This window comes from Desulfatibacillum alkenivorans DSM 16219 (assembly GCF_900142135.1).
Classification (GTDB): domain Bacteria; phylum Desulfobacterota; class Desulfobacteria; order Desulfobacterales; family Desulfatibacillaceae; genus Desulfatibacillum; species Desulfatibacillum alkenivorans.
In genome coordinates this window covers 1-43191 of the sequence record NZ_FQZU01000045.1, presented here as the reverse complement: position 1 = coordinate 43191, position 43191 = coordinate 1, and the positions used below count along the sequence as shown (strand labels likewise).

The window sequence follows — 43191 nt, the reverse complement described above, 5'->3', positions numbered from 1 at the left end:
CCTAACAGGAGGTTTTTTTGTTTCAAGGAGAAAGATTTTTTGAGTTATAGTACAATTGGACCTGTAACCTCTTGTTCCTTCGCTATATAACGTCTTTGATTATTTGACTAACTTTATCATCGGCAGTCGCCATCAGGCTCAACCGCCAGTCATCCGGCGGCGGCATAAGCATCATCAGCTTCTTTAGCCCTCGGTGTTGTCGCCTCTATTGCCAACCCTTCCCATGATGCCCCCCTGGACCTGATTCTTGACGATCATGGCGTCTATGACGCTTGCTGACAGCCTCCTTTGGATGTGGCGTCACTTCTTGTTGTCCATGAGCCGCACCAGTTTGTGGCGAAGGATGAAAAGCCTGGGCATGTGCTAACTGATTCTGTGTAAAAAATGTAAGTTGATTGGAGGAGTTATTTACAGAATGTAAAAGGGCGGGGTTCCGATTTTATCCCGCCCGCGAGTAATTATTACTCAAGATTGTGAAAATTCTTACATGAATTTTTTGGATTTTTCCTTTTTCATCGACTATGCTTCATTTTTTTCAAAATTTTTTTCCTTTAAAACAGACTGGCCGCCCTTTTTTCGGCAACGGCGGCCAGGTCCCGGGACGAAAATCCGGATTTGCTCGGAATGGCTTGCCGGACGAGGCTTGCGGCGTTCCGGCCATATTTTTTTTGTAAAAAAAATGATTAAGATTATTTGACTAAAAACTTCTTCGAGTGGTATTCTTTTCCAAACTTAACAACCGGATCGACAAGGGGGCGTTTTCCAAGAACTTCCCCGCCCTTCTGATGGCATACTTAGTGCATTTTAAGTTCCTTTAATATTTCAGAATCACTCTTTTTCAGCAGTATTGTATCCAGTCATCCCAATCTTGTGCAAAATCAGTGTCGGAATCCAACCCCTAAACCATCCTACGAAAGGAGTGCAAGATGCTAAAACCCAAAACATCATTCCGAAAGAACGGGCGAATCCCGTCATGGGGAATAATGGGCGTAACCATCGCCTTATGCGTCCTCATGTGCCTGGCAGGCTCCCCTGCTTTGGCAAAAGACGTATTCACCATTTCCTCATCCTCCCAGGTGTATGAAGCCTTTAAGGACCACGGCGCCAAGAGGTTCGAAGCCCAAACCGGCGCAACCGTGCAGACAGACGTCATGACTTCCGAAGAAGCTCTGGCTCGCTTGGTGAACGGCTTTTCCGACATGGCTGCTGTAGCCGAAAGGCTGGACGCAGGTTTAAAGCGGCAAGGCTACGTGGAGATTCCGGTTTGCACGGACGATATCGCCCTGCTCACCCACGTACAGACCACCGTAAAGAATGTTACCAAAGACCAGCTTCGCGGCATTTTTTCCGGGGACATCACCAACTGGAACCAGTTGGGCGGCCCGGACAAGCCTCTTGTCGTCATAGTTCCCTCGGAAAGCTCCGCGGCTTTTCGCAACTTTGAAAGAATGGTGATGGATGGACACCCCATGTCCTGGGATATCATGGTAGCCAAATCCACCATGGCGGAAGACATCATCCGGCGCATCCCCTGGTCCCTGACCTTTGTGGCCCAAGGCGCCACCCGCGGCAAACCGCAGGGCGCCAAGGTTTTGCAGGTCAACGGCATAGGGCCTGGCGACGAAGGCTATCCCTATGTACAGACCTACTCCCTGGTCACCAAAGGCAAGCCCGATGGCTACGCCAAGGTGTTTGTGGACCTGGTTTTCTCGGATAGCGTGGCCAATCACATGAAATCCCTGGGTATGAAACCGCTTGCCCCTTAATCTCATGCCCCTTTAACAAATAAACATTCACCCAAATTGCCGACAGGAGTCTTCCATGCAAAATGAAAAGGAAAAAAACAGGCAAGAATTCTATGAGAGGCTGGAGCAGAAGGGGATTTCCCGCAGGGATTTTGTGAAATTCTGTACATTCCTGACCGCCACCATGGGCTTGTCAGCCAGCTACGTTGGACAGGTCATGGACGTGTTCGCCGCCCCGGCCCAGCGCCCCCCCGTCATCTGGCTGCATTTTGCCGAATGCACCGGCTGTTCGGAAGCCGCTCTTCGCACCATGTACCCCTGGATTGACGAAGTGCTTCTGGACATCATCTCCATGGAATACCATGAAACCATTATGGCCGCAGCCGGCCATCAGGCCGAGGACAACCTCCACGCCGCCATGTCCAAACACAAGGATAAATACCTGTGCGTGGTGGAAGGCAGCATCCCCACCAAATTTGACGGCGCTTACGGCAAAGTCGGAGGCCGCACCTTTCTGGAAATCGGCCGGGAAGTCACCAAGCACGCCATGGCGACCATCTGCATGGGGTCTTGCGCCACCTACGGCGGCCCCCAGGCAGCCAAGCCCAACCCGGGCGGGTATAAGGGCGTTTCCGACGCTCTGGGGATCAAAACCATCAACATCCCCGGCTGCCCCCCCAACCCCATCAACCTGATAGGCACCATCGTCAATTATCTGCTCATGGGCAAACTGCCTGCCTTGGATTCCAACGGCCGGCCCCTGTTCGCCTATGCCAACACCATACACGACAAATGCCCCCGCCGGTCCCACTTTGAAAACGGCGAGTTTGTCACGGAGTTCGGCTCCGAAGAAGCCAAGATGGGTTTCTGCCTCTACGAAATGGGCTGCAAAGGTCCCGAGACCTACAACAACTGCCCCATCGTGAAGTTTAATGACGGCACAAGCTGGCCCATTGAGGCGGGCCATCCCTGCATCGGCTGCAGCGAGCCCGATTTCTGGGACGAAATGAGCCCCTTCTTTGAAACTCTGTAGACGGGCGTTTGTCTGTTGAGTCATCTTTTAGCATACGAAAGGAGCTACCATGGGCCAGATAATCACCATTGACCCGGTAACACGAATAGAAGGCCACCTGAGGATCGAGGTGGAAGTGGAAAACGGCATTGTCAAGGACGCCTGGAGTTCGGGCCAGATGTTCCGGGGGATTGAAATCATCCTCCAGGGCAGGGATCCCAGAGACGCGCCCTTGTTTGTGCAACGCTCGTGCGGCGTTTGCACCTATGTCCATTACCTTTCCTCCGTGGAAGCCATCGAGGATGCCGTTGGGATCAAGATTCCGGACAACGCCCGGATCATCCGCAACCTGCTCCACGGCGCCCAGTTCCAGCACGATCACATCGTCCATTTTTATCATCTCCACGCCCTGGATTGGGTGGACGTGGTCAACGCCCTCAAGGCGGACCCCAAAGCCACCGCAACCCTGGCGGACAACGTGAGCAACGCCCCCTGGGGCGGCGCATCCTATTTCAAACGGGTGCAGGAGAGGGTCAAGTCCTTTGTGGACTCAGGCCAGTTAGGCCCCTTCGCCAACGCCTACTGGGGCCACCCGGCTTACAAGCTATCTCCCGAAGCAGACCTCATGGCCGTATCCCACTATATCGAGGCCTTACGGGTGCAGGCCAGGGCCGCCAAGCTGCACGCCATTTTCGGCGCCAAAAACCCGCATCTCCAATCCCTGGTGGCGGGCGGCGTCACTTGCGCGGCGGACCTCAAGCCGGACCGGGTTGCGGAATTCAAGTACCTGTGGAAGGAAACCCAGGAATTCATCAAGAACGTTTACATCCCGGACGTCCTGGCCGTGGCGGGCTTTTACAAGGACTGGGGCGCCATTGGCGGAACCGCCAACTACCTGGCTTACGGCGACTTCCCCCAAACAGGAGAAGGATCTTCCAGCGACCTCATGCCCGGCGGCGTTATTTATCAACGCAAGTTCACCGACGTCCAAAAAATGGACGACAAAAAGATCACGGAGCACGTGGCCAGATCCTGGTACGAAGGCAAGAAGGACCTCCATCCTTACAAAGGCGTTACGGAGCCTGACTACAGCGATTACGACAGAGGCGGCCGTTACTCCTGGATCAAAGCCCCCAGGTACGACGGCAAGGCCACGGAAGTGGGCCCTCTGGCCAGGGTCCTGGTCGCCTACGGCAAGGGAGATCCCGGCGTCAAGAAGCTGGTGGACGACACCCTCGCCCATCTTTCCGTGCCTGCAACCGCCCTGTTCTCCACCCTGGGCAGAACGGCGGCCCGGGCCTTGGAAACCGTATTCATCGGCAACGCCATGGAAAACTGGCTGAACGAACTGGTGGGCAATCTCACCAAGGGCGACGACTCCACCTACACCCCCTGGGAAATGCCGGACAAAGGCATGGGCCGGGGCCTCAACGACGTGCCTCGCGGCGCTCTGGGCCACTGGATCGAAATCGACAAGGGCAAGATCAAAAACTACCAGTATGTGGTTCCCTCCACCTGGAACCTTGGCCCGCGGGACGCCAAAGGCCAGCTTGGTCCGGTGGAAGAGGCCCTTATCGGCACGCCCATCGCCGATCCCAAGAGGCCGGTGGAAGTGCTGCGCACGGTGCACTCCTTTGACCCGTGCATCGCTTGCGCCATCCACGTGATCGACCCCAACTCCAACGAAGTGTACAAGGTGAAAGCCCTGTAGTATACCCATGGAAGCCGGCCCCCGCGCCCCGCAGGGGGCCGGCTCCCAACCTCAGCGAAAGGCGATTGAATGGCAAAGCCCCGTATTCTGGTTTTAGGGGTCGGCAACATCCTGTTTCGGGATGAAGGCGTCGGCGTGCGCGTGGCCGAAGCCCTGGAGCAACACTATGAGTTTCCCGAGAATGTCACGGTCATGGACGGCGGCACGCTTGGGTTGAATCTTTTGGGCACCATTTCAGAAACCGATCACCTGATCGTGGTGGACTGCGTTCGCAACGGGGGGGAGTCCGGCGACCTGTACCGGATTTCCGGCGATGCTATTCCCGAAAGGGTGCGCGCCAAAAACTCCCTGCACCAGGTGGATCTTTTGGAATCCCTTACTTTGTGCCAGGCTTTAGGGCCTCCGCCGGAAACCGTGATCCTGGGGGTAGAGCCCCTGGACATGGAAACCATGGCGCTTGACCTGACGGACCTGGTTAACAGCAAGATTCCCGACCTGATGGAAATGGTTTTTAAAGAACTAAAACGGCTTAACGCCGGAGAAATTACAAAAAGGAGCAAACCGCATGTGCCTGGCTGTACCAGCCAAACTCATTGAAATGGATAATGGCATGGGGACCGTCGACGCAGGGGGCGTCAGAAAGAAAATCAGTCTTTTATTGTTGGAAGACGCGGCCCTGGGAGACTACATATTGGTCCATGCCGGTTTCGGCATACAAAAATTGGACGAAAAACAAGCGGAAGAATCCCTCGCCCTGCTCCGGGAAGCGGTTACGGAGGTGGAGGCGCGTTACAAAAATGAGCAGGATCCAATGTAACCTTGCATTTTTATAGATAATCGGGTTATTGTCCGTAACTAAGCAATCTGAGTCTCTATACGGAAATTCCTATTAGGCCCGGTCCATCTCTCACTTGGACCGGGCCTATTCCTCATCTTACTTGGGACAACCCGAAACATGCCGAGTCAAATTCCTCAAGGACGTCTTCTAAAGATACTTCTCACCAGCGCATTAAAATGGCCCTGGGCGACCATAACCTTGTTCGCCTGCCTGACCATTTTTTTCGCCGCCCACATTCCTCATCTTGGATTCCGGACTTCCATTTATGATCTGGCGGTGGAGGATCTGCCTTCCACCCAATATTACGAGAAATTCAAAAGGGAATTCGGAAGCGAGGAGGTCCTGCTTGTTGTGGTGCGCGGGGAGAATCTGTTTTCTCCTGAATCCTTTCAATCCCTTGAGGCCATATCCAATGAACTCTCCGGGCTGCCGGGAGTGCGGAGGCTGATCAGCCTGCCCCAGGTCCGCCAGGACATGGACCTGACCGACAAATGGAGCCTTAAGGATTTTGAAAGGATTATCGAGCCCATAGAGCTTTTCGACCGGAATTTTCTTTCCCAGGACAAGAGAGCCACGGTCATCTCGATGCTGCTGCACGCCGACGTGGACAGAAAGAGCATCATCGACGAGGTGGACGGTGTTATTTCCAGGGATTACAAGGGCATCAATACGATTTACCAGATCGGCATGCCGTCCGTAGCCCAGGCTCTGGCCACCTATACGGAAAAGGATTTCGCCCTTTTGCCGCCCATCACTTTTGGCGTCATCCTGTTGGTTTTATACGGCCTGTTCGGAAATTTTCGGGGCGTCCTGCTGCCTTCCGGGGCTGTGGCTATGTCCCTGGTCTGGACCATGGGCATGATGGCGAAAACCAATACGGCCCTTTCCCTCATGACCATGATCACGCCGGTCTTTATAATCGCTGTGGGCACAGCCTACTGCATGCACATTATTTCGGAGTACAACCACAGTTGCCAAAAAGGGGAAATCCCCCGCGAAATCGTCTACCTGTGCTTCTCCCGGGTGGGATTTCCCACTTCCCTGGCCGTAACCACCACGGTAGTCGGGCTGGCGTCCCTGCTGGTCAACCGGATTGAAGGAATCCGGGAGTTCGCGGTTTTTTCCTGCTTTGGAATGATAAGCCTGCTGCTTATCATGCTGTTGTTCCTTCCTGCTGTCATGAGCCTGCTGCCTTTGTCCAAAACAGTCTGCAAAGGGCCGGCCGCCCCGTGGGTGGAAAAAATACTGCACGGAATCTTCATCTTGAACCTACGGCACCGCAAAAAAGTGCTGCCTGTCCTGGGGGTGGTTTCCCTGGTATCAATAACAGGGATTTTTTTTGTTAGGGTGGAAACCAACCCGGTCGATTATTTTAAAAAGAACACAGAAATCAGTAAGAATTTTTACGATATATACCAGGACATGGCGGGAAGCTTCCCGGTCAATGTGGTTCTGGACGCTAAAAGGAACGATTTTTTTGAAGATCCCAAAAATCTGGCTAAAATGGAGGATATACAGAATCATTTGGTCATGTTCGAGGGAGTGGACAAATCCATAGCCTACACGGATTTTTTAAAGCTGGTAAACTACGCAAGCAACGATTTCGACCCCATATATTACGCCTTGCCCATGGAGTCCTGGCAAATCCGAACCCTGACAAACACCTACAAAAGCCTGCTTGGGCATGACATGTACTCCCGGTTTATGGACCCGAATATGTCCAAGGTCAACATCATGCTTCGCACGCACGTTTCCAGTTCCCGGGAGTTCTTTCAGCTTCGCGACAGCATCGAAAAATATCTTGAAGCGCATTATGCAGGAGACCTGACTTACAAGGTCACCGGATTGGGCATGGTCATATCGGAAAGCAGCTACATCCTCACCAGCAGCCAGGTGAAAAGCCTGTCCATTACCATGCTGGTTATCTTCGGCATAATGCTGCTTTTATTTTTGTCCGGCAAAGTAGGATTCGCCGCCATAGCGACCAATCTGTTCCCCATTCTTTTATGCTTCGGCTTTATGGGATGGGTCGGAATAAAGCTGTCCGTGGTGACCAGCCTCATAGCCAGCATAGCCATCGGCCTGGCAGTGGACGACACCATCCACTACCTTGTCCGGTATAACCGCGAGTTCAAACGGGACCTGGACAAGGACCGGGCCATGCGCGACACCTTGAAAAGCGTGGGGCCGCCGATCATATTCACCACCATCACCATCAGCCTGGGCTTTTCCATCCTGTTATTCTCCCATTTTCAGCCCACCTCGGTTTTTGGACTATTGATGGTGATCACCATGATAGCTGCGCTTGTGGGGGATTTGATATTCTTGCCGGCGATCATGCTTCACATCGAGCTGGTGACAGCCTGGGACCTGATGAGCCTCATACCCAGCCTGGGCGGAATATCGCCCGCAGTGGCCCATGAGTTGCGTCAACCTTTGAACGCCGTCAAACTTGGCAGTGAATATTTACAGACGATGCTGGAAAGAGGCCAAGACATTCCCCGGGAAGAGCTTGTGGAAGTCATTGATCAAATCGACTCCCAGATCAACCGGGCCTCCAGCTACATAGACAGATTGGCGGCTTTAGGCAGAAAACCGTCAGGCGCTTTTGAGAAACTCAGCCTGAACACGCCGGTCAAGGATACCCTATCCCTGATCGGCAGGCAGTTTTCTTTGGAAAATATTGACATCAGGCTGGATTTGGCGCCGGACTTGCCTGCTATAATGGGGCATAGGAACCGTTTGGGCCAGGTGGTATACAACCTGCTCATCAACGGCATGGAGGCGATTGTCCGGAAAACCTGGACCGGCAGGGACGAGTATCGTTGGATCGCGGTGAAAACCTTCCGGAAAGGGAACGACGTCATTTTGACGATAGCGGACAACGGCACCGGAATTTTGTACCAAATCCAGGACCGTATTATGGAGCCTTTTTTCACAACCAAGGAAAAAGGGCGGAGCCTGGGACTGGGGCTGCCCATATCACGGGAAATCATCCGGGACTATCATGGCCGCCTGGACTTTTTCAGCCATCCCGGAGACGGGGCTGTGTTTAAGGTTTCCTTTCCCAGGGCGGATCATTGAGTAAAAGGAGCAGATCATGAGCCTGAACCTGTTTTGGCTTCAATGCGGAGGATGCGGCGGGGACACATGGTCCTTGTTTAATGCGTCCTCTCCCAATGTGGTGGATTTTCTTGAAGCCCAGGACATCAACATACTATGGCACCCTTCCCTCTCGGTACGGTCGCACGAGGAGCACAGGGAAACCATACGGCGGGTGACCGAAGGCAGAGAGCGTTTGGACGTTTTGTGCGTGGAGGGCTCAGTGATTCGCGGCCCCGGCGGAACCGGGATGTACGACGATTTTGACGGCTCGCCCAAAAAGGACCTGGTTTACGCCCTGGCGGCCCAGGCGAAGCATATTGTGGCCGTGGGAACCTGCGCCAGCTTTGGCGGAATAGGAGCGGACGGCGAAATTGAAGCCACCGGGCTTCAATATCATAAGTACGAGCCGGGCGGTTTTTTGGGGGAGGATTTTGTCTCCGGAGGCGGCAGGCCGGTCATCAATATTCCCGGGTGTCCTTGCCATTGCGACGTCATTGTCGGGACGCTAAGCGCTATCGCCAAGGGAACGCCTCCGGAACTGGGAGAATACAACATGCCCCTGGAATGGTACGGGGTGATGGTCCATCAGGGATGCACCAGAAACGAGTACCACGAATACCGGGTTGAAGAAAAACGCATGGGGGAAAAAGGCTGTTTGTTTTTCTACCTGGGCTGCCATGGGCCTCTTGTCCACGGGGTGTGCAACAAGCTCCTGTGGAACGGCAGGTCTTCCAAAACCCGGGTGGGCGTGCCCTGCTTTGGATGCACCCGGCCGGACTTCCCCCAGCTTTACCCGTTTTTTGAAACCAGAAACATCGAGGGCATTCCGCTGGAACTCCCTGAGGGCATGGACCGGGCGCATTACATGGCCTACAAAGGCATGGCCGCCGCAGCAGCCCCCGCCCGCCTGAAGAAAAGAAAAACGCGCATCTAAGTTTTCGGAGGTTGATTATGAGCGCCCGAAGAAAAGTCGTCGTTCCATTGAACCGGGTCGAGGGAGACCTGAAAGTTCATCTTGAGTACGATGGCAATAAAATCTATGACGCTTTCAGCGCCGGAACAATGTACCGGGGCTTTGAAAATATTATGAAGGAGCGCGGCCCTCTGGACGGGCTGGTCATCACGCCCCGTATTTGCGGCATATGCACCACGTCCCACCTATCGGCCGCCGCCAAGGCTCTGGACATGATTTCCCAGGCCGTGGTCCCTGACAACGCCACGCGGGTGCGCAACATCACTTTGATCGCGGAGCAGCTTCAGAACGACGTGCGCCACCATACCATGCAATTCATGGTGGACGCGACCAATCCCGTCTATGAAAACGCCCCCTTTTATGAAGAAGCTGTTGAACGATACACCCCAATTCGGGGAAGCAGCATTGTATCGGCAATCCAAAGCACGAAACGGATTTTGGAGATTGTGTCCATTTTAGGCGGACAATGGCCCCACTCCTCCTTCATGGTTCCGGGCGGCGTGGTTTCGGTTCCCGGCGCCAACGACATAACCCAGTGCAAGTATGTGCTCAGACGTTTTAAATTATGGTACGAAAAGCAAATTCTGGGCTGCACATGCGAAGAATGGAATCAGGTGCAAAGCGCCCGGGATCTTGAGGATTGGCTGGAATCCGCGCCCAGCCGCTATAACAGCGACCTGGGCTTTTACCTCCGCTTTGGGCGGGAAGCAGGGCTTGACCGCCTGGGCAAAGGCACGGAGAACTTCATCTCATACGGGTTTTTGGATATGCCCCGTAAAACCGGGGTAAAATCGTTGGGAAGCACGGGATATTATTTTCCGGCCGGATTTGTAAGCAGCGGCATGGTCCGGCAGGTTAACCAGCACGAAATTAAAGAAGACATCTCCCACTCCTGGTTTACTAACGGCGAGGCGGAATTGCATCCTTACGAGGGAGTGACCATTCCTTACGCCACCGGCTCTGAGGGGTATCGCTACTCCTGGGCCAAAGCGCCCCGATACGACGGGCATCCGGCGGAAACCGGCCCCCTGGCCCAAATGATGGCCCTTCAGCATCCGCTGTTTACGGACCTGGTCAAACAAAACGCGCCCTCCGTGTTTTCCCGGCAGTTGGCAAGAATAATAAGACCGGCGCTGACAATTTCCGTCATGGACCAGTGGCTTGATGAAATCGCCGAAACGGATGAACCTTTTTTCACCCCATACAATGACATCCGAAACGGCCAGGGGCATGGAATGGTGGAAGCCCCTCGCGGCAGCCTGGGCCATTGGGTGATTATTGAAGACGGCCGAATCAAGCGGTATCAAGTGATTTCCCCCACCACCTGGAACGCCTCTCCCCGGGACGCCAACGGGCAACTGGGACCCTGGGAAAGGGCTCTGGCGGGGACCCCCATAAAAAATCCGAACGCGCCCATAGAAGTGGACCACATTGTCCGCTCCTTTGATCCATGCCTGGTTTGCACAGTTCATTGCGCCGACTTGCGATGGGAGGTCTAAGGCATGATTCCCGACAGGATAAGCGACGTTATCAAGGAAAACCAGATATTGCGCAATGAAATCCGGGTCGCCAGGGAGGCGGCGGAAATCACGGCGCACCTGGTCGTCAAGCAATTTCAGGAAACCGAGCGCATCCTAAGGCGCTTCCAACGGTCCAACGCCCAGAGAAAAGCGGTATTGAACGCGGCTGCGCAAATCGCGATCATTGCAACGGATTCAGAGGGCTTGATCACGGTTTTTAATACCGGCGCGGAAAACCTTTTGGGGTACAAGGCCGAGGAGATCATCGGCAAAGAGACGCCTCTGCTATTTCATAACGACGACGAGTTGCAAGAGACGGCCGAAAAGCTGCGGGAAATTTGCAATAAACCGGTTGCAGGGGTGGACATATTTCTGGAGACGGCTCGCCAGTGGCCTTCCCTGCAGCGGGAGTGGACCTATGTGCGCAACAACGGCGCCCAATTTCCCGTGGAAATGTCCATCAACCTTTTGCGCGAGCAGGATTACGCCATTTCCGGCATGATGTTCATCGCCATGGATATATCGGCGAAAAAAATGTCGGAGCAGGCCTGCCAGGAATCCGAGCAAAAATACCGCGCTCTGTTCGACTCCAATCCCAACCCCATTTTTGTCCTGGATCCGGAAACCTTGAGGATTTTGGACGCCAATCCCACCGCTCTGGAAGCCTACGAATACAGGAGAGAGGAGCTTGTGGGGCTTTCCTTCGCCTCGTTAGGCGACATGGAGGAGAACGACGAGCATTTCAGCATGATCAGGAAAAGGCAGTACCACGAGGGCGTTAAAAGCCTCAAGGTGCGCCAGTTCAAAAAAGGCGGCAAGCCGTTTTATGTAAACTTTCGCACCTGCCCCATGGAGTACCATGGGCGGGAGGCGGCCATCCTGACTGTGGACGACATCACTGAAATGCTTGAAAAAGATGCATTGCTCATTCAAGCGGGAAAAATGACCATATTGGGGGAGATGTCCGCGGGGGTCGCCCACGAGCTTAATCAGCCTTTGAACGCCATCCGGGTGGGCAATGAGTTCCTGAAGGTCATGGCGGAAAAAGACAGGCAGATTCCTCTGGACGAGATCAAACTGGTGGCTGACGAGGTTACGGCTCAGGTGGATCGGGCGGCGGCTATCATCAACCGGTTAAAAGCCTTTGGCAGAAAGGCCGAGTTTGAAAAAGAGCCTGTTGATATCAATGTACCGGTTAACGGAGTATTAGGCATGATCGGCAGGCAGCTGGCTTTGGAGAACATCACGGTTACTCTGGAACTGGGAAAAAACCTGCCCCCGGTCATCGCCCATGAAAACCGCATGGAGCAAGTGCTGTTCAACCTGATTACCAACGCCAGAGACGCCATCGGCGGCAAGAGGGATTGCTCCATGTTCCCCTGCGAGGGAAACATAAATATTCGCTCCTATCAGGAAGGGGACATGGTTGCGGTGGAGATTACGGACACCGGCGTCGGCATGAGTCAGGAGGTTCAGGAGCGCATTTTCGAGCCTTTTTTCACCACCAAGGAAGTGGGGAAAGGCATGGGCCTGGGGTTGTCCATCATATACGGCATTATCCGGGACTACGGCGGACGCATCGAGGTCCAAAGCAAGGAAGGAGCGGGATCGGCGTTTACCTTCTTCTTTCCCAGAGAAGGCGCCCAGGTCGAAACATAGGAAAGACTGCTATGGAGGCTTTTATGAAAACCATTTTGGTGATTGACGACGAAAAACCGACCCTTTCCATGTTTCGCCTGTTGTTAAAAGCCATGGACTATGAGGTTCTGCTGGCCGGGTCGGGCGAGGAAGGGATCGCACTCTTTGAACAAAACAAGCCGGATGTTGTCATCACGGACATAAAAATGCCGGGCATGGATGGTTTTGAAGTCATTAAAGCCATCCGGGAGATGGACGCCGGCGTTCCCTTTATCATCATTACGGGGCATGGGGACGTCAGTCAGACGGAAGAGGCCGCGCTCTCCGACACGGTAGGGTTTATAAACAAGCCCTTGCAGCGCGATGCTTTGGAAGAGGCCCTGGAAAAAGCCTTTGCTTCTTAAGCCATGGCTCATCCGTAAAAAACCCGAAAGCCTAAGGCTTTCGGGTTTTTTAATTCAAGGTTAAGAAATCGGCGGTTATTGTTCGGATACGGTCTGGAGAATGTAAATGGCTTCCTCCAGGCTGATTTTACCGGCGCCGTCCACGTCGGAGTCCAGATTGGCGTCGTTGGCGATGCCGATCATGATTTTCAACACCTGGATGGCGTCCGCCATATCCACCACAAAGCTGCCGTCCACGTCGCCCTTTAGAATTTCAATATCCATGGTTATGGGAGACCACAAGTCCACGGTCGCCGGATTGTCGGAGGCGTCCATAATGGCCTGGGCCTGAAAGGTGACCGAGGTGGTCCCGACCTTTTTAGGAATAAAACTGACGGAAATGATGTCGGTTTCCGATACGGCCGATACAGCGCCTATGTCGCCGGATCTGGTAAGGCCAAGGACCAGGGTTCCGGGTACGTCCTCCTGCAGGGCTGCGCGCAAAATCGTGGGATCTGCCCCCGCGTTATTGAACAGGGTTCCCTCCGTGGTGGAAGGCTGAACCGGGAGCCCGTTTTCCAGGTCCACAACCTCCAGGTATTCCGGGTCGTAAACCAGGTCAAAGGCGATTCCGTATGCGGCGCCGATGGCGTCCACGGACACGTTAAGGTCGAAAGGGCGGCCTTTTAACTGGGTGGCGTCCGCATTCAAGGTGACCGTCGCCGCCAGAGCCGGGGAGGAAAGCAGGGCTAAGGCCGCTAAAACGGCAAAGGCCCGCATCATGGACATATTTATGTGTTTCATGGCGCAGCTCCAACTTATTCATTATATACTTCGATAGTGAAAGAATACGACTCCGTCTGGCCCCCCAGCCCCACAAGGTTGAAGGTAACCTCATGGACGCCGTTTTCCAGGCTGGTAGTGTCCAGGACATAGGTGTACGGGGTTTGTGCGGATTCTTCTTCGTCAAAACGCTCATTATCCACAAACACCACGATTTCGTAGCGGCCTTCGTAAAAGTCCTCCACGTCTTCCGCGGTGACTTCCATGGTCAGGGGATAATGGGAGGAAACCTTAATCGGGCCGGTTTTTCGCAGGCTTGCCAAGGGCGCGCCGGTGGCGTCATTAACCGTAAACTTAGGGGCGTCATGCCTAGCCCTGGCCACCAGATAAGCCGTGGAAATGCCGGTTGATGCTCGCTTCAGGGAGCTTTTTCGCACCGTACTGACAGTGATCACCGCCTCGCCCGTTGTGCTGACTTGCTGGGCGCTTTGGGATTTGGCATATGCGACATAGTCGTCGCTGCTTCCTTGCACCAGAATGGAGTTGACCGGCAGCTTGAAGCACAGGGGCAGAAGCATGGCCCCTTCCTGCTCCATGACCCTGATGGAGCCTCCACTGTCCAGACCGTTCCAGGCAACCGTATAGGTTCCCTTGCCGTAAGGCGCCCAGTTTACGATGCTCGCCAAAAACGGGCCGTTGTGGATGCCCGCCCGAATATTGACCCTGACCGGCTCCTGCACGGTGAACTGCACATTGTAACCCTCGGCCATGGGAATCAATTCAAGCTGGATATCGGCTTTCTCGCCGCCGGAAAACGCCGTGGGATCGTAGGTATAGGTGTTCCCCTGAGAGTCCCTGGCCTGCAGAGAAATTAAGTAGGCTTCATTGGGGACCATGGCGCCGGAGTCGTCCTTGCCGTCCCATGCCACGGAATTGATGCCGGCGGAACGGTGCACACCGTCCATCAGCACCCGAACGACCTGATAGTCCGGGGTGTAGATCATAGCGGTAACCTGAGCCGGCTGAGCGAGCCGGTAGGATATGGCCGCCGCCTCCCCTGGAACCAGAACGCTTTGGCTAAGACTGACCTGATCGATGACCGGCGGCGCACTCGCCCCAGCAGGCCCCTGAAGCGCGGTGATAATCCCCAACATAAGCGCAAAGGCCAATAGCGATTTTACGACTCGGGTTGCCGTCCTCATAATGTTTCTCCCTCTACCTATCATTTTACCCAACAGGGGTGTGAGCATGTACTTTTTAATTCCGTCACCTGGCGGCTGTCAGCGCCGCCGGCGGCAATGGTCCAGATTTCTCTATGGCCGGAACGGCTGGATATAAAAGCGATCCTCGAGCCGTCCGGGCTCCATGAAGGCTCCCCGTCATAAGAGGGGCTCCGGGTTATGCGGTTTTTTTCTCCCCCGGGATAGGAAACCGTCCAAATGTCGAAATTGCCTTCCAGGTTGGAAGTATAGGCCAGCTTGCTCCCATCAGGCGACCATACGGGAAAAAAGCTGTCCGCCCCATCATGGGTCAACTGACTTTGGCTTCCGGTTTTAAGATCAATAACAATAATCTCCTCGATGACTCCCAATACAAGATCTCGTTTAAAGCTGGCGCAAGCCATTAACTTGCCGTCCGGGGAGTAGGAGGGAAAGGTCATCATAGGCGGAAACTTGGTTATCTTTTCCGGCAGCCGGAAGATATCTCCCTCTTTTTTTATTGAAAATATTTCCGCAGCGTCCGCCGGAACGGCCGTGTATTCCACAAAGGCCAGTTCAAACCCGGCAGGAGCCCACGCGGGCTGGGCGTAAATGCCCAAGGGCAGATTGACGGTGTCCGCCTTTCCCGTCAGGGAGTCCATGATCCGGATCTGCTTGCGGCCGCTTACGTAGGCTATATGCTTGCCGCCCGGACTGACCGCTGGAAATCGTTCGGTCTGCGTGGTGCGGGTCAATTGGCTCAGGTATTTCGTCTCGGGCTCAATAACCCACAAGTTCCATTGATCCTGGGCGTTTGCGGCGAAAACAATATCCCCGGTCTTCACTCCTCCGGCGCAGGCGGGGCTGGAAAAAGCGCAAGAGGCCAAAAAGGCGCTCGCCAGAATGGCTATGATCCATGCAGCCTGCAACCTGTTATGAGTATGGACGATTTTCATTTTTCGCCTATTGCCGTTTGTTGGATTCATTTTGCTATCATATACTCGATGCGCGCCTTTATGGCGCCCAGATAATCAGCATGGGGCGTTTGGTAGTCCCGGTATCCTCTGGAAATATTCAAGGAGCGCCCGGACTGGCTTTGGATGAACATGATCCAATTTTTTAGGGGATTCTCCTTCCGCCACAACTCCCTATAAAGCCGTATCTCCAAGATTTCGCTAAAGGCCATGGTTTTTTCCCCTTTTGAAAAGCCGACGCGGCTCTCCTCCCTGATCTCCTTTTTGTGGGCGTCCACGTACAGGGTGTAGGAAACGCCCAGGGATATGAGCAGGGCAAGAAGGGCGGCGCCAATCCATATGGCGCAGCATATGGCGCCATACTGCTGCAGGCCCCAGCCGGGATTGACATTGTCAGTCAACAAGAGCAAAGGCGTTATGCCGATAAAACACCCGCCGAAAAACGGAACGCCCGCCTTCCACATGAGGGACATGCCTGTGTTGAGCTTTAGCACGGCCCCGGAATCTTCCACGCCCGGCGCATTGGGCAAAGGCGAAGCGCCGTCATACGTGGCGCCCACGGAGTCCGCGGTCCTGCTGTCATTGCTTTCTTTAAGCATGACAGCCACGGCGAACACCAACAGGCCGACCAATACAGCGACTCCTGCGAACCAATCGCGCAGGAACTCCCTGCTGAGAACCGCCCGGCCGGGATCTTCCGGGTCATAGTACACCGTGATAGGGTCTCCCTGCTTGTAGCGGTATTGAATGCCGCCGTAGGTCTTGAGGGATTTTTCCCTGAGGTGATACCTGTACCCCGTATATGGCATTCCCTGCACCGTGTAGGCATACTCCAGGTAATATCTCCGTTTTTCCTGGTCGTTCCACCAGCCGTCCTGGGAGACCTTTACAACCACGCCCTGCACGGGCTGCCACTGCCGGCTCATGGCGGATTGCTGAATAATCTGGTGCACGGTCCCGGCGAGAGCGAGGCCGAATACAACAGCCACGACCGCAAAGAGGGGCGTAAGCCGGGTTTGTTTTTTTTCTTCAGGAGCCAAAATATACTCCTATTCCCAACTTGTTCGCGGTTAACCTCCGAAAATCGTCAATGGCCCGAATGGTCGGTTTATCTCGTAGAAAGTCTGCTCGTAAGTAAACTTCCAGATGCCGACGGTGCCTTTGATGGCGCCTCCTATACTGCCGCCGAAGGTGAGTTTGAGCCCGCTGCTGGAGCCCTCCAGGCATAGGTTGACCGCGCCTGTGACGCTGCCCGAAACATGGGCTTTAACCCAGCCCGAGTCCTTTTCCTCCATGGCCGCCCCGAACAGCGCTGCAAGCGTCAGGCTGCCGTTAATGCATCCCTTGGCGGAGTAGGAGTCGTTGCAGTTATCCGTGGCTCCGGCCACACTGCCGGAAACGCCCCAGCTAACCTGGGCGACCAGGCCGATAAAACCCTTGGAGGTAAACAGCCAGTTGTCAATATCCCAACTGACGCCCCAGGGGGTTTGGATGTAGCCGGTGTCTCCGCTCCAGGAAACTTCCAGGCTGAGTTCTTTGTCAGTCCGGTATTCGCCCTTATGCTTGGTGTCTTCCCCACAGCATTTTTTACAGGCTTTGTAATTAAAGGCGACAGTGGGCTCGCCCATGCGCTTGGCGATGAAGTCCGGCAGGTATTTTTTCAGAAGCGTGCCGTCAAAGGAGAAGGACGCCCCGGAGCATTCCTCCGTAGCCGTGCCCCTGGGATCCACGTACCTTGCAGGGTTGGACATGGCATATTCGTACAGATTCATGCCATCGACAAAACCCTTGGGGTCGGGGTTCAGGAAGCGTCCAAGCTCGGGATGCAAATACCTGGCGCGGTAGTAGTAGAGGCCTGTTTCCTCGTCATACCGCTGACCGGTGAACAGGAAGGGGTTGCTTTCGTTGGATTGGCTGATGGAGGAGCCGTTTCCGTCGAAAAAGGAAACCTGGCCGTAAGGCGTGTAACGGTAGGTTTCCACCACGGCCCCGGTGGAGTCGGTCAGCGCGATGGTGGAGCCAAGCACGTCGGCGTGATAGTAAAGGTCCTGCACGCCGCGATGCATGAGGACGGGTTCGTCCAGGCGCATGCCGTATACGTAATGGGCGGTGACCACGCCGGAGACCTTTTCCTCGATCACTCGGCTGTCGTCGTAAATATATTCTGTTGTAACGCCGCCGGCGACCTTCTTAACCCGGCGGTTAAGAGCGTCCACCGTAAACTCCGCCATCACCTGGGAGTCGGAAATCCGGGTGACTTTGGTCAACTGGTTTTCGTAATCGTAGGTGTATGTGTAGACTCCGTCGCTGATGAGGTTTCCGTTGGAGTCGTAGGAGTAGCTCGTTCCGCCCACGTCGGTGTATTGGCTCATGACGTTGGGGGTGCGATTTTCCGTAACGGAGTTGGTTGTCACCGAGGTCCAGTTGCCCAGGCTGTCCAAGGTCCAATCTTTTTGAAAGTCAGGAGAAGGAATTTCGTGCGAGTCGTTTGGCGGGCCGCGCCGGAATTCCGTCAACCTTTGGGCGTTGTCGTAGGTGAACTGCTGGGACAGGTTCGCCATGTCGGTGCGCAGGGCGTAAAGCCTGTTGCCTTCATGGTCGTAGCCGTACAAGGCGCCGAGGAATTCGGAGCCCGCGTTTTTATGCGAGATCCCCGTAATCCATCCGATCTGGTTGTACGAGTACTCAATCTCCAGGCCGTTGCCCAAGGTGCGGGTGATGGGCCGGCTGACCGAGTCGTACTCCCACGAGGCGATGGTCGCTCCGCCTTCATAGCCCACGCTTTCCAGCTTGTCTCTCAGGGTGTAGGCCTCCACTACGCTAACCCCGGAAGAATGGTTGATGGTGCGGGTGCGGCTGATCACATTGTGGGAATAGGTGGTTAGGGTTCCGGCCTGGTTCGCGGACAGGATGCGTCCGGCGGCGTCGTAGGTCATGGTGACCGTGCCGTAGTTGTTCGTGGCGGTCAGCAGCCTGCCCAATGCGTCGTAAGTGTAGTCGTATTGCGACGAGTCGGGGTAGATGCGGGAAGTAATCCGTCCCACCTCGTCCCGTTCATACTGGATGAGCGTGCCGTTTTGATCGGTCTTGCTGATGATTTGGTTGGCCCCGTTGTAGGCGACGGATTTTGAGGAGCCGTCCGCATATTCCACCACCCGCAGGCGCCCGGCGTCATCGTAGATGTACTCGGTTTCGGCGCCTTTATCGTCCGTCATCTTGACCATGGCGCCAACCGCGTCAAACTCCAGGCTGGCGGTGTGGCTCAAGGGATCGGTGACGGAGACAAGGCGGTTGGCTGCGTCGTATTCCTGGGTGGTGACCAGCCCCAGCCTATTGGTGACCTTAACCAGGTTATACGCCTCGTCATAAACGTAGGACGTGGTGTTTCCTCTGGCGTCAGTCAGGGTTTCAGGCTTGTTAAAGGGGGTGTAGGTAACGGTCTGGTACGCGCCGTCGGCCACGGTGATTTTTGTTTTGTTGCCGTTGGCGTCGTATTCGTAGGTCTCGAACAGGCCGCTGGCATCCCCCACGGTCTTCAAACGGTTCAGCTTGTCGTAGGTGTATTGAATGACATTGCCCGTGACCGTGGTGAAGCTCAGCTTGTTGCCGTTTTCGTCGTAGGAGTAGGCCTTGATTTCGCCCAGGGAGTTGGTTTCGGTAATTACGTTGTTCCTGAAGTCGTAATTGAAAACCGTGGTTTCGTCCAAGGGATTGGTTTCCGAAATCCGCTGCCCAATGCAGTTGAAAACCCGGGTGGAGACGATGTCGTCTTCGTCGGCTTCGGGCTCCGTATCCCCTATTTTTATAATAACCTTGGTCTGATTGTTGACTGCGTCGTATTCGTAATAGGTGACGTTACCCTCGCCGTCCGTGGTCTTGACCCGGTTGCCCACGCCGTCGTACTCATAGGATATGGTGTTGCCAAGCGGGTCGGACTCGGTAAGCAGGTTGCCCACCAGGTCGTAGGTATAGCTCCACGTTTTATTCCGGGCGTCGACCATGGTCAACTTTCTGCCCATGGGATCATACGTATAAGACGTGGTTCCAAAGGCGTCCGTGACCGTTTCCTTTTGCTTGCGCTCGTTGTACGTCCAGGTTTTGGTGTTTCCCCTGGGGTCGGTTTCCGTAAGCAGGTTGCCGAGGACATCGTAGGTGAAGGTGGTGGAGTTCCCCAGGGAATCCGTAATGCTGGTTTTGCGGCCTTCCACATCATAGGTGAAGGTGGTGGTTGCGCCCCTGGGGTCGGTGGAAGTCACCCGGTTGCCGTTTCCGTCATAGGTAAAGGTCTGGTGGTTTCCGTCCGGGTCTTCTATGTCGGTTACCCGGCTTAGCAAGTCGTAGGTGGTCGTCCAGGTATTGCCCCTGAAATCCGTCTTGGTCACCATGCGGCCAAGATCGTCATAGGTAAAGGTGGACTGTTCTCCGTCCGGGTTGGTTATGGAGGTCTGGTTCCCGGCGTCGTCATAGGTGTAGGTCCAGGTGTTGTTTTCGCCGTCGGTCCGGGTAAGCATCTGGCCTGCGCTGTTCCAGGTAAAGGTGGTGGTGCAGGACAGGGGATCGCGGAGTTCAATCAGGTTGCCGTTGTCATCGTAGGTGTTGGTCCAGGTATTGCCGCGGGCGTCGGTTTTTGTGGCGATCTTTTGGAAGACGGGATCGTAGGTGTAAGTGGTCACATGGCCCAGGGCGTCCGTCTCGGTCAGAATTTGCCCGTAGCTGTTGTAGGTGTATGTCGTTTCTCCGCCGTTGCCGTCCGTGATCTTGGAGGGCCAGACATTGGCGCTGATTTCCGTCAGGATTTCGGTTCCGTCGGGCAGAACGCTTTTGGTTACGTTTCCGTTGCTGTCGAAGTAATAGGTATACTTGTTGTTCAGCGGGTCGGTTTTCTCGGTGTAGCCGTTGAAATACTCATAGTTGAATATTGCGCCCGGCCGCCCGTAGGAAGTGCATTTGTCGTCATCATCATAGGTTATCACCCAGATGGTATTGCCGTTTTTATCCACCACGGAAACCAGGTTATGATTTTCGTCGTAGGTGTATTTGATGCTGTAATTAAGGGGATCGGATACGCTGACCAGGTTGTCGAGCAGGTCGTAGGTGTAGGTCCATTGCCTGTCCAGGTCATCCTTGACCGTTGCGATTTTTCCCGCGTCATTAACGGTGAAGGTCAGACTTCTTCCGGAGGCGCTGCTGGTCGCCGTTTGCAGGGCGCCGTTGGCGTCGTAGGTGAAAGTCAGGGAGTTGCCGAGGATGTCCTCAACCTTTTCCAGGTTTCCCTGGGCGTTAAAGAGGTAAGACGGCCTGGACAAGCCGGCTGAGCAAGCCGGGCAGTTCAGGAAATAGGTTCCGTCGGGATTCTCGGTCAAAGTATCCGTAACCGCTGAAGATGTTGGGACGTAAGTTCCGTCGGCATACTTGTCAAACTCCAGGCGCACTCCATTGCCCTGGCGAATGATGACGGTAACGCCTTCAGCGCTTTCGGTTTTAATCAGTTTGGCGGTCAGGTTGGAAACCCAGCCGTAGCCGAACGGGCCGTTAAATCTTTCCTGGGAGTGGTACACCCGCGAAAGCCTTAAGGCCGGCCCCACACCGGCGATATCCAAATCCACAAAGCCCAGGGTGAAGTCGCCGGTGTCCACGTACACGGGGGACTTGGTGCCGTCCGGCTTGCACGTGTTATTGCAGTCGGGTTTGCACTTATCCTTGGGCGGCTCCGGCGGATCTTTGGGCGGCGGATCCGGCGGTTCCGGAGGATCGGGCGGCGGCGGATCCGGAGGATCGGGAGGATCAGGCGGTCCCGGGTCCGGGCCGGGAGGTCCGTCGGGCGGCGGATCCGGATAAGTGGTCGTGTTATGGCCCGAGTCCCATGGGGCGTCGTAGGCCCTGGCCACTCTGGCCTGGTACATGAAGCACATGAAGAGTACCAGCACCAATGCCAGAGCTCGTTTTATGGTTTGGCTATGCATCGCCTGCTCCTTGAATTAATAAAACACTATCAACAATGCATTGGCGTCTTCGGACTTATTGCCCTCCGAATCCGTTGCAATGACCTTGATCCGATACACTCCCGGAGGCACAAAATTGCCTGCGCCGTTCTTTCCGTCCCACTTCATGCTGCTGACCGCTCCCGCGGGAACGTCCGAAGCCGTGATGGTCCTGACAATATAATTGTCTTCGTCGTAAATATTCACCGTGATGTCGGAAACCTTGGACAAATTGAATCCAAATGTGGCTTGATACTGGTCATCATAGGGATACACATCCGGGTTCAAATAGGTGGGCGTCACGGTCAGGTCCGCCACAACCGGCAGGTTGTTCACGATGATGGCGTTAGGCGGCAGACGCCAGCCAAAAACGGCTATGACGTAATTGCCCGGATCGACCAGGTTGCCGATGTCGTCCGTGCCGTCCCATACCAGAACGTAGCTGCCGCCCTTCTGCGGCTTGCGCATGACCAGGGTTTTCACCCGGGTTCCCGCTCCACTGGTGAAAGGCGCGATGTAAACCGTGACTTCCGACTTGCCGTCCAGGGTATAGCGGAAGAAGTTGGTCTCCGCACTGAACGGGTTGAACGTGGGGGGATAAGTCACGCTGGGGTAGTACAAGGCGGTGTTGACGTTGCCCGTCACATCATAGGTATAGGAAAGGCCGCCCGCCTCATAGTCGATGGTAAAGAGATACACGCCCGACCTGACCAAGTCGCCGGAGTCGTCTTTTCCGTCCCAGGCGTCCGAGTAGTATCCGGGATTGCGCACGGCCTGATCCACCAGCTTGCGCACCACGGCGCCCACCCGGTCCTTAATGTATATGGTCACCTTGCACTGGGCCGTCAGGACGGAGTTAATGGAAACCGTTCCAAGGGCCGGATCGAACTGATCCCTGCTTAAGGAAGCGGTGATGCCGGCGGAGGCATTGATATTGACCGTGTCCGTATCCTGCAGCCCGTCGTTGTCCGTCACGCGCAGGACGGCGTCGTAGGAGCCCGGCACAGTGTAGGTGTGCGTTGTGTTCGGGCTGGCGGCGGAGGAGTAGTCGTAAGTTCCGTCGCCTTCAAAGTCCCACTCGTACAGGACTATGGTTCCGGCGTCATCGGCGCTGCCGCTGAAGGACACGGCCAAAGCGGTTTCCCCGCTGGTGGGGGTTGCATTCGCATGAGCCGTGGGCGCGCCAATCTCCTTGACCCAGACCTTTACGGAGTCGGTATCCGTCTTGCCGGAGTCGTCCGTCACGCGCAAGGTTGCCGTGTACTCGCCGACGGCGTTGTATATGTTGGTTGTCGCTCCCGTGGTGGTGGAGGTGAAGTCATAGGTTCCGTCGGTGGTGAAATCCCACTCGAACTTCCTGATGAAGCCGTCCAGATCCTTGCCGAACCCGGTAAACTCCACTTCCAGGGGAGAATTGCCTTCCTGGGGAGACGCCGTGGCGAAGGCCTCGGGCGCTCCGTCTTCGTTGGGGGGCAGCACATTTATGGTTACTGTCGCCGTATCGCTGTATCCGCGGTTATCGGTCACCGTCAGGGAGGCGGTGTAGGTTCCGGGCAGCGAGTAGGTATAGGTGCGAGTGGAGGTCCTGCGGCTGTCCCAGTCGCCCGTGGAGGTATCCAGCACGCCGTCTCCATTGAAGTCCCACATGAAGTATTCAATGGTGCCCGTGGGGCTGTGGGCATTGGATATGAAGGTCACGGTCATGGGAGCCGTCCCCGTGGTGGGGTAAGCGCCCGGCAGGCTTTCAGGGAACACGCCGGCGCGGATCACCACGGAGTCCGTGTCCGTATTCCCGTCGTTGTCGGTCACCGTCAGGGTCGCCACATACTCGCCCAGATCCGGGTAGGCATGGGTTGTATACCCGCTATCGCCGGAGGAGAAATAATCCGTTTGAGCGACGTATCCGTCGATGCCGAAGGGGTCGTGAAATCCCGTGAATGTTTTCAGGAAATTTCCTTCTCCATCTATCACATGGACCTTATCCGACCCGTAATCGGAAACCCACACATTTTGGCTGCCCGGAGCAAGGTAGCAATAGACCGGATTCGAGAAGCCGCTGACCCGCTGCAACTCCTGGGTGCAGTCCTTGTTCACCCGGACCATCTGGTTGTTGTAATAGTCGGGAATCCAGATGGATTGATCCGCGGGGTTGATCGCCATGTTGTGAGGGCCGTTAAATCCGCCCAAGGCGGCATGGTAGGCGTCCATCCTGTAATAAGCGATCAGGCCCGCCTCGTTGCGGCCGATTTCGGCGTCCTTGGCGCCGTTTATCTCTTCCTGGGTCCTGACAATATTCCAGATGCGAACCTCGTCGATCACGCCGTCCCAGAAGTTGCCGACTGACCCGTTGAAGGTGTCAAAGTCGGCGCCTATGAGCGCGTCGCTGTTCCCAAAGTCCAGGGTGGCGGTTATGGGATGAGTATCCCCATATTGTAAACCGTCCACATAGGCTTTCAATTCGTGGGCGTCCGCATCGTAAGTAAGGGCCACGTGATGAAACTGGCCGTCGGTAAAGTTTGCTGCGCCGTCAAAGAAAATATTGCTTCCGTTATCCAGGACCGCCGTGAGCGAATCGGCGTCTTCAACGCCGAAATACAATTCATTGCCGCCCGAGTTATCTCCCCGCATATACAAGCAGCGCGCGTTGGCGTAATCAGCCACAACCCAGGCCTCTACCGTAAAGTCATACAGATCCAAAGCGCTGTTGGAGGGGATTTGCAGATAGTCGTACGACCCGTCCACATACAGGCCTTTCCCCAGTTTGCCGGCCATGCTGGAGACGTTTCCGGCATTGTTGGCAAAAAGGTTGTTGGGACCGGAGTCGGCCCGGTAAGGCCTGTAGGAATCGTAGGTTGCCGGCGTGCCGGCGGAGAACTTCACCACCCTGTCGCCGTCATGATCCGACACCCAAACCGAGCGGTCCTGTTCATCCAGCACCACGTCCAAGGGGCGATTAAAGCCGTAGAAGGTTTTGGAAACCACGCCGCCGGAATCCAGGTTGACGACCCGGTTATTATACCAATCCGTCACCCAGACGGAGTCGTCCCAGGGATCAACCATGACGTATTGAGGATCGTTAAAGCCGCCTATGCGCAAAAGCTCCGAGCCGTTGGAGTTCAACTTCACCACCTGATCGTGGTATGTGTCGGCGATCCACACGGAGCTGTCGGATGGCGTTACGTCAACGCCCCTCGGATCGTCAAAACCCGTGACTTCCATCAAAGCCCCGGAGCCGCTGGAATCGTACTTGACGACCTTGTCCGAGTAGCGCATGGACACCCAGGCGGAGCCGTCGTTGGGATCCACCGCTACATCCCAGGGCCCGTCATAGCCGCCAATCTCATTATCCACGGAATAGCCCTTAAGCTGCTTGACCAGGTCGTTGCTGAAAGAGGCGATCCAGAGGCCCGGAGCGCCGAAGCTCCATTCATATTTGACAATGGAGCCGTCAGGGTCGGAAGAGCTTTCCGCGTCAAAGGTTACTGTGAGAGGAATATCGCCGGAAGTGGGATCCGCCCAGGCGGCCGCAGTGGGGTAGCCGGCGGGCTTTACGGTGATCAAGACATCGTCCGTTGCTTGCAGGCCGTCCTGGTCCGTCGCTCTGAACCTGGCGTTGTAAGTACCGGGAACGGTATATACATGATTGGCTTCAATGTCTCCCGCCGAGCTGTGATCGTAGGTTCCGTCGCCGTCAAAATCCCATTCGTAAAGAGAAATCACGCCTTCATCCGGGTCTACAGCCGCGCCGGTGAACGTGACCGACAGGTTGACAACGCCCTCCACCGGATTGGCCTCCGCCGTTACGATGGGTGCGACCTGGCTGTCGCTGACCGTAATGGTTCTTGCCGCCGTGGCCGTAAGGCCTTCGTTATCGGTCACCCGGAACACCGTGTTGTAGGTTCCGGCCGTTGTATATGTAAAAGAGGCGTCCATGGAGGTTTCGGACACCCAGTCATAGACGCCGTCCCCGTCGTAATCCCACTCGAAGCGGACCAGGGAGCCGTCGCTGTCGCTGCCTCCTCCGTCTAGTTTAACGGTCAGGGGAGCGTTTCCGGACGTCGGGGTCGCATTATTGGTCGCCGTGGGCGGATTTTTAGCCACGGGCACTGTAACGGACCCGAAATGCTCATCGCCTTCGCTGTCCGTCACCCGGCAAGTGGCGACCCAGTCAGCCCCTGTCTGGTACTTGTGAGAGTAATATGGATTAACGGAGGGAGCGGTTTCATAAACGCCGTCCGAATTCACGTCCCATTCGTAGGTCTGGGCGTAAACATCCAAGCCCAGGCCCACCACAAAGGCATTGAGCCTTGTGGTAAGCGGCGCCGTCCCTGAAGCGGGAATTGCAGAGCACACCACGCGGGGCGGACCGACCACTATACTCACGCTGGAATTGTATCCGGTCATGCCGTCGTCATCAGTCACCCTAAGCACCGGGTTGTAATATCCGGGCTCCGAGTATGTGAAGGACGTAGATCCGGTCGAGGCCGAAGAGTAATCGTAGACTCCGTCATTATCAAAATCCCACTCGTACAAGGTAATGGAGCCGTCGTCCGTGGCCGTCCCGGTGAAGGAAACGTCCAAAGGCGCATCTCCCGACAGAGGCGAGGCCGAAGCCGCCGCCTGGGGCGGAGTCCCTGCTTCTTTGGAGCCATTATCTATGGACACGGCCCTCGGGTAGTATAAACCGGTGAGGCGCCGCAACTCCGTGCCGTCAGGGGCGAGTTCCATAACAACGTGGCCGTTGTGGTCCACTACCCAGACGTTTCCCGTCTGCTGATCGACCTCCACATCATAAGGATTGATGATTCCGGTTTTACGCACCAACTCCGCGTAAGTGGGGGACACCTTAACAACGTGCTGCTGATAATAGTCCGCCGCCCAGGCCTGCCCATTATTTTGATTTACGGACACGCTGGCCACAGCATCAAAGCCGTTCATGGCCCTGGTGGAAGAGCTTCCAGGCTGGCATTTAACCAACTGATCGCCATTCCATACCGCGGCCCAGGCGCCTCCGTCCGCGTGGTAAGCGCAAACGTCCACAGGACCGTCCATGCCCGTATAAATCGTGGAGCGGAGGGAAGAGTCTTCGACATCCATCTTCCAATAGCCGACCAGCCCGTTTTCCGAGCCCGTCAGAGCCGCATTTTTTGTGCTTTGTATTTCGGCTTTGGTCCTTGTTTTGTTCCAAAGGCGGACGTCATCCAGTTTGCCGTTCCAGTAATCTCCAATAGAAGTGTTATACCCGTCGTAGTCTGCGCCTATTAGCAAATTGCTTGCGGCAAAATTCAGGGGGCCTGAAACGCCGGTTGCTGTGCTCCCGAATTCCTCCCCGTCTACATAACAATCAATCGTCCCTGCTGAGGAGTCGTAAACAATGGCTATATGATGGAACTGGCCGTCCTGAATGCTGAATCCTCCGGAAAAATACTTGTAGGTGTCATTCACATAAACAAGAATGGTAGTGGAGTTATCGAAACCAATGTAAATTTCATTTCCGCCGCTTGAATTGCCGCGCATCAAAATGGCACGGTAGTTGGCGCTTGTGCTGCTAACCCAGGCTTCCGCCGTGAAATCCTGCACATCCAACGCAGCATCGGACGAAACAGTCAGGTAATCGCCCGATCCATCCAGGTAAATACTGTTCGAAAGATGGCCGGGTTTAACGGCGGCGTTCCCCAGCATTGCGGCGTCATTTCCGTTCGACGTAGAGTCTTCAGCCGCCCCCATAATGCCTCCAATCACCGTTCCGGTGAAATCGGCTGTCATGGAGATGACCCGGTCGTTGTCGGTGTCCGTAAACCACAAAGTGCGGTTAACGGGGTCCACGTCCACGCCTTCAGGACCGCCCAGGCCAATGACCTCGGCCTGCTGCACGCCGTTGACGTCATACTTGACTACTCTGCCATGGTTGTGGTCCGCAGCCCACACGGAGCCGTCCGCAGGATCAACGGAGATGCGGAGACACTCATCAACGCCGGTGGCAATCTTGTGGAACGGAACCGATGAATTCTCCATTTTCCAGTACGAGACAAGCCCGGCCTCGTTTCCGTTCAATTCGGTATTCATATAAGTAGAGATGCTTGCGGAGGATCTGGCAGCGTTCCAAAAACGGACGTCGTCCATCAGACCTTTGTAAAAGTCTCCAATGGAGGAATTATAGCCGTCAAAATCAGCTCCGATCAGGAGATGGCTTCGGGAGAAGTTCAGGGTTTTCGATACGCTTTTCTGATTTCCGAATTGAGTTCCGTCCACATAACAGGTCACGGTGTCGGCGACCGCATCGTGCACAACCGCCACATGGTGATACGAGCCGTCCAAAAAGCTGCCCGAGCCGTCGAAATAATAGTTGCTGTCATCCAAGGTGACCTGAATCGTGTCGGCGTCATAAAGCCAGACAAGCAACTCGTTGCCTCCTTGCGCGTTGGTCCTCATGAACAGGGCCCTGCCTGTGCTTACAGGCTTAATCCACGCCTCGTACGTAAAGGATTGCACGTCAAAGGACGGATCGTATGGAACAAGGACGTAGCCGCCGCCGCCCGTATCCAGGCCGTTGTTAAAACGCCCGGTGGCAGTGATTACAGCCGTGGAGCCGAATACGCCTCCGTACCGGGATGCGTCCACATCGTCTGTCGTATACTCTGCGTTGACGTCGTAGGCGTCAAAGACCCCGGCGTCCAACAATACCAGACGGTCTTTGTATCTGTCCGAAACCCATACATTCGAGGTCGAGGGGTCCACCTCTACATCGTAAGGATCGTCAAATCCCGTGATCGTCGCCAGCAGGTCCCCCTCCCGGTTGTATTTCTTCACCTGATCGTGGCTGGTGTCCGCCACCCAGATGAATGTGTCGTCGCTGGAGGACAGCGCGGCTATGGCTTCCTTATCCGTGGCGGTTTTGGCCTCATTATCCGTAACCGTAAGAATGGCCTGATAAGCCCCCGGGGCGCCGTATGTGTGGGATACGCAATCGCCCACAAAGACGTCGTCCAGATACCAGCCATCGGCCGTCGTCCCGGCATTGGTTAAAATCCGGAACTTGACTTTTACCGTGGCGTTACCTGCGTAGGAGGACAAATCAAACTCCCTCCTGGTCCAGGAGCCCTGCGTCACGTTATGGCCGGTGTAATACAACTGGGTCCAAGAGCCGCCGTCATTGCCGGAGACATAGGTATAAATATAATCGCTATCGGCAAGCGCGTACTTCTCCCAATAAACAAGTTTGGGGGCCGTCGCCGCAGAAAGGTCTATGGTGTTAGACTGAAGTTCATAATCCGTGCTGGGGTCATAGTCTCCATCCGGAGAATCCGTCCAGGAATAGGATCCGGAATGAGCCTCCTCGGTGGTCCTGGCCCAAGTTCCGGTCGCCGTTCCATTATTGTAATCCAGTTCCGCATCGTCTCCAAAAACCGTGGGCGGAGACGCAAAGTCGGCATCTGACTGTCCGTCGCCGTCGAAATCCACGGAATAGGCGCTGATCGATCCGTCCGGGTCCTGGCCATGGATAAAGAAGCATACATCCAACGAGGCATGGCCGCGGGTGGGATCTCCATCGAGCATGGCTTTCGGGGTTCCGCTTTGGGAAACCGTTATGGAGACGGTATCCGTCCCCGTGAGGCCGTCATCGTCCGTCACCCGCAAGGTTGCAGTATATGTTCCGTCCGAGTTGTATACGTTGTTTGTCGCCGCGGTACTGGTGGAGGAATATTCGTAAGATCCGTCGCTGGTAAAATCCCATTCGTACTTGACGATCTGTCCATCGGGGTCCGAGCCGGAGCCGGAAAAGGCCACGGTCAGGGGCGCAGAACCGTCTTTGGGGGCGGCCTGGGCATAAGCGGCAGGATTAGCGTCAGCTACCGTAATTGTTACGCTGTCTGTTGCTGTATTGCCGTCCGCATCCGTCACTGTTACCGTTGCGTTGTAAACGCCGCCCGAGGAGTAAACATGGCGCACCGGACTGACGGAGGCGGAGGAGTAATCAAAGCTGCCGTCTCCGTCAAAATCCCATTGATATAAGACGATGGGGCCGTCCATGTCCTGCGCATCTGCTGATAAAAAGACTTCCAAGGGAGCGGATCCCGCCGCGACCGAACTCTCAGCGGTCACGGTAGGCAAGGCTCTGACCGTAATTTGAACGGTATCCGTGGACGTGAGGCCCTCCGCGGTGGTGACCGTCAAAGCGGCGTAATAGACGCCTGGAGAATTGTATGTATGACTTTGGCTGCCGCCATTGGCGGTTGTTTGGATGGTTCCTGCTTTCTGGGCGGCGTCCACGTCCCTCGGATAATAAAATCCGGTATATTGCCTGATTTCCTGGCCGTCCTCATCCAGCAAGGTCACGTAGTTGCCGTAATAGCTGCTGACCCAAACTTGTCCGGCTTCCCAGTTTAGAGCCATATAATAGGGATCGACAAAGCTCCCGGTCCTGGACAATTCCGTGGTTCCGTCCGCTGATATATGAATGAGCTTGTCGGCGTTCGGGGTAATCACCCAAACGGTGTTGTCGGTTGGATCCACAACGATTTCATAGGGACCGCTGATCCCGCCGACCACCGTGTGTTTTCCCGTATCCAAAGAAATGTCGTAACCGTCGGGAACCGAAGCGTCCAAACGGATGACATTGCCGGCGCTGGTGTTGGAGACCCATATGGTCCCGTCATTGGGGTTGACCGCCACTCCCTCGGGATAGGAAAAGCCCCTCACGGATTTCAGGAAGGCTCCGGTCGAGTCCAGATGTACAATGCGATGATTATATCCGTCCGCAATCCAGATGGAGCCGTCCGAGGAATTAAGGGAGGACATTTTGGGGCTGCTGAATCCGCCGTATTCCGCCAGCTTCTCTCCCTTGACGGAGTATTTGAAAACCTTATTTGCACTGGAGTCGATAACCCACGCGGAGCCGTCCGACTCGTCCACGGACACATATGTGGGATAGTTGAATCCCGTAATTCGTTGAATTTCATAACGGCCGTCAGCGCTGAGCAAAACCAGGGCGTCGTTATAGGAGTCAGCGACCCACACCCGTCCGGTGTTGGAATCGACCGCCACAGAGAATGGAGAGTTAAAGCCGCCCACTCTCGCCAACTCTTCCGAACTGTTTGAAGAAAGGCGCACGACTTCATTGGCGTAGTAGTCTGCAACCCAAACGTATTCCTCGCCAAAATTCCACTGGTAGCTCGTTATGGTTCCGCTTATAACCTGCCCGGATCCGGTAAAATTAACCGTCAACCCAGGAGCGCCGCTCGTCACGTCCGCGCTCAGGTCCGCCATGGGCCGGTTGTCCGGTGCTATGGTCACATTGTATTGGGCGTAGTCCTGATAGCCGTCATTATCCGTCACCCGAAGCCTGACGGTGTAATCTCCGGTTTCCGCAAACTGATGGTCTATGGTGGGATTGGCCGTGGATGTCCAGGCGTATCCCCGGGTTTTCACCGCCACGTCGTCAATCCACCAACCGGTTGCCTCCGTGGTGGTGTTGTTGGAGTAAAACCTGAATTTAAGCAGCACGTTATCCTTGCCGCAGTAATTGTCCAGACTGAGGACTTTCTGTTGCCAACCCGAGGAGACCTCCCAGTAATCATACCAAATATAGGACCAGCTTGCGCCGTTATTCAGCGAGTAGGAAACGTAAGCGTAATCATAGTCCGGCATGTCCATACGATGCATAAAGCTGAGGGTCGCCGTGACGGCCTGAGTAAAATCAAAGGGGCCGAAAACCAAATCAGCGTCTAAGTTATTTGCATAATTTCCGTAATGGCCCGTGCTCCAGCACCTGGAGCCGCTGTAGGCATCCGTGGAGCCGATCGCCCAGGGGGATTCGGCTTCCCAATTATTGTTGTCGGCCTCCATGTTGTCGAAGAAAACCGTCTCGACATCCCCCAGTGAACCGTCAAAATTCCACTCGTAGGTTGCTATGCTTCCGTCCGCATCCGTACTGGAGCCTCCGCCGAAAGTAATGGTCCCGGGAGCGTAAGCGGTTGTCGCCGTGGAAGTTATGACTGCATCCGGCGGGATCAGGGTTACATTGATGGCCACAGAGTCCGTGTCCGTGAGACCGTCATTGTCCGTGGCGCGAAACACAGGGGAGAATGTCCCCGCATTGGAATAGGTAATGGAAGTCTGTCCATTAACGGTGGATTGCCAATCGTAAACCCCGTCCCCGTCAAAATCCCATTCGTAATAGACGACGCTTCCGTCGGCGTCCGTGGCAGTCCCGGTCAAACTCACCACCAAGGGGCGCTCTCCGGATTTAGGCGCGGCTGAAGCCGTGGCTTTGGGGGGCGATTGGGAAACCATTATCTGAATGGAGTCCGTGTCATTGGCTGCGCCGTCCGTAACCTTAAAAACAGCGTTGTATACGCCTGCTTCACTATACACATGCTGCACGTTGCCGGTGGTCTCGCTGTAGTATTCAAAACCGGCGTCCCCGTCAAAATCCCACTGGTAGGTATCCACCTTTCCATCCACAGGATCAATGAACGTCCCGGTGAAATTCACGGTCAGCGGAGCGGTCCCTGTGACAACATCCGCTCCGGCAATTGCGGTAAGACTGCCTGCCCGGATTACCAGAGAGCAGTCCGTAGCTGTCAGGTATTCGTTATCCGTCACCCGAAAGATCGGCGTGTAAATGCCTGGAGTGTCGTAGGAGTGGCCCGTGGATCCCGTATCGGTCGAGGTGTAATCAAATACGCCGTCCCCGTCAAAGTCCCACTCATACTTCACAATCTGGCCGTCCGAATCCGAGCCGACGCCGGTAAAATTCACGGTCTCGCCCAGGTCCGGCGCATTTTCGCTGGCAGAGGCTTCAGCCGTGGGGTACCGCGACATGGTTTCATCAGGAACAATAGCCAGAGAGTTAATGCTGTAAATGCCGGACATGGTTTCCAACAGCGCGCCATTGGGGGAAAGGCGTCTTATGGTAGGGTCTGAATTGGCCATTACCCAGCAGCTTCCATCCAAAGGATTGACCGCCAGACTTTTGGCGCTGCCTACGCCCGAATACTCGTATATTAACGCCCCATCCTTTGTGTAGCGAAACACCTTGCCCAGCGAGTCATCTATAACCCACACACTGCCGTCCGTGGGATTGACCTGGACGAAGGTTGGATTGCTGTATCCCGAAATCTCCACCAGCTTGACATCGCCTGTGGAATTGAACTTCATCACCTTGTCGTTATATGTGCTTGCCACCCAAACCGACCCATCCGAGTAATTCGCTGAAACGCAGGTGGGCCAGTTCATGTTCGCAGAGGCGCCGGAGTTCGTAACCACGAAATGACTGCCTGTGTCGGTGGCGACATTGTAGCCGTCCGCTGCGTCCTCATTCAAACGGACAACGCGGCTATTGCTGGTGTCTGCAACCCAGACAATTCCAGCTTCAGGGTCCACCGAAATGCCGTAGGGCGAGCTAAAACCGGTTATGACTTTATGAAACCCGGTGTCGGTGGAAATATTGTACCCGTCCGGAATGCCGGGGGCTAATCTCACGACTGCATTCAACGAGGAGTCCGCGATCCACACGGATCCGTCCTTGTAGTTAACGCTGGCTTTTTGGCAGTAGACTCCATTAACGGTGACAAGCCTGGACCCGTCAAAGCCGTCTACCTTGCATATCCGGCTGTTGTTGGATTCCGATACCCAGGCTGAGCCGTCCGTAATATCCGGGGCGACAAAATTGGGATAGTTAAACCCGGTCTTCTCCCACAATATGTTGTTCTTGTCGGAAATTTTGCGGAGGGTGGTATAGTAGTCAGAATAGTTATTGGCAGCCCACAGTCCGTAAGACACGCCTACGCGCCCAAAATGCGTGGAAAGCATATCAAGGTCCGCAGCGTCAACGATGCCGTTCCCATCCATGTCCGCTTGCGGATTCCAGTTGGCGTCCCCGGAGGAAGAACCATTGGCCAGACCAAAACTGATAAGATCATACCCGTCCACTCGGCCGGACCCGTTTATATCTCCAGGCAGGGCTTGGGCTAGTTGGGGGCTCAGAAGCATGGCCGCCGCAACACCTATCAGAATTAATATCGATATTTTCCGAGGCATATCTTTCCTCCAAGGCGTGAACTGACAAATCAGGAGAACCGCCGGCCCCAACACGTAAAGGGGCTGCCCAAACAGCTCTCCTGTTGCATCCCGCAAAAAGGCGCGCTCCCTAAGAGCATGCTATTTTTTTTAAAACTTTAAAGGTGGTGGTGAAAAGTTAAAACAAAAAAAACCAGCATCCCCCTCACGGAGCATTTTCCTCCAGGATGCCGGCGTCAGTCCTATATAAAGCGTCAAAATAACGATCCGCTTTCTCAAACATCACTTCCCGATCCGATTCCGACTTTACCAGATCGAAAAAATAAAGCTCTATCTCAGAACTCTTCCTATATCGCTTTGCTTCCCACGTGTTTAATTCAATATCCCGCACCAACAAAGCGATTTGCTTGAGCTTGGGGTCTTCCAGATGATACGCGGCCATTAGGTTGTCAAAGGAGGATTGATTGAACTTACGGCCCATACCTGCGTCGGGCGCGTCAAAAGGCACGCCCTCTTCAATGGGCGTTCCTTTTGGCAAAACCTTAATCGCGGCTCCAGGCGAAATATGCCTTTTTATGAGCCACATAGAAGCCAATTTATCCACTTCAAATCCATCCCACGTAACATATAGCGCCGCCTCCATCCCAAACAAAGGCGGACATAAAAATCCGGTACCGTGAATTATTACAAGCAATATTAGGCAGGTCAATTTATTTCCCATATCTATACTCCTCGAAACATTCCAAAACCTCTTTTCGAGTGATTATCCTGTCTTTTTTATTGATCCAGAACTTCTTTATCCGGCCGGAAACCATAATCGCCATGGAGTCGGCCTTTTCTATGGCTTCATTGACATTATGGGTCACGATAATACTGGCAATATTTTGTGTGCGCACCTGCTCTAAAAACAGGGAAAGCAGATTTTCCTTGAGAATTTCATCTAAATTGCTGAAAGGCTCATCCAACAAAAGCCGCCTTGGCTTGGAGGCCAGAGCTCTTGCAATGGCCAGACGCTGTTTCTCCCCTCCCGATAACTGATCCGGATAATGCTTCTCCTTGCCGTCTAACTTCATCCGGGTCAGCAGGTCCTTTCCGGTTTCGCCGTCTCCCCTTTCCACAAAAGCAATGTGCTGCTCCACAGTCATGTGCGGCCACAAGGCCAAAGACTGAAAAATCATTGATGTTTTTCGCTCTTCGGGCGGCGCAGCAAAGGCGCCCTTCGTGGCAACCTGGGCGGATAAAATGACCTCCCCTGAGTCCGGCGTTTCCAGACCTGCAATTATCCTAAGCAAGGAGGTTTTTCCGGCGCCTGAAGGGCCCAGTAAGGCAAGGCATTGTCCTGGCTCAGCCTGCAAACTCACATCTCTAAGAATAGGCTTCTTATTCCTGCTAAATGAAACCTGGTTTACTTGGATCATCTCCAGGCTCTCCCCGATAAGTATTTATAGATGAGAAGGAGCAGCGCCAGGGACGCGGCCGTTAACGCAAGTAAAAACAAACTGAGGGCGCAAACCGTCTCATCCGCTCCGTAATGAAGATAGTTGTAAATCGTAATAGGCAAAGTGGACCTGCCCGGAGCGACAACCAAAAGGCTTGTGCCAAGGTTGGATAAAGATAATATGAACCCGACAGCAAAGCCCGCAATCAGCGAGGGCGCGGTTAACGGCAGAAGTATCCGTGCTGCAACCTTCAGTGGACCGGCGCCCATTCTGCCAACGCTTTCCAGGTCTTCATCCACCCTTTTTATCCCAGCTGAAATCACCTTGATTACAAAGGGGCTGTATGCCGCTATCATAGCTAATATCAGCAACAGCGAGGTTCCGTATACGGCGTCAAAAAAAGGTTGATTCCACAAAGTAATAAACCCTATGCCCAACACGATGGAAGGAGCTCCAAAAGGCGTCTGAATTAAAAAATCCAGCACGCCCCTCAGTCCGCCACGCATTCGAACCAGACAGTACGCCACAGGAAAGGAAAAAAGCGCCATGCCGCCAGCGCTCGCGGCGGAGGTCCACAAGCTATACCAAACCGCCCCGGCGCCGCCCTTCCATGCATTCCCATAGTTGACCAAATTCCCCGCGCCCTTCAATAATGCCAGAATAGGCGCCGCCAGGGCAAGAAACGTTATTACCGCAGGAAAAAGGGCCAAGACATAACGACGCCTTCCAAGGGAGTAAACGATGCCTCCGCCTTGGCTTCTCCCCAGATTGACATAGGATTTTTCGCCCATATACCGCATTTGGGCCCAAACAAATATCAACGTCGTAAAAATCAGCGGCAGGGATAATATTGTAGCGGATTTCTCATCATAGTAGGCGCTAAAAAAAATAAATATTTCAAGCGGATATACCTTTAAACGTAAAATATCCGCCACTTCAAAATTGATGATTGTAAAAACAAAAACCAAAATAGCCCCGCAGGCTATATGCGGAAAAAGCAAAGGCAAAGTTACTTTTCGCATCGCCGCCCACGGACCCCGGTGAAGCCTGGCAGTTTCCTCCAGACTCTGATCCATGGCCTCCAGCCCTGACGAAACCAGCAACGTTACAATGGGGTAAAAGGAAAGAATGAAAACAAAAAATGCAGCGGGCAAACCGGTCATTCCGGTCCATCCGGAATCGATGCCGCCCGGTATGTATTTGGACCAGACAATTGCCTGAATATAGGGAGGAAGAATAAGGGAAAGCCAGTAAACCTTTCTAAAAAAAGAGCGGCCCCAGACATCCGTGCGATTCAACAATAAAGACATGGGCGCCCCAAGGATTACGCATCCCAAAGAGGCGCCCACGCCAAGTAACACGCTTCGGCCCAAAAGAACCCATTGCCTGGAGGTCAGCTTCAACACATGCAGGTTCTCAAATGATAGGCTTCCTTCCCCGTTCGTTAATGCGCTGAAAAACAGCATCAAAAAGGGAGCAAGCACAAACCCTGAAAACAGCAATGAAAAGGCCAACAGTCTCTTTCGGCCCATGAGGTTCTCCGCCATGAATTACCGCACAAATATTTCCTGGCAAAACTTCGCGGAAGGCTCCAGGTAGTCTGCAACCTTGGCATAATCTACCTCCATGGCCTTGAACCCCGGAGGCGAAGATCCTTTGCGAAGTGGAATTTGTGCTGACTCCCCTTCCTGTAAAGCCTTTTCCGTTTCAGGCGATAACAGATAATCGATCAGCTTTTGTCCTGTCTCAGGATGAGGAGCGCCTTTAATCATCATTACCGTATTGGGTATCAATAAGGTTCCCATTCCCGTCGAGTCAGGAAAAATCATTTGAACCGGATCACCCTTGTCTATGGCCACCTGGGCGTCGTCTGTGTCTGTAAAGCCTACGGGAACCTTTCCCTGGACGACCAGGTCCCTGGTCACGGAATTGCCGTCAACCACCAGCACATCATTGGCTGCAAGCCCTTTCAGGTAAGCCTCCGTCTTTTCAGTCCCTATGTAGTCATAAAGCGCAGCCACATGCATAGCCGTGGTGCCGAACAACGGATAGGCTATGGTTACCTTTCCTTTCCATTCCGGTTTGGTAAAGTCCAAAATGGAAGGCGGCAAATCCTTTTCCTGAATCATGGTTGTGTTGATCAAAAGAACTCTCGCCCTGCCTGCAAATCCCGTCCAGTACCCGTCTTTGTCCTTAAAGGTAGCAGGAAAATCATCATAGTACACGGACTTGTAAGGAGTAAGCACGTCCTCCTTCAAAAGTTGTATAGTCCGGATGACTTCGGAATTCCAGAATACATCGGCTCTGGGCCTCCTTTTTTCCGCAATCAAACGGTTAACCAAACCAACTGTTTTGCTTGCCTCCACATCATACATGGCAAGGACTTTGATCCCCGTGTCCTTTTCAAACTTCTGCAAAATAGGTTCGCTGAACATTCTGTCCACTGAAGTGTATACAACCACTTCTTCCGCCGACGCGCTCGTCGCCAGCACTCCTACCAGCAATATTGACAATAATATGCGCCAGTGCTTCATTTTCCCCTCATACTCTTGATTTGGTTGGATTAAATGGGTTTCTTCCTAAATCCCTTAAGGGATCTTCATAATGAATACCACAATGTAGTATTCTTTTACAACTTATTGGAGCAATATAACATTACATTTATGTTAGTACGTGAGGATTCAAGCAGGTGGGAGGATTTCCGCCCTCAAGCATTGCCAGCAGGTTCTGCGCGGCAAGCAAAGCCATATTGCTTCTCGCTGTGTCAGTAGCGGACCCGGTGTGCGCAGCCAAAACCACATTATCCAACTCGCGCAGCCCATGCGTGAGCTTAGGCTCGAATTCATATACATCCAAACCAGCTCCTGCAATCTCGCCGGACTTAAGAGCTTCGACCAAAGCAGACTCATCCACAACCGGTCCTCTGGCCGTATTTATAAGATACGCCGTATTTTTCATCTTTTTAAAAGAGTCGGCATTGAACATATGCCTGGTTTCCGGCGTGAGCGGGGTATGGAGGCTAATGAAATCAGACTGCGTCAATAATTCATTCAGTTCAACTTTTTTGGCGTTTAAAGCCTTTTCAAAATCAGGCTTTTTAGTTCGGCTGAAATACAAAACCCTCATATTAAAGCCTTGGGACATTTGGGCCATAGCGCGTCCAATGCGGCCGGCGCCCACAATGCCTAATGTTTTTCCGGTAACCTCGGCCCCTATGAACTGCAACGGGCTCCACCCCTTCCAGGCGTCATTACGCACCAGTTTGTCGGATGCCGGAATATGCCTGCAAACCGATAACAAGAGCGCCCAGGCCATTTCAGCAGTAGCGATGGTCAGCACATCCGGAGTATTGGAAACAGGTACGCCGCGCCTCGTGGCTTCCTCCACATCAATATTATCAAACCCAACAGCGTAGTTGGCATAACCTTTCAAATTTGGCGCAGCATCAAAAAATGTACCGTCGATTCTTTCGGAAAGCAGGCCGATTACCCCGTCTGCATCCGCAATAGCCTCAAATAACTCATCCTGGCTCAAAGGCCGGTCGTGGGGATTTACCCGAACCTCGCATGTCTGGCTTAACAGTTCTATCCCCTCTTTTGGAATAGCCCTTGTGACGTAAACTTTATGCTTTTTCATGGGAAAACTCCTTAACAGGCGTGGAAGCAAAGGAGCCCCAGGCGGGGGTCCGCCTGGGGCTCATGGAGTTAAAAGGGGTGAACCAGGTCCCTGGAGAGCGAGCCCCAAGGACCTGGGTTGATGTTATTCGTCGTCTTCCGGGGTGATGCCCTTGCCTTCGATCATGAACAGGTCGTCGAACGGAGCAAAGACGGAGTCGCCGAACACGTCCAGCTGCAGGACGTAAGGCCAGATCTCGTTGCCGATCACCGCCTGGTTCTGGGCGATGCCCTGGAAGTACCAGTCCGTGAACTGATTCACGCCGTCCACAACTCCGCCCACGCCCGGAGCTGCGCCAGGCTCTTCGGAGTTGAACAGCACCAGGCCCGGGATTCTTTCGTCCGGGTACAGGGCGTACACGTCGCGGCCCTGGAGGTTGGCGGACAGCCAGCCGTCGTCCAGGCCTCCGGCCTCGATGAACAAGGCGCCGGTCACGTCCACATCAATGGGCAGTTCAAAGACGCCGATGGTGCCGTTGGTGGCCTCCAGGTAAGCCCAGGGAGCCGAGATCACCGTGGTGGTGTCCACATCCAGGTTCAGGATGGATCCGCTGGTGACGATCCAGATCTTTTCCGAGGCCGCCACGTCGCCTATGAACACGTTGCCGTAGGTGTTGTCCAGCGGGGTGTTGTCCACGTTCCGCAGGTACACGTGGCCGTAGTCGGTCCGGACTTCCACGAAGTCCACATCCACTTCCATGCCGTAGGTGTTCAGGCCCTGCTGGAAGAAGTTGATATTGCCGTTGCCCGTGGTCAGGCTGTTCACAACCACCCGGCTGTCGGCTTCGTTCCACAGGATGACGTCGCCTATCATGGTGTCCGCCGTGATGAAGTCCGCCTCGGTTTCCAGGGCGGCGTTCATGCCGATGCCAAGGCCTGCGTTCAGGTCCATGGTCGTGGCCGTGATGTCGATGTCCAGGAACGCATCCGGTTCCGCCTGCAGGTCGTCGATGAACCCGGCCGCCGTGATGCTCACCGTATCGCCCAGGGCCGTGATGCCGCCCGCGGCCGTGCCGATGAGGATGTCGCCGTTAGGCGTGGTGTTGGTGATGGTGATGTCGCCGTCGCCCGCGGCTGCTCCGCCGGCCGCGGCCAGGTTCACGGTCAGGTCCGTGGTTCCGGTGTAACCCTCTTTGGAGTACTGATCAAAGTTGATGTCTCCGGAGCCCGTGGTCAGGGACGTGATGGTCACCATGGCCGGGGTGGACGCTTCGTTATCCAGGTCGATGGCGCCTCCTGTGGTGTCCGCCTCGATGGTGTTGGTGATCTCCATCTCGATGGCTTCCGAGCTTCCGATGCCGTCCTCCGCGTTCAGGTCCACGTTGGCTGCGAAGATGTCCGCATCCAGTTCGTCGACTACGTCGTCGATGCCGCCCGACCCCGCCGCCGTGATGGTCACGTCGTTGCCGATGGCCGAGACCACGCCCAAGGTGATGTCGCCATCGGTGTTGATGATGGTGATGTCGCCGTTGTCGGTCCGGGCCAGGGTCACCAGCAGGTTGCCGGCGGCCGTGCTTTCATAATTGATGTCGCCCGAAGCCGTGGTCAGGCTGTTCACCGTCACGGGGCCCGCAGCGCTGTTGTTCAGGTCAATGGCGCCCGTATCCGTGTCCGCGTCCACCGAGGTGGTCGTGGCCAGGTTGATGGGCGTCCCTGCGCCGATGCCCGTGTCCGCATCCAGGTCCACGGTGGGCGTGGTGATCAGGGCGGCGCCGGTTCCGTCAATGGCGCCGTCCGAGTCGATGGTCACCGAGGTCAGGCCGGTCACCGTGTTCACCCAGATGTCGCCGTTCAAGCCGTTCTCCACGTACACGTCGTCATCGCTGGTCACCTGGGTCAGGATGATGCCGTCGGTTTCGTGGATGGTTACGTCGCCCACCGCCTGGATGTCCGCGGATTTCACCGTGGTGTCCACGTTGGCGTAGCCGGTGATGGCGCCGCCCGCGTCGTTGTCAATGATCAGGGCGGAGCCCGCTGCGATATCCGTGCCCGAGTTTCCGTCGTTCTGGACGCTGCCGTTGGGCAGGTGCAGGCTGACGTTGGTCGCTGCGTCGATCTCGTTCACGATGATGTCGCCGGCGTTCAGCAGGGTCACGTCCACGCTGCCCGCGGAGTCGATGTCCCTGAGGGTCACATCGTCCAACTCCTCGATGACCACGTTGCCGGCCGCGCCGCCATTGGCGTCGATGATATTGCCGACAGTGTCTATATCAATGCCGTTGGTGGCCGTGACGTCAATGATGTTGCCTGTGATGTCGCCCGCGCCGGCCACCCAGCCGATGGTGTTAATGGTTACGTCGCCCAGCGAACCCGCGTTGATGAACTGATCCACGGAGAGGTTGCCGGCCGTGTCGATGTCTATGTTGTAGCCGTTGGAGTCGATGCCGCTCACGCCGTTCACCGTACCCACGGTCAGGCCCGTTGCTGCATCGTCGTCAATGGCCACCGTACCGGTCGTATCCACCGCGATCTCAGTCATGGCGTTGCCGGGCTGAGCCAGGCTTACCGCGCCGCCGGCCGTCACTTCCACGCCCACGTCCGTGGTCACCATGCCGCCGGTCTGGTTCACGCCGCCGGATGCGTGCAGCATGATGCTGCCGCTGGCGCCGGTCACGTCATTGCCCAGGATGATATCCCGGTCCGGACCGTTGGTGGTCAGGGTGATGGTCCCGGGGCCGTCCGCGTCCAGCACGCCCACGGTCAGGAGGTCGCCGTTGGCCGTGGTGATCACGATGGAGCCGGAGTTGGCCGTGTCAAATCCGTTGGCGCCCACCGTCAGGTCGGTCTCTTCACGGATGGTCACGTTGTTCACCACGTTGGCGCCCGCGGCATGAGCCGTGTGCACCTCGGTGTCCAGGTTCACGTCGCCATTGGCGTTGGCGTCAACCACCAGGATGCCGGCGAACACGTCTCTTGTGCCCGTTCCCGTGCTGTCCCAGATGTCGCCCGAAGCGTTCAGGTTCACCGTATCGCCGGCCGCTTCCACGTACCGCACGTCCAGGCTTCCGCCCGCCGTCAGGGTCACGTTCTGGCCGGTTCCCTGAGCCCGTACGTCCATGGCGATCAGGTTGTCCCCGTCAACATACGTGATGTCGCCGTTCTGGGTCTCGGCGTACAGGGTGTCCACGTTATTGCCGCCGCCGTCCAGGATGTCCCCGTCCTCGAGGATGGTCACATCCAGGGTTCCGCCGGTGGTGTTTTGGATCGTCACGGTGTCTGCTTCGTCGATGAACGCAACGCCGGCTGCGCTGAAGGTAGCGACTATCGTGTCGGCGTCCGTGTTCAGGTCAATGGAGCCCGTGGCGTCCGCGTCCACCAGGGAGGCGGTCACAACAGCCCCGTCCACCGTGGTGATGTTTCCGCCAAGCGCGCTCAGGTCGGCCGTGCCGCCGCCCGCCGTGATGTCTGCGTTCACGTTCAGGCTGGCCGCTGCGTCCAGGGTGACGTCGCCCTTGGCCGTGATCACGCCGGACAGGCCCTGATCCACGCCGTCAACCGCGCCCACCGTCAGGTCGCCGCTGGTTCCGTCGATTTCAATATCGCCGCCGGCCAGCACCGCCAGGGTTACGCCGTTGTTACCCAGATCGATGTTCGTGACGCTGCCCGCCGCTTCCAGGGCAACCTCAGGAGAGGTGATCACGCCGCCCGTGATATTGCCGCCGGATTCGATGGCCGCCCGGGTCGTTGCATCCACGCTAACCACGGTCACAGTGCTTCCGGCCGTGATCTCCGCGTCGCCGCCCGAGACCACGTTGGTCAGGGTGACGCCGTCGGTTTCTCTCACAGTCACGTCGCCCGTGGCCTCGATGTCCACCGAGCCCACCGTGGTTTCCACGGTCACGTCGCCGGACACCGCGCCTGCGGAAGGTCCGTCAACGGTCAGGACCGTGCCCGTGATCAGGGTGGAGGGATCGCCGTCGTCCAGCACGTCGCCCGCGCCGCCCAGGGTCAGGTCCACTGTGGTCGCCGCCGTGATGGTCCCGACGGTCACGTCGCCCGCGCCCTTGGTGGTCACGTCCACCGTGCCGGCCGGAGCCGTCACGCTGAACAGGTACACGTCGTTGGTTTCTTCTATTATAATGTTGCCGGCGGGGGTGGTCGCGTTGATCACGTCCGCCGTGGTGTCCATGTCAATGCCCGTAGCCGCGGTTGCGTCCACCAGGAAGCCCGTCACCATGCCGGCGCCCGCGATGGA

At 55.3% G+C, this 43191-nt stretch carries 22 protein-coding genes; 10 read left to right on the top strand and 12 right to left on the bottom strand.

Annotated features, from left to right (window positions below; translation table 11 throughout):
• The first annotated feature begins 926 nt into the window (after positions 1 to 926).
• The 10 genes from BUE18_RS23565 to BUE18_RS23520 all read left to right on the top strand — a co-directional run bounded on the left by BUE18_RS23565 (position 927) and on the right by BUE18_RS23520 (position 12946).
• On the top strand, positions 927 to 1766 hold the full coding sequence (locus BUE18_RS23565; protein WP_083611254.1) for a PstS family phosphate ABC transporter substrate-binding protein: 840 nt from the start codon (positions 927 to 929) through the stop codon (positions 1764 to 1766).
• A 55-nt stretch (positions 1767 to 1821) separates the two neighbouring features.
• Entirely contained in the window at positions 1822 to 2778 is a 957-nt protein-coding gene (locus BUE18_RS23560; protein ID WP_073478612.1) for a hydrogenase small subunit, read from the top strand.
• Between the two features lie 49 nt (positions 2779 to 2827).
• A complete protein-coding gene (locus tag BUE18_RS23555; RefSeq protein ID WP_073478611.1) occupies positions 2828 to 4468 on the top strand; it encodes a nickel-dependent hydrogenase large subunit in 1641 nt (546 codons plus the stop codon).
• A 69-nt stretch (positions 4469 to 4537) separates the two neighbouring features.
• Complete coding sequence (locus BUE18_RS23550) at positions 4538 to 5065, top strand: HyaD/HybD family hydrogenase maturation endopeptidase (RefSeq protein WP_073478610.1); 528 nt, start codon at positions 4538 to 4540, stop codon at positions 5063 to 5065.
• Positions 5034 to 5285, top strand: coding sequence for a HypC/HybG/HupF family hydrogenase formation chaperone (locus BUE18_RS23545; RefSeq protein WP_073478609.1), 252 nt, complete (start codon positions 5034 to 5036; stop codon positions 5283 to 5285). The genes BUE18_RS23550 and BUE18_RS23545 overlap by 32 nt, the downstream gene beginning before the upstream one ends.
• A 138-nt stretch (positions 5286 to 5423) precedes the next feature.
• Entirely contained in the window at positions 5424 to 8390 is a 2967-nt protein-coding gene (locus BUE18_RS23540) for an MMPL family transporter (protein ID WP_073478608.1), read from the top strand.
• Positions 8391 to 8406: 16 nt separating this feature from the next.
• The gene (locus tag BUE18_RS23535) at positions 8407 to 9345 is read left to right on the top strand and encodes an NADH-quinone oxidoreductase subunit B family protein (protein ID WP_073478607.1); all 939 of its coding nucleotides are present in this window, start codon (positions 8407 to 8409) and stop codon (positions 9343 to 9345) included.
• Positions 9346 to 9362: 17 nt separating this feature from the next.
• Entirely contained in the window at positions 9363 to 10883 is a 1521-nt protein-coding gene (locus BUE18_RS23530) for a nickel-dependent hydrogenase large subunit (protein WP_073478606.1), read from the top strand.
• 3 nt (positions 10884 to 10886) lie between these two features.
• Complete coding sequence (locus BUE18_RS23525) at positions 10887 to 12563, top strand: PAS domain-containing sensor histidine kinase (protein ID WP_073478605.1); 1677 nt, start codon at positions 10887 to 10889, stop codon at positions 12561 to 12563.
• A 23-nt stretch (positions 12564 to 12586) separates the two neighbouring features.
• Positions 12587 to 12946: a response regulator gene (locus BUE18_RS23520; protein ID WP_073478615.1), complete on the top strand. Its 360-nt coding sequence runs from the start codon at positions 12587 to 12589 to the stop codon at positions 12944 to 12946.
• Between the two features lie 75 nt (positions 12947 to 13021).
• Here the strand turns inward: BUE18_RS23520 and BUE18_RS23515 are convergent, their stop codons facing one another.
• From BUE18_RS23515 to BUE18_RS28095, 12 genes are all read right to left on the bottom strand, one after another.
• Positions 13022 to 13729 carry a cohesin domain-containing protein gene (locus BUE18_RS23515; RefSeq protein ID WP_073478604.1) on the bottom strand — a complete coding sequence of 236 codons (708 nt, stop codon included), beginning with the start codon at positions 13727 to 13729 and terminating at the stop codon, positions 13022 to 13024.
• A gap of 14 nt (positions 13730 to 13743) precedes the next feature.
• The gene (locus BUE18_RS23510; protein ID WP_073478603.1) at positions 13744 to 14910 is read right to left on the bottom strand and encodes a FlgD immunoglobulin-like domain containing protein; all 1167 of its coding nucleotides are present in this window, start codon (positions 14908 to 14910) and stop codon (positions 13744 to 13746) included.
• Between the two features lie 20 nt (positions 14911 to 14930).
• Entirely contained in the window at positions 14931 to 15863 is a 933-nt protein-coding gene (locus BUE18_RS23505; RefSeq protein WP_073478602.1) for a TolB family protein, read from the bottom strand.
• A gap of 26 nt (positions 15864 to 15889) precedes the next feature.
• Positions 15890 to 16921, bottom strand: a complete 1032-nt coding sequence (locus tag BUE18_RS23500; RefSeq protein WP_073478601.1) for a DUF3592 domain-containing protein — start codon at positions 16919 to 16921, stop codon at positions 15890 to 15892.
• Positions 16922 to 16951: 30 nt separating this feature from the next.
• Entirely contained in the window at positions 16952 to 21844 is a 4893-nt protein-coding gene (locus BUE18_RS23495; protein WP_211482837.1) for an RHS repeat-associated core domain-containing protein, read from the bottom strand.
• A 15-nt stretch (positions 21845 to 21859) separates the two neighbouring features.
• Complete coding sequence (locus BUE18_RS23485; protein WP_073478599.1) at positions 21860 to 33904, bottom strand: PKD domain-containing protein; 12045 nt, start codon at positions 33902 to 33904, stop codon at positions 21860 to 21862.
• A gap of 184 nt (positions 33905 to 34088) precedes the next feature.
• Complete coding sequence (locus BUE18_RS23480; RefSeq protein ID WP_073478598.1) at positions 34089 to 34604, bottom strand: chromate resistance protein ChrB domain-containing protein; 516 nt, start codon at positions 34602 to 34604, stop codon at positions 34089 to 34091.
• Positions 34594 to 35301 (bottom strand): ABC transporter ATP-binding protein, encoded by a 708-nt coding sequence (locus BUE18_RS23475; protein ID WP_073478597.1) that lies wholly within the window; start codon positions 35299 to 35301, stop codon positions 34594 to 34596. Before BUE18_RS23475 ends, BUE18_RS23480 begins: the two co-directional genes overlap by 11 nt.
• Complete coding sequence (locus BUE18_RS23470) at positions 35298 to 36632, bottom strand: ABC transporter permease (RefSeq protein ID WP_170868449.1); 1335 nt, start codon at positions 36630 to 36632, stop codon at positions 35298 to 35300. The genes BUE18_RS23475 and BUE18_RS23470 overlap by 4 nt, the downstream gene beginning before the upstream one ends.
• Before the next feature lie 240 nt (positions 36633 to 36872).
• The gene (locus BUE18_RS23465; protein ID WP_073478595.1) at positions 36873 to 37856 is read right to left on the bottom strand and encodes an extracellular solute-binding protein; all 984 of its coding nucleotides are present in this window, start codon (positions 37854 to 37856) and stop codon (positions 36873 to 36875) included.
• Between the two features lie 127 nt (positions 37857 to 37983).
• Positions 37984 to 38958: a 2-hydroxyacid dehydrogenase gene (locus BUE18_RS23460; RefSeq protein ID WP_073478594.1), complete on the bottom strand. Its 975-nt coding sequence runs from the start codon at positions 38956 to 38958 to the stop codon at positions 37984 to 37986.
• Positions 38959 to 39081: 123 nt separating this feature from the next.
• Positions 39082 to 43191 (bottom strand): beta strand repeat-containing protein (locus BUE18_RS28095; protein WP_170868401.1); only part of this gene is annotated, 4110 nt, incomplete at its 5' end.

Coding starts and splice junctions, on each gene's coding strand:
- BUE18_RS23565 (WP_083611254.1), top strand. CDS start 927: ATGCTAAAACCCAAAACATCATTCCGAAAGAACGGGCGAATCCCGTCA.
- BUE18_RS23560 (WP_073478612.1), top strand. CDS start 1,822: ATGCAAAATGAAAAGGAAAAAAACAGGCAAGAATTCTATGAGAGGCTG.
- BUE18_RS23555 (WP_073478611.1), top strand. CDS start 2,828: ATGGGCCAGATAATCACCATTGACCCGGTAACACGAATAGAAGGCCAC.
- BUE18_RS23550 (WP_073478610.1), top strand. CDS start 4,538: ATGGCAAAGCCCCGTATTCTGGTTTTAGGGGTCGGCAACATCCTGTTT.
- BUE18_RS23545 (WP_073478609.1), top strand. CDS start 5,034: ATGTGCCTGGCTGTACCAGCCAAACTCATTGAAATGGATAATGGCATG.
- BUE18_RS23540 (WP_073478608.1), top strand. CDS start 5,424: ATGCCGAGTCAAATTCCTCAAGGACGTCTTCTAAAGATACTTCTCACC.
- BUE18_RS23535 (WP_073478607.1), top strand. CDS start 8,407: ATGAGCCTGAACCTGTTTTGGCTTCAATGCGGAGGATGCGGCGGGGAC.
- BUE18_RS23530 (WP_073478606.1), top strand. CDS start 9,363: ATGAGCGCCCGAAGAAAAGTCGTCGTTCCATTGAACCGGGTCGAGGGA.
- BUE18_RS23525 (WP_073478605.1), top strand. CDS start 10,887: ATGATTCCCGACAGGATAAGCGACGTTATCAAGGAAAACCAGATATTG.
- BUE18_RS23520 (WP_073478615.1), top strand. CDS start 12,587: ATGAAAACCATTTTGGTGATTGACGACGAAAAACCGACCCTTTCCATG.
- BUE18_RS23515 (WP_073478604.1), bottom strand. CDS start 13,729: ATGAAACACATAAATATGTCCATGATGCGGGCCTTTGCCGTTTTAGCG.
- BUE18_RS23510 (WP_073478603.1), bottom strand. CDS start 14,910: ATGAGGACGGCAACCCGAGTCGTAAAATCGCTATTGGCCTTTGCGCTT.
- BUE18_RS23505 (WP_073478602.1), bottom strand. CDS start 15,863: ATGAAAATCGTCCATACTCATAACAGGTTGCAGGCTGCATGGATCATA.
- BUE18_RS23495 (WP_211482837.1), bottom strand. CDS start 21,844: ATGCATAGCCAAACCATAAAACGAGCTCTGGCATTGGTGCTGGTACTC.
- BUE18_RS23485 (WP_073478599.1), bottom strand. CDS start 33,904: ATGCCTCGGAAAATATCGATATTAATTCTGATAGGTGTTGCGGCGGCC.
- BUE18_RS23480 (WP_073478598.1), bottom strand. CDS start 34,604: ATGGGAAATAAATTGACCTGCCTAATATTGCTTGTAATAATTCACGGT.
- BUE18_RS23475 (WP_073478597.1), bottom strand. CDS start 35,301: ATGATCCAAGTAAACCAGGTTTCATTTAGCAGGAATAAGAAGCCTATT.
- BUE18_RS23470 (WP_170868449.1), bottom strand. CDS start 36,632: ATGTCTTTATTGTTGAATCGCACGGATGTCTGGGGCCGCTCTTTTTTT.
- BUE18_RS23465 (WP_073478595.1), bottom strand. CDS start 37,856: ATGAAGCACTGGCGCATATTATTGTCAATATTGCTGGTAGGAGTGCTG.
- BUE18_RS23460 (WP_073478594.1), bottom strand. CDS start 38,958: ATGAAAAAGCATAAAGTTTACGTCACAAGGGCTATTCCAAAAGAGGGG.